The organism is Synechococcus sp. UW106 (assembly GCF_900474015.1).
Classification (GTDB): domain Bacteria; phylum Cyanobacteriota; class Cyanobacteriia; order PCC-6307; family Cyanobiaceae; genus Parasynechococcus.
Genome location: NZ_UCNV01000009.1, coordinates 452233 through 508060, shown reverse-complemented (window position 1 = coordinate 508060; position 55828 = coordinate 452233). Strand labels below are relative to the sequence as shown.

Genomic DNA, 55828 nt, shown 5'->3' with positions numbered 1-55828 from the left:
CCGGAATATCTATTGACAAGGTTTATCGCAGACCTTGATTCGTCTTGCCGATGAGAATATCCACTATAGAAGTTGAGTGAGGGAGGAGTGCCATTGGTGGAAATACAACTAGTTCCATCAGGCAGATCAACTTGAAATCGAGTTCCTAAAGCGGGTGCAGCCCCAATAGCGGAAAGATCCCTCAGAGGAAGATTTTCAAGCGTGGTTACTGATGTTGGAACAATTGGAGTTGCGACCTGTGCACCTGCAGGCGTTAACGAGAATAAGCTCAAAACAAGAAATTGGAAACCAAGCTTGCTCCTGGAACAACTGATTAATCTCCTGACTTCAATTTTGGGAATAAATAGGTTCATAACAAGTAGAATTTATTCTGGCAACAAACGTTGAAGAATGGAATTGCGAGGCTGAAAAACTCGTTGATAACAAGTACGAACCAACAAATTAAACCGCGGACCAGTGTCTGGAAGGGCTGATTTTTTATCTGGTTTAGGTTTTTCAGTAAGACAAACCCATAGTGGGCCTGGCTTCAAAGAATCACTGGGAATGCTGAGTACGACATTACGAGGCCTGCCTTCCCTCAGAAATAATTTGGAAGGGCTTACTCTTACATTATCTATTTTTCTCCCTGGCGAAAGACCACCACCCTCCTTATTTTTAAATGCACCCACCTCATATTCACCGGGCTCAGAATTCCCCAAAAGTGCCTGTGTGCGAATAACAACCCGGGACCCTAAACCAGGTGAAACATTTTTAGTGTTGGGATTGAGGCTCAAAGAGGCAGCAAGAAGACTTGGGAAAATTAACCAGTTCATTCAGATCTTTGCAAGCAAGTTAAGGTTACCTCGAATTCATAGGTTTCTCCAACAAGATTCAATACGTCCGCCCTGAAGTATATGGTAATAGGACGTGAAGAGGACGTCAAAACCGGGAAACCACCCTCAATTTGAAGAAAGTTACTACCGTTTTGCATCCCTACAATTGCTGCATTGAAACCGCTATCAAGAGGTGCAGCTGCGGTCATAAAAGTATAAAATGCATCTGAACCTTGTATTTGCGTATAGTCAAAAATTACGTCTGCAAGTCCATTACCGCTTATTTCCAATGAATCAGAAGTAGCAGTCAACTTAACAGCGTCTGCTCGCAAAGTGGATTCTTCAAAATTCATTAGAACTGAGCCAGTATTGTTATTTTGAATAACACATTCAAATGGTACATTTGCAGAAAATACCGTCGAAGTCTCACTAGCAGAACCCGAACGATTAACTAAAAATGTTGCAAAAAGAAGTAGCCCACATACGAAGCTTTTGAGACGAATGCACCTCAACAACAAACAGGAAAACATGACCAGTCAAGAGCCGCCACGAGACAAAAAAAGGGAGATTGAAAATCAAATCTCCCTTATATTTGATCTTTTTAAAAACCCAAAAAGATCAAATATTAAAATTCAGCTAGCGACCAGTGTCATTACGACTGTATATTCGTAATCTCCAGGAGCAAGCTGTGTCGAACTACTTTGAGCAGCTGACAGACCCAATGTGAAGTCTTTAGCGACACCGCTACTATTACCTAGTTCGTAATGACCGTCCGAATTTGCAGAGAGTGCACTACCTCCGCTTGTAACAGTCAAAGCATTGGTTGTTTCTTCTGGGTTATTAGTGTTGACGGTCATTGCGAGATCAACTTCGACTCCGTAATTGCACTGAACTGTGAGGGTATCAGTCGTTCCGGAGAGGGTATCCCCATCACTATTGAGTGTGAGCGGTACCGCTGTATCCGTGGCAGTGAAATTGCAGTTTTGGTCAACAGTTGCCGAAAAAACTGTAGTTGAAGTGGTTGCAAGTGATGCGGAAGGCATCAATGCGAATGCAAGCGCGGGAAGTGCGGTTGCAGCGATGCGTTTGAAGTTCATCAAAGGTGGTCTGGCACTACCTAATTCTGAACACCTGAGAAGAAGCTGAGAATATTTGTGGCCCATCTTGGCTTTGACAGATCATCACCTAAGACAAATTGAGCAACTCAACGAATGATTGCGGCGAATTGTCGTGAACAAATGAGCTCATTTAGCTTTTAGGCTCAACAGCATGAACAAATGGGCTCATCAAAGAGAGTCGCCCTGCTGCACTTGGCCTTGATGATCGGCGCAGTGTTCACTGGCCAAGCCGCATCAGCGAGGATCGACTCAACCAGCATCCATTTTTCTGGACGTGTGCCGGCTACTTGCCAACAGCAACACCGGCATCAAGCCTCTGCTCACACCACTAATCCGCCCCGCTCACTGAGCTACAGCACTTGGAACAACACGGGTAAACACAGACAGCTGACCTGCGTCATTTACTGACAGGAAAATATTTCCCCAGAAGGCTGCCCCCAACGAATGCTTCGACGTGATCGTCAACGGCGGCAGCAGAACGAACCTGCGAGCACGGATCAGCTGCTTTTCGATACTCCGTTCACCCGCTTCCTCAAGACGGCGTCATTTCAATCTGCTTCCTCGCGAGACCCTGAAGCGGAGCCACACCATCACGAACATCAATCGAGGCACCACGCTTCAAAACAACTCATACGAAGCTCACCTTGAACTGGTGAACTGAGCGTCAGCGGCTGCCGATAATGAAGCGATGAGCTTCTCCGCCGCCCCCACTGAATCCTTCGACGTGATCGTGGTTGGCGGCGGCCATGCCGGTTGTGAAGCGGCCATCACGGCCGCTCGACTTGGCCTGAACACCGCCCTGTTCAGCCTCAATCTCGATCGAATCGCCTGGCAGCCTTGTAACCCAGCCGTCGGTGGCCCGGCCAAAAGCCAGCTCGTCCATGAAGTGGATGCTCTCGGTGGCGTGATCGGGCGCCTGGCCGATGCCACCGCCATCCAGAAGCGCATCCTCAACGCCAGCCGCGGCCCAGCGGTGTGGGCCCTGCGCGCCCAGACCGACAAACGCCTGTATTCACGCCAGATGCTGCAACTGCTGCAGCACACCCCCAACCTCGCCCTGCGCGAAGCGATGGTGACCGGCCTCGAAACCAGCGGTGAAGACGACCAGCAACGCATCAGCGGCATCCGCACCTACTTCGGCAGCGTCTATGGCGCTGAGGCGGTGATCCTCACCGCCGGCACCTTCCTGGGGGGCCGCATCTGGGTGGGGCATCAATCGATGGCCGCCGGCCGCGCTGGTGAACAGGCCGCCGAAGGCCTCACCGAGGCTCTCCAGCAACTTGGATTCCACACCGACCGGCTGAAAACGGGCACCCCCGCCCGGGTGGACCGGCGCAGCATCGCCCTCGACCAGCTGGAAGAACAGCCCAGCGATGCAGCCGACCGCTTCTTCTCCTTTGACCCGGCCGCCTGGGTGAGCGGTGAGCAGATGAGCTGCCACATCACCCGCACCACCGCCGAAACCCATCAGCTGATTCGCGACAACCTTCACCTCACCGCCATCTACGGCGGTGTGATCGACAGCAAAGGTCCGCGCTACTGCCCCTCGATCGAAGACAAGATCGTGCGCTTCGCGGACAAAGACAGCCACCAGATCTTCCTCGAGCCGGAGGGTCGCGACACCCCGGAGATCTATGTGCAGGGCTTCTCCACCGGCCTGCCGGAGCCGATCCAGCTGCAACTGCTGCGCAGCCTGCCGGGATTGGAGCAAGCCGTGATGCTGCGGCCGGCCTATTCGGTTGATTACGACTACCTGCCTGCCACCCAGCTCAAGCCATCCCTGGAAACCAAGCGAGTGCGTGGCCTGTTCAGCGCCGGACAGCTCAATGGCACCACGGGCTATGAGGAAGCCGCCGCCCAGGGCCTGGTGGCCGGCGTCAACGCTGCCCGGCTGATCGGCAACCAGGAGCCGGTGCACTTCCCCCGCGAGGGCAGCTACATCGGCACGATGATCGACGATCTGGTGAGCAAAGACCTACGCGAGCCCTATCGGGTGCTCACCAGCCGCAGCGAATACCGCCTGATCCTGCGGGGTGACAATGCCGACCGCCGCCTCACACCGTTGGGCCGTGAGCTGGGCCTGATCGACGACCGCCGCTGGCAGCTGTTCGAGGACAAGCTCCAGGCGATGGAGGGCGAAAAGCAGCGGCTGGAAACTGTGCGCCTCAAGGTGAGTGATCCAGTGGCCCCGGCGGTGGAGCAGGAAACGGGCGCAGCCATCAAAGGCTCGATCACCCTGGCGGACCTGCTGCGCCGACCCGGCATGCACGCCGCGGATCTGGTGCGCCATGGCCTGGCCGATGCCGACCTGCCCCTGCCGGTGCGGGAAGGAGCTGAGATCGACATCAAATACAGCGGCTACCTGCAACGCCAACAACAACAGATCGATCAGGTGAAACGCCAGAGCCAGCGGAAGCTGCCTACCGATCTGAACTACGCCGGCATCGGCACCCTCTCCAACGAAGCCCGCGAGAAGCTCGCTGCGATTCAACCCAGCACCCTTGGCCAGGCCAGCCGCATCCCCGGCGTCAGCAAGGCCGACATCACAGCCCTGCTGATGTGGCTGGAACTGCAGAAAAGGGAACACCAACCCCTCGCCCCCACCGCAGAAGCTCGATAGCGTTGGCGTCCTGAAACGTCTGCGGTGTCAGCACGGGTTCCCACCTCACGCGCCTACTGGAACCTGCGAGCCGAGCAGGTGATGGACCAGGTGTTTGACCGTGAGACGGTCACCGCCCCGAGCCAGCCACACCTGGTACCGGTGGATGTGGATGTGCATGAACCAACAGCCAAGCCAACCGAGCGCAACTCCCCCATTGCCTGGCTGCTGCCCGTGATCAGTGGCGTCGCCGTTGCCGGGGTGATCTGCAGCGCCTGGCTGGTCAGCAGCCTGCAGCGCTCCCGCCTGGACCTGGAACGGCAGCAAAGCGTCGCCCTGATCGAGCGGCTGCGCGACCAACTCGCTGCGCAGGAGACCCGCCCAGAAACAACGGTCACGCCCGAGGAGGCTCCAGCAGCGGTCTTGACCCTGGAACCGCTGACCCTGCCAATCAAACAGCCGTTAACGGCCGTTCCCCAAAGCAGCGATCAAGCCCCGGCTCCAATCGAGCCCACCCCCCAACTCACAGGCGTGGTGCAAGGCCCCGGTGGAACCAGTTCCGCCATTTTTCAGCTGGGACAGGGATCGGTGTCCGCCGGCATTGGTGATGCCATCGGCAGCAGCGGCTGGGTTCTCAACAACGTCACCGATAGCGGTGCTGTGATCAGCCGCAACGGCCAGAGCCAAACCCTTTCGGTGGGAGGACTCTTCTGAACCCCACCCAGCGTCTTCACCCATCACCGCACCAGCTCTGGCAAGCCCCCACCGACGCCGTGATCTCGGCGGAGGGACCGCGACAACTCCCAGGGCCCTGGCGGCTGATGCTGCTGGGTGATGGCAGCCCGACCCGCCACCTGCGACTCCTAACCGGTTCACCGGTCGCCGTGGATTTGATCGCCATGGAGGCCGACCAGAGCGACCACCCCGGGGCACCGGAGGAAGTGAAGGAACTGATGGCACCCTTGCTGCGCCGCCAGGTCTGGCTGACCTGCGGCGGCACACCCCTGGCCTGGGCGGAAAGCTGGTGGAACCAAGCTGAAGCGGATTGGCACCTGCGGGACCGCAACCAACCGATCTGGAAAAGCCTGACCGAAGGACGCTCTGAGCTGTTCCGCGAGGTGGATGGCTTGGCCCTAGTGGAAGGAGATTGGCTCGACCAGACCTTTGGCTATCGCGGCCCGTACTGGAGCCGCCACTACCGCTTCTTCCGCCAAGGCAAGGCCCTCACCGTGATTCGCGAAGTGTTCAGCCCACAGCTCGAAACCTGGCTCGGGCCCACGCTGCGACAGGAGTTTCAACAAAGTTCATGAACAAACCATCGAGTTTGTTGGGATTTGCTCTTGACAACTTGCCAAGAGTTGTGCACTCAGGAAGATGTAGGCACTTCGGTTCACCGTGTCATGGCTGCCACCACCTCTTGGCTAAGCCTTACCGACCTCGGTCGGATCTACGGCATTTCAGCCATTCACTGCGGCAAGACCCTCGAGCATCAAGGCTGGCGTGACCGTCGTGGTCGGCCCACCCAGAACGCACTCGACGCCAATGCAGCCATGCAGACAGGGCCCCATGGCCAAGGGCGAAGCGTGCTCTGGAACCGCGAAGTCTGCAGCCAGCTGCTGGAACACAAGGGCTATGAGCCCATGAGCCGCAGCCTCCAAATCGAACAGTGGACCCAACTGCTGGAAGCCCTCCAGGTCGGATCGCCGTCGATCACCGCCACAGCCGACCAAATGGCGGAAGAAATGCCCGGGGAACTGCTCGACGATGTAAACCACAAACTTGCCGAACGGGGCTGCCGCTATCGGGTCAACCCGCGCTCACTTCACGCCAGCCGTTAATCGGCCCGGCGACGGCTGGAGCGCGGCAGTGCCCTTCTTGCGGAAGTCGGATTGGGAGCCGCTTCGGGCTCCGGACGGGGGATCGCCTGCGCCGACCGTGACCAACGCTGAACTCGAAAGCTGTCATCCTCCGGCCAATCCTGCTGATCTGATTTGAACTCCTGAGCCACAGGCGGCGTTGACGTTGGCACTGGTGCCGGCCCAGAACGGCGGCCCCGGCGTGAGATTGCATCGAGGGGTCGCCTGGTGGAACGCGAAGGACGGGCTGACTCCGGGCGGACGCGCCCCGACTCCTGCCAGGGCTCCTGCCAATCGTCGTCCTCTTCCAACAGCCATTCGACTTTTTCCCCAACCCAGCGGCCCACTGAATCGAGGTCCAAACCGGAACGCCGCTGCCCGGGTCGTTGTCCAGGCCGCCGGCCGGAGACGCCATCGACGAGCTGACGTCCGGTTTCCAAAAATTGGTCAAGACGGCGGTCCCGCTGATCACGGAACCGGTCCAACCGATCGAATCGCTCCTCCATCCCCTGACGTTACCGACGGCGGCGGCGCAACCACTGTTCCCGCCGCAATCCCAACAACACAATCACCACACCACCGCATTCAAGGGACAGCCAGAACACCTCCATCTAGCCCTCCGCCTCCACATAACTGAGCACACAGCTGGCATCCCAGCGGCCGAGAAAGTGCTCGACGCAACAGGCGCGGCAGGCGGCATTGCGCGTGCGTCTCCGGCAAGGAGTGCGACGCCCGCAGCGGGGACAGACCGCCAGCCAGCGGGGCGGCCGGGGCGGCACCGGATAGCTGTGGCGGATGCTCACCTGAAAGCGACTCTGGGCCGCATTGATCGCTGCCATCCGAGACCGGAACAGCGGTCCATGGCTTTCCCGGCGGCGCTGCACCAGATCGACCCATGCGTGGATCATCTCGTGACAAAGCGTGCTTTCCGTGGCGGTCTGCGGCAGCGGTTCCAAGACGGGTCGCGACAGAACGATCTCGCTGCCGCGCCCCTCGCCCACCCCTGGGCCACGCCGATAAAACCCCGCGGTGCGGCTCATCCGCCCATCACTCCAACGCACAGCCGTCAGCGGCTGCCCTCCATCCACCAGAACACCTCCGAAATGCTCCCGGTTGAGGCGGTGAAACAACGGCAGCAGGGGCTGCAAAGGCACAGAGCAGGGGGGAGGAGATCCGAATCAGCGCCATCTTGCCGTGGTCAGTCAGACTCGGCCCTGCTTTGACAGCTGGTGATGGAACTAGGACTGGTGCGCGACATCGGCAGCAAAGCTTTGCTGGCGGGAGGAGTCACCCTGCTGGGGTACTGGATCTACAACGCCGTCAAGTTGGTGCTTGACGCCCGCGGGATCAACCCCCTGATCAAGCAGTTCTTCACGCAGGTTGCTGCCGGCCGCATCGATGCCGCTTACCTGCTCACCACCAAGGCCTATCGGCAGCACGTGAGCCGACAGCAGTTCATCCGCTTCCTGGCCGACCTCAAGCTGAACAAGTTCCGCAATCTCAAGTCCGGACGCCCCCGCGTGCAGGAAGGCAACTTGCTCCTCACCGTGAAATTGAAGTCCGAAGGTGACGAGGAGCTGCCCCTCGACTTCACCTTCACCAAGGTGGAGGACAACTGGCGCATTGCCCGCATCAACCGGGTCAATGCCTGATCCGCACGAGCAGGCCGCGGAACTGCGGCAACTGCTCAACCGTGCCGGCCACGCCTATTACGTTCTCGATGCTCCGGTGATGGAGGACGCGGTCTACGACCGCCTCTATCGCGAGCTGCTCGAGCTGGAACAGAGCCATCCTGATCTGCAACGTCCCGACAGCCCCACCCAGCGGGTGGGTGGGGCTCCAGCGGAAGGGTTCAGCAGCGTTGAGCACCGTGTGGGCCTGCTCAGCCTCGACAACGCCTTCAACCGCGACGACCTACAGGCCTGGCATGAGCGGCTGCTCAAGGTGCTGGACCGACCCAACGACACCCAGCTGCCCCTGGTGGGGGAACTGAAAATTGATGGCAACGCCCTCGCCCTGAGCTACCGCAACGGCGTGCTGGAGCGGGCCGCCACCCGTGGCGACGGCAGCCGCGGTGAAGAGATCACCGCCAACGTGCGCACGATCAGCTCGATTCCCCTTCGCCTGCAGATCGACAATCCACCGGAATGGGTTGAGGTGAGAGGGGAGGCCTTCATCCCCGATGCCACCTTCGCGGCGATCAATGCCGAACGCGAACAACGGGGCGAAGCCCTGTTCGCCAATCCCCGCAACGCCTGCGCCGGAACCCTGCGCCAACTGGACCCAAAAGTGGTGGCCACACGCCGGCTCGACTTCTTCGCCTACACCCTGCATCTGCCGGGTGACGCCCAACCCCCCAGCCAATGGGCTGCTCTGGAGTGGCTCAACCAGGCCGGTTTCCGCGTGAACCCGAACCGGGAGCTCTGTGCAGACCTGGCCGGCATCAACCGCTTCTGCGACCACTGGGAGCAGGGTCGCCATGACCTCCCCTATGCCACCGACGGCGTGGTGGTGAAACTGAACGACCTACTGCTGCAGGACGAAGCCGGTTTCACCCAGAAGGCACCGCGCTGGGCAATCGCCCTCAAATACCCCGCCGAAGAAGCCCCCACCCGTCTGCTGCGCGTTGGCGCGCAGGTGGGCCGCACCGGTGCCATCACCCCCGTCGCCGAATTCGAACCGGTGGCCCTAGCCGGCACCAGCGTCAGCCGCGCCACCCTCCACAACGCCGATCGGATTGCTGAGCTGGATCTGCATCTGGGCGACACCATCGTGGTGCGCAAAGCCGGAGAGATCATTCCCGAAGTGGTGCGGGTGCTGCCGGACCTCAGGCCCAGCGACGCCACTCCGGTACAACTGCCGCAGCACTGCCCCGAATGTGGCTCCAGCCTGGTGCGGGAGGGCGATGAAGCCGCCACCCGCTGCGTGAACAGCAGCTGCCCGGCGATCCTGCGGGGTGGCCTGCGGCACTGGGTGAGCAAAGGCGCCCTGGATGTGGATGGCCTCGGCAGCAAGTTGATCGAACAGCTGGTGGACCGCGGTCTGGTGGGCTCGCTGGCCGATCTCTACCGGCTGGATGCCGCCCTGCTCGCCAGCCTGGATCGGATGGGGGACAAATCGGCCACCAACCTGGTGGCCGCCCTGGAGGCCTCCAAACAGCAGCCCTGGCACCGCCAGCTCTACGGCCTGGGAATACGCCACATCGGCGAGGTCAACGCCAAGGCTCTCGCCGCCGATTTTTTCAGCATCGACAGCCTCGCGGCAGCCGCTCTGGATGCCCCGGAGCGGATCGCCGAACTGCACGGCATCGGCTCGGAAATCAGCGCCAGCCTTGGCCAATGGCTGCGCACGCCCGCTAACCAACAGCTGCTCCATGACTTGCGCAGCATCGGGATTTCCCTTGAAGCAAGTGCCTCTGAGCAGGAAGCCGCGAGCCAAGCCGGAGCTGACACCGACGGTGTGCTGCAGGGCAAGACCCTGGTTCTCACAGGAACACTCCCCAGCCTGAGCCGCAGCGACGCCAAAGCGCTGATCGAAGCGGCCGGCGGCAAGGTGAGCGGCAGCGTCAGCAAAAAGACCAGCTATCTGGTGGCGGGAGAAGCCGCCGGCAGCAAACTGACCAAAGCCGAGAGCCTCGGGGTGACAGTGCTCAGCGAAGTCGACCTCACCGCCATGCTTGAGCCATGAGCCAACCCACCCCTGCGCTGCATCGCTGGATCAAGACCGACTGCGGACGAGCCAAGCTGGCTCAGCTGCAGCAGCTCACCGGCCCGACCGCCCGCGCGCGCCTGGCCTGGTTCATCCTGATCGCGGCTCTGCGGGACTGGCCGTTGCCGACGCCAGACGAGGACACGACAATGCCATGAACCGCCGCCAACTGCTCGGCCGCAGTGCCGCCGCCCTGGTGACAGCACTCGGCCTCCCCTTGCTGAAGCAACCCGGGGCACGGGCCGGTGGCGTTGCCAACCGCCTGGAGAAGGCAGGCCGTGCACTGCGTCAACAACTGGGCGAGCGCCTGATCACACCGCAGCTGCCCTGGGCGAACCTGAGGCCGGATCAGCCCGTAGCGGCCCGGCTGAAGAACCCCTGGTATCTGGTGAGCCAGCCCGGCGGCACCCAGTCCACTGGCATGGCCGGCGCCTGGAGTGCCCAGGCCAGCGGCCTGGCGGTGCGGGCCGCCAGCGCCAACGACGTGGCAGCCGCGGTGAACGTGGCCCGCGAGCAGCGCCTGCGACTGGTGGTGAGGGGCGCCGGCGGCGACTACTTCGGCCGCTCCAGCGGTCAGGCCGATTCGCTGCTGATCTGGACCCACGACCTCAACCAGATCCGCGTGCAGCGGGCCTTCCGGCCCGAGGGGGCCCCGGCAGATCTGCCGGCCGTGACGGCCCTGGAGGTGAGTGCCGGCAACACCTGGCTGCAGGCCTATCAGGCCGCCACCGCCGCCAAGCTCTACGTGCAGGGGGGGGGCTGCACCACCGTGGGTGCCTGCGGTGGCTTCACCCAGGGCGGCGGTTTCGGCAACTTTTCGAAGCGCTTCGGCAGCGGCGCCGGCAACGTGCTGCAGCTGGAGCTGATCACGGCCGATGGGCAGCTGCGCACGGTGAACGCCTACCGCCATCCCGACCTCTACTGGGCTCTCAAAGGTGGCGGGGGCGGCACCTTCGGCGTGGTGGTGCGCCAGACGCTACTGGCCCATCCGATGCCCCGCCTCGACGGTTGGCTCTCAGGCTCGATTGAAGCTGCGGATGATGCGCTTTTTGAGGAGGTGCTGCAGCGCTACCTCGAACTGGTGCGCGATGCGCTGGTGAATCCCTCCTGGGGCGAGGGCGTTGTGATCGAACCGGGCCAGCGCCGCCTGCAGCTGGGCACCGCCTTTCTGGATCTGGACGCCGAGGCGGCCGAAGCGATCTGGCAACCCCTGCTCGAACCCCTGCGCCGCCGCCCCAACGACTTCCGCGTGACAGCGCGCTTCCGCACTCAGCCATTCGAACGCAAATGGCAGCCCTCAGGAGAAAGCGTGTTCTGGGACCAGCGTCCAGATGCGCCAGCAGGACAGTTCTGGTGGAAGGGCAATCAGAACGAGGTGGGCGCGTTCTGGGGCGGCTATCAGGGGCGCGGCATCCCGCTCGATGCCCTGGAGGCCGGGCGCGTGGCAGAGCTGGCCCGTGCCTTTGCGGCCGCCAGCCGCCAGAGCTTCCTGCTGTTCCAAACCAACAAAGGCCTGGCGGGCATGGACCCCAGCGGCCTGGAACGGGAGCGGGCAACCGCAATGAACCCGGCTGTGCTGAACAACGCCGGCTTCGTAACCCTGGCCCGCTGGGTTCAGTACCGCTACCCGGGTATCCCTGGCCATGAGCCGGATGCGGCGGAGGGTGCACAGCAGCGCCATGCCGTGGAGGCCTCCATGGCACCGATCCGGGCCGCCACCCCCGGCGCCGGCTCCTATGTGAACGAAGGGGATTTCTTCGAGCCCAACTGGCGCGAGGAGTTCTGGGGGCCGCATTACCCGCGGCTGCTGGCGATCAAACGCCGGGTGGATCCCACCAACCTGTTCCGCGTGCACCACGGCGTTGGCAGTGAAAACAGTGGCAGCGATCAGGCCGGAGGCTCAACATCCTGAAGCGCCCGCCGGGCCGCCCGGCTCACCAACCAGACCACGGCCAGCGTGGCGAGCACCCCGACCACCCGCAGCACCCAGGTGCCTGCATCCGCCTCACCCCCCAGCACCTCACCGAAACGGGCCACATCACCGGCCAATGCCCCCAACCCGCAAAACAGCACCGTGCCGGGGAGGATGCCGATCAAACCGATGCTGTAATCCCGCAGGCTCACTTCACTGAGGCCATAGGCCAGGTTGAGCAGGGAAAAGGGAAAGGCGGGTGAGAGGCGCGTCAGCAACACAAGCTTCAGCCCCTCCTTGCTGACGGCCCGCTCCACCGCCTGCAGCTTGGGGAACTGCTCCAAACGGCGCTGGGCCCAGTCGCGCAGGACCGAACGCCCCAGCAGGAAGACCACCACCGCCCCGAGGCAGGCCCCCACAAACACCAGACCACTGCCAAGCCAGGTGCCATAGAGCACCCCGGCCAGCATCGACGCCCACACCCCCGGCAGCAGCAGCGTCACCCAGAGGGCATAGAGCGGCATGAACAGCAGCGCCCCAGCGGGGGAGCGCAGCAGCTCCAACACATCCGGCAGCCAATGCTGAACCAAGGAGATCAAGCGAACTCACCCACGCATGGCGTGGAGCATTGCACTAACTGGAAGCTGAGGTGTAGAAGCGCAGGGCGAAAAGCCAAAAGGCCCGCGCCGCCGCAAAGAACAGCACCGCCAAAGCCAAGCCCGCCAGCAACATCGGTGCAGCAGCGTCTCCAAGCAGCACCTGAGCGGGAACCGTGGTGAGGAAGGCCACCGGCAACACCAGGGTGAACACCAGGCGCAGGGCCGGTGGGTAGGCATTCAGGGGATAACGGCCGGAGGCCAGCAACGCCCGCAACACCTCGGTGGCATTCCAGGTTTTGACAAACCAGATGCTGGTGGCGGCAATCAGGAACCAGAGCGAATAGAGGATCAAGCCACCGGCCAGCAGCATCACCAGCACGGTGAACAGGGAAGACAGACTGAGCACCACGCCGGCCTGATGGCTGCCCCAGGCCAGAAGCCCCAGGCCCAGGCCAATTTCCGGCAGCCCCGCCGGCGAGAGCGTGCGCAAGGACAACCAGAACTGACTGTCGATCGGCTTGAGCAGCACGAAATCCAGAGTGCCCTCGCGCACATGGGTGACGATCGCCCCAAGATTCGGGCGCAAACAGGTGCTGGCCATGCCGTCGAACACGGTGTAGAGCCCCTGCACCATCAGGGCCTGGGCCCAGCTCCAGCCCCCCAGGGTCTGATCGGGGCCATAGAACAGCGAGAGCAGAAACAGGCTGCCGCTGAGGCTCATCGCCACCGCCAGCAGCTCGATCAACACATTGGCCTGATACTCCAGCTGTACCGCCACGGCGGTGCTCCAGAAACGACGCAAGGTTCGCCAGTACCGCCCCATCAGGCCCCCATGGCGCTGTAGCGCCGCACGCCGGCCCACCAGAGCAGCAGCACCAGCGGCAACAACAGGGCGATCCAAGCGAGTTGCGCCCCGAAGCCCGCGATCAGATCCACCGGCTGGCCCGCCAGCACCCGAGCCGGAAAATCGATCAGATAAGGGAAGGGGGTCCACTGGGCCACCGCCCGCACCGCGGGGGGGAACGCCGTGAGCGGCGCCAGCAGGCCGGAGAAAAACACAAAGGGAATGAACTGGAGCCGCTCCAGGGCACTGGCCTTCTCACTCCAGAAGCAGAGGGCGGCGATCAAGCTCTGGAACAGGAAAGCAATGGCAAAGGCCATCCAAGTGGCCAGCCAGGCCATAAAAAAGCCCCCCAAGGACGGCAACCAGAAGGCCTGGGGCTGCACCACAAAAAACACCGCAGCGATGAGGGCCGCAAAGGGCAGGCGGGTGAGCTGCTCACCGAGGTGGGCCGCCACATAACGCCAGAGCGGGTGCAGCGGCTGCAGCAGATAGGGCGATAGCCGGCCCAGCAGGGCGTCCTCCTCGAAGGCATACACCACCCACACCACCGAGAACTGGCGCACCAGAAAGGCGCTGAGGAAGTAGCGATCCAGGGCCACACCATCGAGGCCAAGGCCCGACCGCGCGTCGCTGCCGCTCCAAACGCTGAGCATGATGAACGGCAGCACACCGGAGAGCGCCCAGAGGGCGATCTCGGCGCGGTACTCGAGCATGTGGGCGTACTGGGAACCCAGCAGCACCCGAATGATTCGCCGGTTCAGCCCGAAGATCCGCATCAGACGCGCCCTTGGCGAAACAGCCCCCCGATCAATTCCTCGATCGGTGGATCGGTCACATCCAGATCGCGCACGGGGAAGCGGTCCAGCAGCTGCGCCACCACCGCGGTGAGCTGGTCGCGGGGCACCAGCAGCCGCACGTCACAACCCTCCAGCTGCTCCACACGTCCCAACCCCGCCAAGGCATCCGCTGCAATGGGCGTCTCCAACTCCAACCGCACCTCCCGCTCCGGCGCCAATTGATCGGCCAGGGCCTCGAGGGGGCCGTCGTGGAACAAGCGCCCCTGGTGAATCAGCAGCACCCGGGGGCATAGGGCGGTGATGTCGGCCATGTAGTGGCTGGTGAGCAGCACCGTTGCCCCCGTGCGGCGGTTGTACTCCGCCAGGAACTGGCGCACCCTGGCCTGAGCATTCACATCCAGCCCAAGAGTCGGTTCATCGAGGAACAGCACCTCCGGCTCGTGCAGCAGGGCCGCCAGCAGTTCGGCCTTCATCCGCTGGCCAAGGGAGAGCTTGCGCACCGGCCTCGTGAGCTCCTCCCCCAGCTCCAGCAGATCGGCCAGCTCGCTGATCCGCCGCCGGGCCACAGCCTCGGGAATGCCGTACACAGCTGCATTCACCCGCAGGGAATCCATCGGCGGAAGGTCCCAGAGCAGCTGCTGCTTCTGCCCCATCACCAGGGTGATCCGGCGCAGGAACTCCGCTTGGCGTCGCTGCGGCCGGTGCCCCGCCACCTGCACCTCCCCGGCGCTGGGGTGGATCAAACCGCAGAGCATCTTCAAGGTGGTGGTTTTGCCGGCGCCGTTGGCGCCGAGAAAGCCCACCATCTCGCCGGGTTCAATCCGGAAGGAGACGTTCTGAACCGCCGTGACGTCCCGCGTGCGGCGGCGGATGAAATGGCGCAGGGTGCCAGCGAAACCAGGCTGCTTCTCGGCAACCCGGTAGATCTTGCTCAGCCCCTCAACCTGAATCACCGAATCAGCTCAGATCCGCCAGGCGCTTGCGCGCCAGATCGGCCTGGGCCTGCTTCTCATCCAGGTTGGCCTGGCATTCCGCCACAACCTCCGGCGGTGCCTTGTCGGCGAAGTTGGGATTCCCCAGCCGGCCCGCCAGGCCCTTGATCTCCTTCTCGGCCTTGGCGATGTCTTTCTCCAGGCGGCCCTTGAGCGCATCCAGATCGACGAGGCCTTCGATCGGCAGCAACACCTGCAGCTCACCGCTCACCCCCGCCAGGGCCTTGGCCACTGGAGCCGCATCGGCCGCCGCCGGCGCCATCACCGCCACCGACTCCGCCCGGGTCAGCGCCGTGATGTCGGCCGTGCCCTTGGTCAGCACATCCGCCAGCTCGCCGCGGCCGGTGACGAAACGCACCGGCACCGATTGGGAGGGCTTGAGGCCCGCCACCGCGCGCAGGTTGCGCACCACACGGATGGCACCGATCAGCTCAGCGAAGGAGGCTTCCAACGCATCATCCAGGGCGCTCCCATCCAGCGCCGGCCAGGGCTGCAGGGCCAGGAAGGTGGTCTCCGGCTCGCCCGTGACGCTGTGCCAGAGCTCCTCGGTGAGGTGGGGCATCAACGGATGCAGCATCAGGTGCATCTGGCTGATCACCTTGGCCAGCACCTGCTTGGCCAGCCGCTGATCGGCAAGGGCCTCGGCTGAGGGGTTCTCACCAGGATTGAGCCGGCGCTTGCTCAGCTCCAGATACCAGTCGCAGACGTCGTTCCAGGCGAACTCGTAGAGGCCCTTGGCCGCTTCACCCAGGCCGTAATTGCTGTAGCGCTCGGCGGTTTCTCGGTTCACCCGGGCCAGGCGCGACAGGATCCAGCGGTCCGCCAGCTGCAGGGCCGCGGGATCGGGATCCCCAAGCTGGGCCGGCGTTTCACCGCCCAGGTTCATCAGGGCGAAGCGGGTGGCGTTCCACAGCTTGTTGGCGAAGTTGCGTGACGCCTCCACCGTGGCGGAGGTGTCCTTCTTGCGGTCGTAATCCAGGCGGATGTCCTGACCCGCCCCAGCCACTTCCCGCACCAGGGCGAAGCGCAGGGCATCGGTGCCGTAACGGTCGATCAGCAGCAGCGGATCGATGCCGTTGCCGGCGCTCTTGCTCATCTTGCGGTTCTGCTCGTCGCGCACCAGGCCGTGGATGTAGACGTCCTGGAAGGGCATCTCACCGGTGAAGGCGCCAGCCATCATCGTCATCCGGGCCACCCAGAAAAAGATGATGTCGAAGCCCGTCACCAGGGTGCTGGTGGGGTACCAACGCTGCAGATCAGCGCTATCGGCAGCGGGCCAACCCAGGGTGGAGAAGGGCCAGAGGCCACTGGAGAACCAGGTATCGAGAACGTCTTCGTCCTGCTCGATCTCCGCCGCCGCGCCGTACTCCGCCTTGGCCTTCTCCAGGGCTTCGGCTTCGTTGCGGGCCACCACGTAGGGCGTGGTGTCGGTGTACTGACCGCCGGTCTCGCTGATGACGAACCAGGCGGGGATGCGATGGCCCCACCAGAGCTGACGACTGATGCACCAGTCGCGGATGTCGGTGAGCCAATCGCGGTAGACCTTCTCCCAACGCTCGGGGATGAAGCGGGGATCCTGCTTCTCCAGAGCTTCGCGGCAACGGGCGGCCAAAGGCTCGGTTTTGACAAACCACTGGGTGGAAAGCAGCGGCTCCACGGGCACCTTGCCGCGGTCGGAATAGGGAACGCTGTGGCGGTAGTCGTCCACCTTCACCAGCAGCCCCAGCTCCTCCAAGCCGGCCACCACGGCCTTGCGGGCCTCAAAGCGATCCAGCCCCTCGAACTGGCCGGCCTCCTTGTTCATGGTGCCGTTCTTGCGCATCACCGTGATCTGGGGCAGACCGTGGCGCTGGCCGATGGCGAAATCGTTGGGGTCGTGGGCCGGCGTCACCTTGACGCAACCGGTGCCGAAGTCCTTCTCCACGTGGTCGTCGGCCACGATCGGAATCTCGCGCCCCACAAACGGCAGGGTGAGGGTCTGGCCCACCAGATGGGCATAGCGCTCATCGGTGGGGTTCACCGCCACCGCCGTATCGCCCAGCATTGTTTCGGGCCGGGTGGTGGCCACCTCCAGATGACCTTCGCCGCTGCTGAGCGGATAACGGAAGTGCCAAAGGTGGCCGTCCACCTCCTTCATCTCCACCTCCAGATCGCTCACCGCCGAACCGGAGGCAGGGCACCAGTTCACCAGGTATTCACCGCGATAGATCAGCCCCTGCTCGTGCAGCCGCACGAAGGCCTCCTTCACCGCCTCACTCAAGCCCTCATCCAGAGTGAAGCGCTGACGTTTCCAATCCACCGAATAGCCCAGCCGCCGCAGCTGACCCACGATGCGGCCACCGCTTTCGGCCTTCCATTCCCAAGCCCGCTTCAAGAACGCGTCGCGGCCGAGGTCGTGGCGGGTCTTGCCCTCTTCCTTGAGCTGCTTCTCGAGGATCGTCTGCACCGCGATCGAGGCGTGGTCGGTGCCGGGCAGGCAGAGCACGTTCTTCCCAGCCAAGCGCTGATAGCGAACGATCGTGTCGATCAGGGCCGTGTTGAAGGCATGGCCCATATGGAGGCTGCCCGTCACATTCGGCGGCGGGATCACCACCGAGAACGGTTCACCGGGGGCCTTCGGGTCGGGATGGAAGGCTCCTTGGTCGTCCCAGGCCTGTTGCCATCGGGCCTCCGTGCCAACCGGGTCGTAGGTCTTGGCCAGTTCGGGCACGGAATGCTCAGCGTTTCAGCAGAACATGCTCGCAAAGCCCTGCCCACTCCGGCCAACATCCCTAACATCGGCCCACCGAAGTGTTGGCATGGGGCTAATCCGGATCCAGCATCTGGCCCTGGGCATCGCGCTGACGGCCCTTACAGCAGGTTGCAGCAGTTGGCGCCCACCGGTCGTGATCAAGGTGGTTCGCACGATCAATAACTCAGAAACGATCTCCAGCAAGGACTACGAACAGCTGCGGGAGGTCACTGAAGACGCCATTGATCACATCAGAAGTGTGGATCCCACCATCCGCCCTCAACTAACCCTGTCCTCCCAGAAAAATTTTGTTGATGAGATTGAAGATCAAACCCGAAGCGGCTTTGGCCCGGATCTGCTGATCACCGATAGCGACACAGCCCTCGAGTTGTACAAGCGCAACTTGGTCGATCCGATTGCCATCTCTCGTGAAGATCGTGCTGATACTCCGAGCTATCTGTTCGACCTCGTCACAGCCAAGGACGGGCAACTGGTGGGCCGTCCGGTGAATCAGTTTGTGCAGTTGGCCTGCTTCAACAAGGAGCGATTGCCCTCTCCTCCCCAGACCCTTGAGCAGATGGAACAAGCCAGCGAAGAAAACAACTTCGGCATGGCACTTCAGTTGAAGGATCTGTTCTGGAGTGCTGAGTCTTTTGATGCTGGCGAAGCCATGGAAGCCGCGCTCGCGAAGCTCCCTCCGGATGCTGATCGCCAGGCCAACGTGACGGCTTGGTTGCACTGGCTGGAAAACGCGAGCTATCAGCAAAACATTCGCTTTCTGAACGATCAGCGCACCCTCCGCGACGCCTTGGTGGCTGGAGAGCTGGATTGGATCACTTGCTGGAGCAGCAGCCTGCGGGAATTGAGAGAGCAAATGAAAGACAAACTTGCGCTCGCTCCTCTCCCCAAAGGGCCTTCAACAAAGCTCAAAGCCGCCACCAAACTGCAGGTATGGGCGCTTGGACGCAACTCCAGCCCAACGCAGCGAGAGAAAGCCTTAGTGATGATCGATTTCATCACTAAACCCTGGGCGCAAAAAACTTATGCACTGGCAGGGCGCAATTCATTGCCCGTGAACCGCAAAGCCGCGAAGATCGTTGCTGCCAAAATCCCCGGCGGCACAGAAGCCTTGGTGATGTATGCACAGGAGTCGCTGAAGGCAAATGCCGCCAAAGGGCAATCCAAAGCGCGCGTGTTTCGCGATCCAGAGCGTTATGAAACCATCTCAGATGCTCTGCTCGACACCATCTACGACGTCAGCTCCCCAGAGGAATCCAGTCAAAAAATCCTGAAAAGTTTGCGGGAGAGCGATTCATGATCACCGAAATCACCTCTGAAACCACGACCTGGCTGGGCTATCTGCAGCGGGGTTCCGTGCTTCTCCAGGTGGGATTGTTCGTCGCCGCCATCACCAGCGAATCACGGGTGAAGCGAAAACTCAGGAGTCCCCTGATCGCCAGCCTGATCCATCTCCTAGTGCCGGCGGCACTGTTTCTCATCGCCACCACGTTGACCCTCGTTGGAGTCACAGCGGGCTACTTGCAGTATCTGGCGCTGCTCTGGCTGATCTGGCGCTGCGTGGAACCCACCAAGCAACTCATTCTCAGCCGCTTTCCAAAAGTACCGGTCGAAGAAATCGATAAATCGTTCTTCCGGCCAATTCTGTTGGTCATTTCAATCCTCACCTTCTTCCAGATGCTTGGAAGCCGGGAATCGCTGTCGCTGATTTCCCTGGGAGATGTGTTCGGGGTGACGCTCACCATCGGCAAATTGTGCACAGCCCTGGTGATCGTTTATCTGGTTATCACCCTGGCCAGCCGTCCGGCAGCCTTCGCCGCCTGGCTTGGGGGTGGATTCTTCGGCATTAAGCCCCAGGGCCGCAAAGCGCTCGAAGTGATTCTTCGCTACTCGGTGATCGGCATTGGCGTCATGGGGGTGGCGTATTACATCGGAATCAATGGCACCGCCTTAGTAGCTGTAGCCGGAGGCCTTTCCGTGGGCATCGGCTTTGGCATCAAAGAGATCATTTCCAATTTCATCAGCAGCCTCTGGCTGCTGTTTGAAGGCTCCGTGCGCCCCGGAGAAATCCTGATGATCAACGGCGACCCCTGCACCGTGAGAAAGCTGGGGCTGCGCGCCACCCAATTGCGCCGCGGCCGCGATGGCGCCGAACTGCTGATTCCAAATCAAAATTTCTTCACCCAAGAGGCTGAGTCGTACACCGCCGAAGAAACCTCCCGCCGCGACGTGGTGGTGGTGGGAGCGGCCTATCACCACGAACCCAGTCAGGTGATCGCTGTTCTCGAGGAGGTCGCCCGCCAACACGAGAAGGTGCTGCAGTACCCACCCCCGGCAGCCTTCACCGTCGATTTCGCGGATTCATCGATCAACTACAAGCTGCTGTTCTGGGTGCGCAACCCGCTGGAAGCTTTTGGTGTGGGGAGTGATTTACGCCAGGCCATTTGGACGGCTTTTGAAAAGAACGGCATCGGCATCCCCTTCCCGCAGCGTCAGGTGTATCCCATGGAATGGCCACCATCAAAAGACCAAACCCTGCGCATGGGTGCTGCCGCCAATCAATTGCAAGTGGAAGACGCCAACCCAGAGGACCTGCCCAGCTCAACGGGCGAGACGACTTAAGTAGTCCTCCTGGCGTCCGGCATTGATCCAACCGGTGGCGATCAGCTTGCTTGCGCTCTCACTCACCCGTCCCCGGTGAATGTGGGACGGACCCGCCGGGAAGATCACCAGCTTGCCTCGCTCCGCCGGTTCGTGGTGGTCCTGCCAATGAAACTCGGTGCCCGCCTCATCCACGTCGTTGCAGTAAAGAATCCAGGCCAGCACTCGGTGCACCGGTTCGGTGGCCTCATCGCTAATAGTCCAATCACAGTGCCAACGCTTGAACCCTTCCCCCGGGGCGTAGTGCTGAAGATTAAAAATCGGATTGACGAACAGGCTCTGCTGAGGGCAGCACTGACGGAACAGCGGTCGCTCCTGCAAATAGCGATCCAACCCTGCCGTCACCCCACGAAAGATCAGTTGTGAAAGGGCGAAGGATTCGGGTTCTGAGCGATCAATCGCCACCAGGCTGATGTCGGTGCTCTGTTTCGCCGGTTCGCCTGTACCCTCCGGCCCAAAGGCCACGCCAGGACGCTGCAAGTCCAAGCGGCGCGGGAAGAACTCACTCACGGCATCAGCCACCGACTCGAATCCGGCATTGCGGTAACGGCCGATCAAGTTCATGCCGTTGCCACCATTCTGGGAATCGCCACCACAGCATCCAGGGCCTGCCAGCGACCACGATCCGCCACCACCTGATCCTGAAGCTTCACCTGGTCAATCACCGCCGCGGCCCGTTCGAGATCCAGAGGAACACCAGGGCCCATCGGCAGCACCAGCACCTGCTGCTCAGCCGGATCCGCCATCACCTGAAGATCGAGATCCTCCAGTTCCCGTTCAAAGAACACCCGCCGCATCCGGGTGGTGAGGCTTGGACCAAGCGCCTCGACGAAACGGGCCATGCCGGCTTCATCCCCGGAGCTGCCGCAATTCAGCGACAACCAGATCAACAACTTCACCCAACTTTCTGCCGTCCAGAGGGGTTGGAAGCTCTCCCGGTGTTGCCGCACCAACTCAGCAATCGAGAAATCAAACAGCGTGGCCTGGAGGCCAGTGGCATCAGCGGAATCCATGCTGTTCATCCTCTCCTGTGAAAGGTCAGACTGGGGCGACTGGCTATTCGCACCATGGCCCTGGACCTGAACGATCCCGAACTCGAGTTCTCCGATCTGGTCTACGCCTACCAGAGCTGGGTGATGGCGGTGATCAACGACGAAAAGCTGGACAGCGAGGACAAGCTGCTCACCGATGACATCGCTGAGGACGCTCTGAACTCGATGCGCTTCCTGCCCGGCGAGGTGACCAGCGCCATCGAAACCAGCCTGGCCCGCGTCTACGACGTCGACGCCGACGAACTGGCCGAATTGCTGTTCCCGGAAGACTGAAGCTGGGTTCGGACGCCGCACCACCAAGGGACCCCTACCTATTGGGAACCCACACCGAGGAGCTGGAACGCCTGCGTTTCCAGCACTCTCTGTGGCGACCGACGGCCCAAGCCGCCTGGCAGCGCGCCGGCCTCCATTTGGGGCAGAGCGTGCTCGACCTGGGTGCGGGGCCAGGGTTCGCTGCAGCAGATCTGGCGAACGCTGTGGGTACCCAAGGTCGCGTCCTGGGGTTGGAACGCAGTGAGGTTTACGTCGCATCGGGTCGCCGCATGGCGGAACAAGCTGGCTTGCATCAACTGGAACTCCGCCAACAGGATCTGTTCAAAGATCCCTGGCCAAGGGAATTCTTCGATCTGGTGTGGTGCCGCTGGGTGGCCATGTTTTTGCCCCAGCTGGAGCCCCTCTTGGCTGGGGTCGATCAGTGCATCCAACCGGGCGGACGCTTGCTGATCCATGAATACGTTCACTGGGACACCTTCGGGCTGCATCCCCACGGACGAGCGATACAGCGCTTTGGCCGGGCCTGTCAGAGCAGTTTTCGTGAAGACGGCGGCGATCCCGACGTCAACCGGAAACTCCCCGGTTTGCTCCACCAGCGCGGATGGCAGATCGAGCACCTAAAGCCAATCCCCGTATTGGGCGATGCCGGATCCATGGCCGGGCAATGGATGGAGCGGTTTGTCCTGGTGTTCGGCAGGCGACTTCAACAATTGGGGCACTGGAGTGCCGACGACGCACTGGAGGCTCAGGACGAAATCGCTCGCGCCCACGCTGAACCGGGTTGCTACTGGGTCGGACCAACCGTGTTGGAGGTCTTGGCGCGACGACCCTGAAAGCGAACTCGGCACAATGCACTCACTCTTCCTCGAGACATGGGTTGGTCCGCTGCTGACATCCCGAACCAGCAGGGGCGCGTTGCCCTGATCACCGGAGCCAATAGCGGTCTGGGCCTCGAAACTGCGCGCGCCTTGAAGCGTCGTGGGGCAACCGTGGTGCTGGCCTGCCGCAGCCCCCGCAAAGCGGAGACGGCCAAACAAGATTTGCTGCAGGAGCGGGATGGAGGTGCGGTGGATCTGGTGGATTTGGATCTGGCGGACCTGGCCAGCGTCCAACGGGCGGCGAACAGCATCGGCGAGCGCTACGGCTGCCTCGATCTACTGATCAACAACGCTGGAGTGATGGCGCCGCCACGCCGGAGCACCGCCCAGGGGCATGAACTGCAGTTCGGTGTGAATCACCTAGGGCACATGGCCCTGACCCAGGCGCTGCTGCCGCTGATGCAGAACCGGCCCGACCCCCGGGTAGTGACGGTGACCTCCGGCGCCCAGTACTTCGGCAAGATCCGCTGGGATGACCCCAGTTGGAGCAAGGGCTACGACCGCTATGGGGCCTATGGCCAAAGCAAACTCGCCAATGTGATGTTTGCCCTCGAACTGGATGCACGCCTGCGCGAGCAGGGCAGCCCCATCGGCTCACTGGCCGCCCATCCGGGCATCGCACGCACCGAACTGCAACCCACGGCGATCGCCAGCGTTGGCAATCGCTTGGAAGCCCTGACCTACCGGCTGATGGATCCCTTGTTTCAAAGCGCCAGCATGGGTGCCCTGCCGCAACTGCATGCCGCCACCGCAGCGACAGCCCAGGGTGGCGAGCACTACGGCCCTGAGCAGTTCGGTGGATTGCGGTTTGCACCCGCGCTCTGCCGTGTTGCCCCAGCAGCGAATCAACCTGCCGAACGGCAGCGGCTCTGGAGCTTGAGCGAGCAGTTGATCGGTGGCTGAATCCAGCGCTGGGTTGCAGCGGTTGGCCCCCTTCGTTCTGGGCCGGGCCCGACGTGGCGTCGTGGGATCCAGTCGCTATGCCCAACGGCTGCGCAGTGCTGTGCTCGAGGCCGCCAGAGACCCGCAACGCCAGCCAGTACTGATCAGCGGTGAGCCCGGCCTGGAAAAAGACAATCTCGCCGCCCTGGTGCACTACGGATCAGCGGAACGACGCCGGCTGCTGGTGCGACTGGATGCCAGTGATCTGCAGGGCAGCACGCTCAACCTGCTGAATGAGCTCGGATCCAGCACCCTGTTGGTGAGCGGCATGGACCGCATCGATAACGAGCTCCAGCAACGCTTGATCGCGATGGCCCGTGGCGAAGTGCCCGGGTTCCAAGGTCGTGTGCTGTTCACCAGCGAAGCCGCCATCCCGGCCCTCGATGGCCTGGTGCGAACCATCCGCGTACCTCCCTTACGCGTGCGCCGAACCGACCTGGGGGACTGGCTGCGTTACCGGCTGAGACTGCAGAGCCCTGGACTCGGTTGGAACCAACCACCAGCCCTGCCCGACAGCGTGGTGCGACGGCTTCAGAACCACGATTTCGCCAACAACCTGCGCGAACTCGAAGCGATGGTCGATCGCGCCCTGCGTCAGGCGCGTCAGCAAAGCCAAGGCGAGCTTCCACCATTGCTTCCCGAAGAGGTCTTCTGGACCGAAGACAAATCACGACGCACCCGTTTTGACGTCTGGCGCTGGAAACCACAGTTGCGGGAGTGGATGCGCGCACCGGCGCTCTGGAACACGCTGCTGTTCGGCCTGGTGAGCTGGCTGTTCGTGGCTGTGAACCTGGCGCTCTGGCTTGGCCCCCAGGAGCGCGCAGCCAATCCAATGCTGACCCTGTTCTGGGCTTGGTGGTGGCCTTTGATCCTGCTGAGCTACCCACTGGTGGGTCGACTCTGGTGCTCGATCTGTCCATTCATGGTGTGGGGACAGATCGCCCAACGGATCACTCCATGGCAAAAAAGGAGTTGGCCCCATGGAGACCTGGACCGCTGGGGAGCTCCTGCTCTAGCCGCCGGATTTGCCGCGATTCTCCTCTGGGAAGAGGTCTGGAACCTTGAAGACACCGCCTGGCTGAGCAGCTGCCTGCTGTTACTGATCACGGCAGGGGCCGTGATCAGCTCAATGGTTTTCGAAAAACGCTTCTGGTGCCGATACCTCTGTCCCGTCGGAGGCATGAACGGACTATTCGCCAAACTCTCGATCCTTGAATTGCGGGCTGAAGTCGGCACCTGCAGCGGCAGCTGCAGCAGCTACGCCTGTTTCAAGGGAGGACCCGCCGACGGCGAGGGCCTGGCAACCGAAGGCTGTCCCCTGGGCACCCACCCCGCCCACTTGAGCGACAACCGCAACTGCGTGCTCTGCATGACCTGCACCCAGGCCTGTCCCAACCGCTCTGTGCAGTTGCGACTGCGCCCGCCTGCCGCCGATCTGCAACGCAACATGCAGGCCCCCGATGGAGAGCGCGGACTGATCCTGGTGCTGGCTGGCGGACTCTGCCTGCACAACTGGCAGCGCCTGCTCAGCTGGCTGCCGCTTGCACCGTCTTCCTTGCATGAAGGCCCCCTGCTGGCTCGGCTCAGCTTTGCGGCGCTGGCCCTCGCTCTTCCAGCAGCAGCGGGTTTGTGGCTCAAACGCCGTTGGCTGTATGCCGGATTGCCATTGCTCTGGGCCCTACTCCTGGCACGCCATCTGCCCATCGGAATGTCCGAAGCGGGCACGGTTCTGCCGGTTGGTTGGCCGCAATGGTCCGCCGACCTCCATGTGATCGGCTTCTGCCAGACCGTAGTGGTGTTGTTCGGGTGGATTGGTGCTGTGATTTTGAGCCGCCGCTTGCTGGATCTCAACCGTCGGGCCTGGGTCACAGGCAGCATGGTGCTGCTCCTGGTCAGCCTCAGCGGCCGCTGGTTGGTCGCTCTCTAAAACCATGGCCACTCGTCGCCCCTCAACGGAAATCAATGCCCGCCAGAAGGTGTTGCTGGCGAGCCTCCAGGCCTGTGGCGATGAGATGAGCGGTCAGCAACTGCACCGCAACCTCGCTCCCGAGCAAACCATGGGACTGGCCACGGTGTATCGGAATCTGCGTCAGCTGCAGCAACGGGGCCTGGTGCGCTGCCGTCACCTGCCCAACGGCGAAGCGCTCTACGCACCACTGGAGCGGGATCGCCACCACCTCACCTGCGTCGATTGCGGCAAGACACAAGCGCTCGACCACTGTCCAATTCACGACCTGGAGGTACCCGAAGACGGCCGTAAGGGCTTCGATCTCCTGTTTCACACGCTTGAATTCTTTGGTCTTTGCAGCGACTGCCGCGAGCGGCAGCAAAATCCGTCATGACCCTGGCCGCCACCTACTTCGGAGCCAATGGTTGGTTGCTCGAATTCGATGATCTTCGGGTTCTGGTGGATCCCTGGCTGCGCGGCAGCCTGAGTTTTCCCCCTGGGGAGTGGCTGCTGAAAGGGGAGCTGCCCTGCGAACGCGACATCCCGGAGAACCTGAATCTGCTGTTACTCACCCAGGGGCTGGCGGATCATGCCCACCCTGAAACCCTGGCGTTGCTGCCGAAAACCCTGCCGGTGATTGGATCCATAGCCGCAACGCGCGTGGTTGAACGCCTGGGCTTCACCAACGTGAAAGCACTCTCCCCCGGAGAAAGCACCACCCACCAGGGCCTGCAGGTACGCGCCAGTGCCGGTGCACCGGTGCCCACAGTGGAAAACGGCTATCTGCTCGACCATCCAGCCGGCGCGCTGTACTTGGAACCCCACGGTTTTCTGGATCCAGCCCTGGAACCACAACCACTGGATGCCGTCATCACGCCGATGGTGGATCTTGGGCTTCCCGCTCTGGGCGCATTTGTCAAAGGATGCTCCGTGGTGCCGCAACTGGTGGAACGCTTCCAACCCACGACGGTGCTCGCCAGCACATCCGGGGGCGATGTGCGCTTCGACGGCGCCCTGAGCCGTGCCCTGCAAATGAAAGGATCCGTGGCCGGAACTGGAGCCCAGCTGCCAACAAGCAGCCGCTGGACCGATCCCACGCCGGGGGAAAGGCTGCTGCTGAAAAACTGATTTTGTGGATTAAGCTTTGTAACAACAGCTTGAGCCTGATGAAACCCACGCAAGCAAACGAGTCTTGGTTCCAAGGCGTCGCCGCGCGCGAAATCCATATGGAGCAACTCAAAAAAGCGGAACGCTTCAACGGGAGGGCCGCCATGCTCGGCATCGTGATCGGAATCATTACCGAAGGCCTCACCGGTGCCGGCATCATTCATCAAATCGGTCTGGGCCCCCTTGTGGATGGCTACGCCGCCTGCCGCACCCAATTCCTGCCCTTCTGCTTCTGATCCAATTGGGGGCTGTTACAGCCCCTGCATCGCCAGCATCTCGGCAGGCGACTGACCCTCGATGACGAGAATGGTGCGATTCACGTTCGACTCGAATGGCTGCTGACAAGGAACTGCTGCAGGAAGTGGCTCTAGAGCTGTGGAACACCACCAAGAAGCTGCGACCTGGCCTGCCCAAAGCGCCACGCGCCCAACTGGTCTTGAAAGCACTGCTGACCATTGGCGACATGAGCGATCAACTGGAAGCCGCCATGGTGCTTGGAGTCATCGAGGCGCAGGAACCTGACGACGAACCTGTCCAGGACGACACGGCTGGAGAAGACAAGACCGTCTCTGATGCCAAGACCGAACGGGAAACCCCCAGGGTTGTTCGCAAGCGGACCAGCAGCCGCTGATCAAAACCGCCGGCTGACGCGGACGAGACGAAAAGGACGTCGCTGGCTGACAGAGAGCCAACCCAGCGCCAGCCTGAAGGAGTGGTGATGACCCGCTCCTTCATTGAAACTCTCCTCCCTTGCTGTTCTCGCTACTGGCGTTCTTGCTCTTGGCCTTGGCGCGTGTGCTGAGAAAGAAGCAGCAAAGGTCACCGACCTGAACAATCTCCAAGGTGACGTGATCGGAAAGGTGAATTGCAGCTCTCAGACGTTTGTTCTGGATGCCGACCAAGCCAAAGGCTTCGCCGAGTTCGCGGGGCAGTGGATGACAGCCGAAGGCTTCGCAGAGAAGTGGGTGGAGGAAACCGGTGACACCTACGGCAGTCAACTGGCAATGCAAGTTGCGGCAGCCGCGATAAGCGAAGCCTGCGCCCCCGAATAACCGAAACGGCATCTCTAAGGGGGTCCACCACAGATCGCATCAGTAACGACGTGGCCGACGCTGAGGGCTGCAACAACGCAGAAAAGGTGCCACATCATCAGCTCAACGCTGCATGGCCACCACCACCGCAGCGGCCGCAAGGGCCACAATTCCAGCCATCCAAATGGTGTTCTGGCGTGCCAGCAGCCATGCAGCATTCCGAGACAAGGCCAGCCGGCCCGTCGCCAGCAGCGCCGTTAGCCCCACGAGCAAAACGACGGGAACCACCAACGCCAGGAAGAGTTGCATCACCGAATGCCGAGGGGACCTGCATTCCCAGGATGGTGCAGTCGAACGCTGAGTAGCTTGTAAAACTCCGACTCACAGCTTGAACCTTGTCTCTGCTGATCGTCGCGGCTGGCTTCATTGGACTGCTCTGGTTGACGCAAAGCCTGATTCGACGCGGCATGGATGACGGCAGCAACGGCTGACGCCAAACGCACATCTCATCACTTCCGCTGGAGGGTTGACCCACTCGGGGACTGTTTGGGCTGCAAGCTGTCCTGATGATGGCCAAGCTGTTGTCGACGCCCCAACCCACGCGCCAAAACGCCAATGGCAACGTTCGATCAGAGCACACCCTTCATGCTCTTGGCTCGCATTCACGTCAAACAAGGATGCGTGGACGCCTATTTAGAACTGGCACGTGCCACCGACACAGCCGTTCAGGCCTCTGAACCGGGAATGATCCACCACACCTTTGATCAGGATCCCGATGATCCACAGGCATTTGTTTGGTCAGAGGTTTACGCGAACGACGCAGCCTTCAGCGCCCATATCTCCAATCCTCCAGTCCAGGAGTACCTGAAAAAGCATGCTGAACTTGGCGATGGCTTCAGCATTGAGGTGTACGGCACAGTCGGCAATGCGTGCCGCACCCTGATGGAGTCCTTCGGATTACCACTCAAAATCTTCGAAACCAGGCTGGGGTACAGCAGGGTCTAGGCGTTGAAATCGTTGGGTGTTCCAAGACACCGTGTGCAGGGCGATTCACTCAAATTTTGAGCTCTCTGTGTGGCTGATCACAGACAGGGCAATAGCGGAAGAATGTCTTGAACAGCCCAGTCTTTTTAAACTTCAGGAGAAGTCGTCAGTGAGGAATTGGCTCCCTTGGAACGTGATCTGCCTCGGCTTTAAGAAAACGGCGATGCTGGGCAGATGCATAGCCACTGAGGTCAATTCGGGTGGCATTGCTGCCAGCCTTTCGCCACTCCCTGGGGGGAGTGCTGGATCTTCGGTTCATGGAATCGAGTTATCGGTTCTCGCGCTGTGAGCCCTTACAAGGCTCTTTGGCGTCACACCACCATTGCACACCTCTGTGAACCTCACACCAAAGCTTCACTGAAGTCATCCTGAACTTCGAGCTAAGGCCGCTGAGACCAGCGGCGCAGAGGGCCCAAGAAACCGCTAACGAACTGGATTGTTCAAATAAGCGATACGGGATCGCAGCAGCGACAATCTTCGGCTGGGCATTCATCCATGGGCACGGCCTTGGCTCGAGGATGGGCCTGGACGACGCCTCACCAGCCATGAGAGTCTGATCCCCATCGCAGCTCTGGCGCTCTCCCCTACTCTCCATGCATTAGCCCAGAGCCCGTTGCCGAAGATTGGCGGCTGCCCCTGCTCCTACCGGGCATCGGGTGACTAGTGCATGCCCAGCAAGAACTCAAAGGACGCCTTCATCCGAATTGGGAACTCCTGCTCCAATGGGTATCGGAAGTCAGGCAAGTACTGCATCTCCAATCGGTAAGCAGCGTTTGCCACGAGTGCAATGCAGCTCCATCCTTTTTGCATCAGCCTCTGTTGAATCAGCCAAGCAATTTCATTTCATTGCCACCTATGTCCGCACCTTGGTTGATCGCTTTTGGAATCCTGTTCATTTGCGCTCCGGTGGCTCGTTCTGATGAGTGGGTGAGTTGCAGGCGTGACCCATCAACAGGCCAACTCCTTTGGATGCGCGGCAAGTCAAATGAGCCTCTAAAAAACACTGCATTTCGACCTGGCGCCACCAATCCTGATCGAGGCAAATGCTTGGTCAGCAATGACCAGCTGCGTCATGCGCACGGCCTGAAGTTCTGACTATCCAGCCACACAACCCCGCCGATGGCGTTCCGATCTGGACGTGTGATCCCCTCGGCAATCCTGTGCACGACTGGATTTTTGAGATGGGCGATACTGGGATCGAACCAGTGACAATCTCCTTGTAAGGGAGGTGCTCTACCGCTGAGCTAATCGCCCCACCGGGCAGATTCTGCCTTAACGCGTCACTTTGGGGGCGCACGAGAGCTCCGAACGCTTGGCAACGGGTCGCCGCCACGACCAAAGCATCTGGATCCTGAGCCTGCCGCTCGGCATCGTCGTTGGACTGGTGCTCGGAATCGTTGCCGGTCTGATCGCTGCAGCAAGCTGTCTGGCTGGTGGGCTCTGGCTCTCCCCCGACCTGGATACCCGCTCGAACGCGCTGCGGAGGTGGGGAGTCCTGGGCTTCCTCTGGTGGCCCTACCGACGCCTGATTCCCCATCGCTCGCTCTGGTCCCATGGTCCAGTGCTTGGAACCAGCGTGCGACTGGGCGTGCTTCTGACGTGGTGCCTTGTCGTCACCATTGCTATTCCGACACTCTCGCCATCGATGCTCCTGGCGGACCTTCAGGAGCTGATACGCCAACACCCGCATGAGTTCACCGGACTGGTGGTGGGGTTAGAGGGCAGCGCATGGCTCCATCTGATCCTCGACGGCGACCCCTGGCCCCAGGAATGGTCCAAAAAACGACACCAGTGAGAAGGTGGGCGTCACCCAAGTTGTTGACCCTGCATGGCCAACGCTCCATCTGATGCGCTGCAGCGACTGATCGAGGTCGTGGCACAACTCAGAGATCCAACAACGGGCTGTCCTTGGGACCTGGAACAAACCCATGCGTCCTTGGTGCCCTACCTCTTGGAGGAAGCGCACGAGGTGGCTGATGCCGTCCGTAATGGTGATGACAACCACCTCAGGGAGGAACTTGGCGACCTGCTGCTGCAAGTAGTGCTGCATGCACAGATCGCTAGGGAGGAGCAACGGTTCGATCTCGATGCGATTGCCGATGGCATCAGCGAGAAGCTGATCCGCCGACACCCCCATGTGTTCGGCGATGCCGAGGCCTCCAGCAGTGACGACGTTCGACGCAGCTGGGACGCCATCAAGAGGCAAGAACAAGCCGAAGCCCTGGCTGGCTCAACCAGCCCCCTCAGCGACCAGCTCAGAGGCAAGGTGCGTGGGCTGCCGGCCCTCGCTGGAGCGATGACCATCTCCAAGAAAGCTGCCAAGGCCGGCTTCGAATGGGATGACATGGACGGCGTCTGGGACAAGGTCCATGAAGAGCTTGATGAACTCAAGGACGCGGTTGCCAGTGGCGATAAGAACCACGCCCAGGAGGAACTGGGCGATGTGCTGTTCACGCTCGTGAACGTGGCCCGTTGGTGCGCGATCGAACCCGAAGAGGGCCTCGCTGGCACGAATCAGCGCTTCCTGGCTCGCTTTTCCCGCGTTGAGACCGCTCTGGGTGGGGATCTGCAGGGACGCAGCATCCACGAACTCGAGGCCCTGTGGAAACAGGCCAAAGCAGCCATCAGGGCTGAACAGTCTTCGACGTCCTGATCCGATTAATCGTCCATGGATGGCCGGCTTCGCCGTTGACGCTTGAGGTCACCACGCTTTTTCTTCGTATCCAAACGCCGCTTCACCGCACCGCGGCCAGGCCGAGTTGATTTGCGCGCGCGAGGCGGTGGCTGCAAGCCTTCCCGCAGAAGCTCCGCCATGCGATGCAATGCCTTCTGACGGTTCTGCCATTGGGAGCGTTCTTCAGCGACCACAACTCGCAGACAGCCCTCCACCAACTTTGTCTGAAGATGTTCCACCAGTCGGGCTCGGCGAAACGGACCAAGGCAAGTGCAGTTCTCGACATCCAGGACCAACTCCACACGGGAATCGGTGGTGTTGACCCCCTGCCCTCCCGGACCGGATGAGCGGCTAAACCGCCAGCGCAGATCCCTGGACGGAATGGTCAACCGCTCATTCACCACCAGGTCTTGCATAACGCATCTCCTGGTTAAGGAACGACGGAATACTTTTTACAGCTTGAACTTTCCAGTGCTCTGAAGTCCTGCAACAGGTTGCTAGAGACAACGCGGCAGCTTTCATCTGATGGAAATGGCTCTGGAGCTGCCCTCTTCCACAGCAGCTCCCCAATCAAACATATTTGATCAACATATCTTGTGTTCGTCAACAACCAAGACCACTAGATGTGGTGCATGAAAGCCATTCAACGGCGTCCTTAGCTGGAGAGATGCCCACCGCAGCCCATGAGCAGCTGGATTGATGAAGAACACCGCGGCGTCCGCTACGGATTAAAGGGAGAGGTTCTGGTCGAGGAGAGCAGTCCGTTCCAGCGGATCAGCGTGATTCGCAGTGAGCGCTACGGGCGGGGGCTGCTGCTGGATGGCTGCTGGATGACAGCGGAGCAGCAGGAGCGCCACTACCACGAGGCCTTGGTGCACCCAGCGCTGTGCAGTGCCAGCTCGATTGAGCGAATCCTGGTGATCGGCGGGGGAGACGGCGGCACCGCCCGGGAGTGCCTGCGCCATCCAGGGGTCCAGCGGCTGGACATGGTGGAAATCGACGGGCGGGTGGTGGACCTCAGCCGAGAACACCTCCCCGAGATCGGTGGATCCGCCTGGGCCGATCCTCGGTTCCAGCTCACGGTGGGGGATGGAATCGCCTGGGCCGCTGAGGCTGACGACCAGAGCTACGACGTTGTCTTGGTGGATGGCTCTGACCCCGCCGGACCCGCCGAAGGCCTGTTCAATCGCGCTTTCTTCGACAACTGCCGACGCCTGCTCAAACCCTGCGGGGTCTTCGGCACGCAGAGCGAGTCTCCAGAAGCCTTCCGTGATGTCCACATCGCCATGATCCGGCTGTTGCGCGAGGTGTTTGACCACGCCGACCCGCTCTATGGCTGGGTGCCGATGTACCCCAGCGGCTGGTGGAGCTGGACCTTCGCCTCAATGGGAACCCCCCGCTACCGCACTCCCGATCCCGAGCGCATCAAGGCCATCGCCGCAGGCTGTGAAATCTGGTCACCGCGCTGGCAACGGGGGGCCATGGATGCCATGCCCGCCTTCATCGAACGGGAGTTGCAGTCATGACTTCAATGCCGCCGAGCGGGCTGTTTGACGGTTTGTTTGACAGCGACGGAACCATTTTCATGGGCTCCCGACGCGACCCTGCCGACTGCCGCGTCGGGCTGTTTGGTGTCCCGTACGACGGCACCACCTCCTTTCGCCCGGGCACCCGCTTCGGACCCGCCGCCATCCGGGAGGTCAGCACTGGCCTGGAGACCTATTGCCCGCAACTCAACCTGGATCTCGATGATCTCGACTTTGCGGATCTTGGTGCCGTTGACATTCCCTTCGGCAACCCTGAGCCCGTTCTGACCAAGGTGAAGCAGGCGACCGAAGCCGTGCTCGCCCTGGGCCTCAGGCCCCTGATGCTGGGAGGGGAGCATTCGATCAGCTCGGGAGCAGTGGAGGCCGTTGCCCAATGCCACCCCGACCTGGTGCTGGTGCAGCTGGATGCCCATGCCGATCTCAGGGACATCTGGCTGGGGGCACGCCACAGCCATGCCTGCGCCATGCGCCGTTGTTTGGACATCCTTCCAAGCCAAACGCTATTTCAACTCTCGATCCGCAGTGGAACGCGGGCGGAATTCAACGAACTGAACCAGAGCGGTCGACTGACACCAAACATTGATGCCCTTCAACAGGCGCTCTCTCCCTTAAGGGGAAGGCCCCTATATCTCACCGTCGATCTGGACTGGTTCGATCCCTCCGTTCTTCCTGGAACCGGCACACCCGAACCCGGTGGATACCACTGGTCTGATTTCGCCAGCCTGGTTGATGTCCTCCGAGAGCATCATCTGGTAGCAGCAGATGTGGTGGAACTGGCCCCACAACTCGACACCAGTGGCATCAGCTCCGTGCTGGCCGCCAAGGTGACCCGCAGCCTTCTACTGCTGCTCGGAACCGATCAATAGAAGTGGCGCGCATCAACCCGCTGCTGCCGCAAACGGCTGTGTTGCTTGCTGAGCAGTTGCAGCACGAGTGTTGGGTGCCGGTGGATGAGCGTCAGAAAGTTGGAACGACTGAGGCGGAACAGCGAAACAGGTGTCACAGCCGTGGCATCACGGCTGTGACACTCGGTGAGGTCCACCAGATCCTCATAGAAAAACAATTCACCGCGACCAAACCGAATGCGGTTCAACGGACCACTGCTCAGTTCCATCCATCCGCGTTCAATCACATGAATGAACTGCACAGGCTCCCCTGCCCGAAAGATGGTTGTGCCGGTCGGCAACATCAGGCGATCCACCTCAGGCTGTTCCTGGATGAGTTCCAAAGGAGTCAGCGGAGCTGAGGCAGACAACGTCAAAAACCTTGAGTGAATGGAGTATCCAATGACCTTTTGATGCTGACAGTCAAAGAGGGCACAGCCAATTCTTTGATCCGAGCTCAACTCAAGCTTCGATCCAGTTCCAGCTGACACTCACCAACGCCGATGCTCTGCAGAACCGGAAGGTTGGGGGTACGGGGGGTCCAGTGATGACAGACAACGAGATCCGCAAGTTCGGCATGCACCTCCAGCCGACGCAAACGGCACCAGCCTTTCGACCCTGCAGCAAGGCTGCAGTGCTGACAACTACGACAGCAGGGGCTGTTGGCCAAGGAGGAAATCTGGGTCCGCCAACAGTAGTGACGGTTTGGGAAACGGACCGCAGCAAAGGGCGGATTTCCGGGTTCCCTTCCGGATGGTGAAGCCCTCCATAAGAATGCGCTTCGCAACGGCCGCCTCCATGTCTCTGCAGCGCACTCCCCTATTCGAGCTCTGCCGCAGTGTTGGTGGCCGCATGGTGCCGTTTGCCGGCTGGGAGATGCCGGTTCAGTTCAGCGGCCTCATCCAAGAACACAAGGCCGTTCGCGAACGGGTCGGCATGTTCGATATCTCCCACATGGGGGTGCTGCGCCTCGAAGGTGCCAATCCCAAGGATGCGCTGCAACGGCTCATCCCCAGCGATCTGCACCGCATCGGTCCCGGCGAAGCCTGCTACTCCGTTCTGCTGAACGAGCAAGGCGGCATTCGTGACGACCTCATCGTTTACGACTGCGGCGCCATCGATGCTGAACGGGGTGCGTTGGTGCTAGTGATCAATGCCGCCTGCGCCGACAGCGATACCGCCTGGATCCGTGACCAGATGGAACCCGCTGGCCTGACGGTGACTGACATCAAAAACGGAGGGGTGCTGCTCGCGCTTCAGGGACCTGAGGCCATGCAATTGCTGCAGGAACTGAGCGGCGAAGACCTCAACGGCCTGCCCCGCTTTGGCCACCGGATGCTCAACCTCAACGGCCTAAGCCAACCGGTGTTCAGTGCTCGCACGGGTTACACCGGCGAAGACGGTGCAGAGCTGCTGCTCAACGCCGAGGACGGACAAAAGTTCTGGCAGCTTTTGTTGGATCGCGGCGTTACCCCCTGCGGCCTGGGGGCACGGGACACCTTGCGCCTGGAGGCCGCCATGCACCTTTACGGCCAGGACATGACCGACGAAACCAACCCCTTCGAGGCAGGGTTGGGTTGGCTCGTGCACCTCGAAATGCCCATGGATTTTGTGGGCCGACAGGCTCTGGAGCAAGCGGCGGAATCCGGCCCCGCCAAACGCCTGGTGGGCCTCAAGCTTCAGGGTCGTGCGATCGCCCGCCACGACTACCCCGTCATGCACAACGGGGAGACGGTCGGGATCGTCACGAGTGGAACCTGGTCACCCACCCTGGAAGAACCGATCGCCCTGGCCTACTTACCCCAATCCCTCGCCAAGGTCGGTACTGAAGTGAGTGTTGAGATCCGCGGCAAGGCCCAACCGGCAACGGTTGTTCGCAAGCCCTTCTACAAACGACCCTAAACCTCACCGCTGCTGTGGGAAACTCGCTCTTCTCCAGTTGAGACATCCCATGCGCAGCAACGGTTGCGGTGACCTGCGCGAACAGAACATCGATCAGCAGGTGCAACTATGCGGCTGGGTGGATCGACGCCGTGATCACGGCGGGGTGATCTTTATCGACCTGCGGGACCGCAGCGGCACGGTGCAGATCACGGTGGACCCGGATCTGGGAGCCGACGCCTTCGCCGTCGCCGAGCATCTACGCAGCGAAACCGTGCTGCAGGTGCAAGGGAAAGTTCGAGCCCGCCCCGCCGAATCCCTGAACGAGAAACTGGCCACAGGGGCTGTGGAAGTGCTGGCCAGCGGCATCACCGTGCTCAACAGCGTCAAGGGCAACCTGCCGTTCCCTGTGTCCGTGCACGACGAGGAGAACACCCGCGAGGAAGTACGGCTGCGGCACCGCTATCTGGATCTGCGCCGCAAGCGCATGAACGACAACCTGAGGCTGCGAGCCCAGACGATCCAGGCCGCCCGTCGCTTTCTAGAGAACGAAGGCTTCATCGAGGTGGAAACACCGGTGCTCACCCGCTCCACCCCGGAAGGTGCCCGCGACTACGTGCTGCCCAGCCGTGTCTGCGGCGGTGAATGGTTCGCACTGCCCCAGTCACCGCAGCTGTTCAAACAGTTGTTGATGGTGGGCGGCATTGAGCGGTATTACCAGGTGGCCCGCTGTTTCCGCGACGAGGATCTACGGGCCGACCGCCAGCCGGAATTCACCCAGCTGGATATCGAGATGAGCTTCATGGATCAGGAGCAGATCCTGGAGCTGAACGAAGCTTTGATCTGCGCCATCTGGAAGACCGTGAAGGGCATCGAGCTGCCGCGGCCCTTCCCCCGCATGACCTGGCATGACGCCATGGATCGCTACGGCACAGACCGGCCCGACACCCGTTACAGCATGGAGCTCACCAACGTGAGCGACATTGTCAAGAACATGGGCTTCAAGGTATTCAGCGGTGCCGTCAAGTCCGGCGGATCGGTGAAATGCATCGCCGTCCCCGGCGGCAATGACGCCCTCTCCAACGTGCGGATCAAGCCCGGCGGCGACGTGTTCAGCGAAGCCCAGAAAGCCGGGGCCGGTGGCTTGGCCTTCATCCGGGTGCGCGATGGCGGCGAGATCGACACGATCGGTGCGATCAAGGACAATCTCAGCGACGAACAGAAGCAGGAGCTGCTCAGCCGCACCGGCGCAGAACCCGGCACGCTGCTTCTGTTCGGCGCCGGCGACACCGCCACGGTGAACAAGGCGCTCGACCGTGTGCGCCAGTACCTGGCCAAGGAACTGGGCATGGTCAAGGCCGAGCGCGACAACGACCAGTGGAATTTTCTCTGGGTGGTCGACTTCCCGATGTTCGAGTTCAACAGCGACGAGAACCGCTACGAGGCACTGCATCACCCCTTCTGCGCTCCCAACGCCGAAGACCTCGGCAGGGATGCGTCGCAATGGGCTGACACCCTGCCGGGTGCTCGGGCCCAGGCCTACGACCTCGTTCTCAATGGTTTGGAGCTCGGCGGTGGATCCCTTCGCATCCACGACTCCGCCCTGCAGCGCCAGGTGTTGCAGACCGTTGGTCTGCCGCTGGAGGAGGCCCAGGAGCAATTCGGCTTCTTGATGGATGCTCTTGATGTGGGCGCACCTCCCCATGGCGGCCTGGCCTTCGGTGTGGACCGAATGGTGATGCTGCTGGCCGGCGAAGAATCGATCCGCGACACGATCGCCTTCCCCAAGACCCAACAAGCCCGCTGCCTGATGACCAATGCCCCTGGTGGCGTGGCCGACAAGCAGCTGGAGGAACTGCATGTAGCCAGCACCTGGGTGGAGCCCGAACAGGAGGAATGACCTCTGCCGCTGGACTGAGCAGATCCCGAAGGGAATCAGCGCATTTGTCGCACCGCAGTCAACGGCGAGGAACCCTGAAGTTGGACTTCACCCAGGCCAGCTTTTGCCCAGTAAGCCCCGACGGACAGGGGGAACCCGTGAGCGCCGCAGCAGCGGTACGACGGATCTGCTGCGGCTTTATCTCCAGGACATTGGCCGCGTCGACCTTCTCACCAACGAAGAGGAGGTGATGCTGGCGCGTCTGGTGCAACGCCGCGAAGCCCTACTGCACCAGCAAAGGGATCTGGCCGAAAGCCATGCGGCCATCGGGGAACTGCATCGTCTCGAAGAACTGCAACGCCGCGAAGCGAACCAGCACAGCCACTGGCCGACCAAGCAGGAATGGGCCCGGGCGGCCGGACTGCCCTTGCCTGAGTTGCAGCAGCGAATCGACGTGGGGTATCAAGTCTGGGCTGAGCAGGCACAACTGGAGGCCAAAGACTTAAGGCTTGCCCTCCGCAACGGTCGGCGGGCCAAGGACCACATGATTCAGGCCAACCTGCGGCTTGTGGTGGCTGTGGCCAAGAAATATCAGCAGCGGGGCATGGAACTTCTGGACCTTGTGCAGGAAGGGACACTCGGACTGGAACGGGCGGTGGAAAAGTTCGATCCCACCCGTGGCTTTCGCTTCAGCACCTACGCCTACTGGTGGATTCGTCAGGGCATCACGAGGGCCATCGCCACCCAGAGCCGCACCATTCGTTTGCCGGTCCACGTCACCGAGAAACTGAACCGGATCAAGCGGGTCCAGCAAGAGATTGCGAGCAACGAAGGACGCATCGCCTCAATCGCGGATCTCTCGAGAGAGCTGGGCATCAGTGAGGACACCGTGCGCCAGACCCTGGCCAGGGTGCCCCGCTCCGTCTCTCTGGACACTCGCGTCGGCCGCGAACAGGACACCCAGCTCGGGGATCTGATCGAAGACGGTCATGCCACCCCTGAGCAGACCCTCACCCACGACGAACTCCACAACGATCTGGAACATCTCTTGGATGAACTCACCAGTCGGGAGGCTGCTGTCCTTCGACGCCGCTTTGGGCTGGAGGACGACACGCCCCAAACGCTGGCCCAGATCGGAGAAGAACTGAAACTGTCCCGGGAGCGCGTTCGTCAGATCGAAACCCGCGCCTTGCTCAAACTGCGACAACCCCAACGACGCAGCAAAGTCCGCGATTACATCCAGGGCCTGGATTCCTAAACCCAAAGCCCACCTGTCCCCACCACTCCATGGACATGGACATCGACATCGGCCTCTCGCAAGAGCAGCGCAGCACCATCGCCGATGGACTCGGCCGGCTTTTGGCGGATACCTATGTGCTGTACGGAAAAACCCATGGCTTCCACTGGAATGTCACTGGACCGATGTTCAACACGCTGCACCTGATGTTCATGGAGCAATACACCGAGCTTTGGACAGCACTGGATGAGATTGCCGAACGGATCCGAGCCCTTGGCCTGATGGCCCCCCATGGCGGCAGCACCCTTGCGGCCTTGTCGTCCATCACTGAAGCCGAGCAAAATCCAGCTGCCTTGGACATGGTGCGAGAGCTGGTGGCGGGCCATGAAGCGGTGGCACGAACAGCACGCAGTGTTTTCGCTTTAGCTGACGCGGCAGACGACCAACCCAGTGCAGACCTTTTGACCCAACGCCTCCAGGTGCATGAAAAAACCGCCTGGATGCTGCGGAGTTTGCTCGACAGTTAGAGCATTCACCGCCTGGCCTCTGGAGCACACGACCAACGCCAGGTAATTTGAAGAATCGCCTGGCAGATCATGGCCAAATTCGTCTTCATCACTGGTGGTGTGGTCTCCAGCATTGGCAAAGGGATCGTGGCGGCGAGCCTCGGCCGGCTGCTGAAGTCACGGGGCTACGACGTTTCGATCCTCAAGCTAGATCCCTACCTCAATGTGGATCCGGGAACGATGAGTCCTTTCCAGCATGGGGAGGTATTCGTCACCGAAGACGGCGCAGAAACAGATCTCGATCTCGGCCATTACGAGCGCTTCACCGACACGGCGATGTCACGGCTGAACAGCGTAACCACAGGCTCGATCTACCAATCGGTGATCAACAAAGAACGCCGGGGCAACTACAACGGCGGCACCGTTCAGGTCATTCCCCATATCACCGGCGAAATCCGCGAGCGCATCCACCGGGTTGCGTCCAACAGCAACGCCGATGTGGTGATCACTGAGATCGGCGGCACCGTCGGTGACATCGAATCGTTGCCCTTTCTCGAAGCCATTCGCGAGTTCCGAGGAGACGTGGGTCGCAACGATCTGGCCTACATCCACGTCACCTTGCTGCCCTTCATCGGTACCTCCGGCGAACTCAAAACCAAGCCGACCCAGCACTCGGTCAAAGAACTGCGCTCCATCGGCATCCAACCGGATGTGCTCGTTTGCCGCAGTGATCGCGACATCAGTGACGATCTCAAGCGGAAGATCGGCGGTTTCTGCGGCGTACCAAACCGCGCCGTCATTCCCTCCCTGGATGCCGACAGTATCTATGCCGTTCCGCTGACCCTCGAACAGGAGGGACTATGCCGGGAAGTGCTGGACGTGCTGAACCTCGCAGACCATGACAGCGATATGGCGGCATGGGAACAGCTGGTGCACAACCTTCGCAATCCCGGCCCATCGGTGAAGGTCGCCTTGGTGGGCAAGTACGTCCAGCTGAACGACGCCTATCTCTCCGTTGTCGAAGCACTGCAGCATGCCTGCATTGCCCAGGATGCCTCCCTCGACCTGCACTGGGTCTGCGCGGAACAGATTGAATCCGACGGTGCTGATGCACTCCTGCGCGGAATGGATGCCGTGGTGGTGCCCGGTGGCTTCGGGAACCGTGGCGTTGACGGAAAAATTGCCGCCATCCGCTGGGCCCGGGAACAACGCGTGCCCTTCCTGGGGCTATGCCTCGGCATGCAAACCGCAGTGATCGAATGGGCACGCAACCAGGCCGGTCTCACGGAAGCCACCAGTGCCGAATTGGATGCTGGCACCCCGCATCCCGTGATTCATCTCCTGCCGGAACAGCAGGACGTGGTTGACCTCGGCGGCACGATGCGGCTTGGGGTATATCCCTGCCGAATTGCTCCGGGCACCCTGGCCCAGAGGCTTTACGGAGAGGAGGTGGTCTACGAACGTCACCGCCACCGCTACGAATTCAACAATTCCTATCGCAATCTGTTTCTGGAATCCGGATACGTGGTGAGCGGCACCTCACCGGATGGACGCTTGGTCGAACTAATCGAACTAAAAGGGCATCCCTTCTTCACCGCCTGTCAGTACCACCCGGAATTCCTCTCCCGCCCAGGAAAACCACATCCGTTGTTCCGGGGGTTGATCGAAGCGGCACAACAACGGCTACCCGACTCGCCCGCCCAGGCCCTGCGTCAGCAAGGAGACATTGCCATCCCATGAGCCCGATCCATGGCTGATGCCTCGCCCCTCCCTGTGGTGGAGACGTTTCATTCCCTTCAAGGGGAGGGCCACCATGTCGGACGCAGCGCTTTCTTCATTCGATTAGCCGGGTGCAGCGTGGGCTGTCCCTGGTGCGATACCAAGCACTCGTGGCCCACCCAGGGGCACCCTGAGCATCCAATCGATGACTTGGCTGAGGCAGCCAAAATGGCCGCCGACGAGGGGGCCAGCTTCGTTGTGATCACTGGTGGGGAACCGTTGCATCACGATCTCCATCCACTCACCCAGGCGCTCGATGCGCGATGTGGCCTCCCCCTGCACTTGGAAACCAGTGGGGTAGATCCGCTGAGCGGACGCTTCGACTGGATCACGCTCTCCCCCAAGCGACACCAGCCCCCCCTGCAGGGAGTGCTGGACAGCATGCAAGAACTCAAGGTGGTGATCCATTCGCCTGCAGATCTGCACTTCGCTGATGGAATGGCGCAAGCAGGCCAAGGGGAGGCGCTTCACTACCTTCAACCTGGCTGGGAAAGCCCCGAGGGTCAGCAACTCGCAATTGAGCACGTTCGTCAGAACCCAACCTGGCGCCTGAGCCTGCAAACCCACAAATGGCTGGGGGTACGCTGAGGAATGGATTAGACATGAAGATATGTTCCTGAAGAATCGCTGAGCAATGACATTTGCAAGCAGCCATTTGTCGCAAGAAGAGCGACAATGACAAAGTAAGAAGCCATGCACTCTAAGACAACGTTTCTAAACCCTCACTAAATGCCATGTACTTCAATCAATCCCTGAGAGGAACCAACGAACCACAAGAGCCATTTCTCGATGCTGATGGCGACGGTTTTGTTGATGGAAGTGCTAATTACAAATTAGTAAAAGATGGCGTCGCCATCAATCTAACCAATCGGCGGGGACGCACCTTCTCAGATCAAACCAACGGAACCTGGGATGCCATTAAGGCCGTTGATTTTAACTCCGGCTTCAAGGTTCTCCTGGCCGGCTCTAACCGGAAAAGCGGACAATTTCGCGTCTGGGACGTAAACTCTACTGGTGTCATCTCCTCTCTCTCCAGCTGGATATCAACAACTCAAGCTCTTGAAGAAGGATGGGAATCTCTCTTTGGCGATATCATCCAACCCGATGGAGTGATCGGCAGCCCAGACTCCGGAACACCTGCACCTGAGCCAACCCCTACTCCAGAACCTGAGCCAACCCCTACTCCAGAACCTGAGCCAACCCCTACTCCAGAACCCTCTCTCGATGCTGATGGAGACGGTTTTGTCGATGGAAGTGCTAATTACAAACTAGTAAAAGATAGCATCGCCATCAATCTGACCAATCGGCGGGGACGCACATTCTCAGATGAAACCAACGCAACCTGGGATGCCATCAAGGCCGTTGATTTTAACTCCGGCTTCAAGATTCTCCTGGCCGGCTCCAACAATAAAAGCGGACGATTTCGCGTCTGGGACGTCAGATCTACTGGTGTCATCTCCTCTGCCTCCAGTTGGCTATCAACAACTCAAGCTCTTGAAGAAGGATGGGAATCTCTCTTTGGCGATATCATCCAACCCGATGGAGTGATCGGCAAACCATCTAATGATGGCTCTGCAATCTTTCATATTACTGGCACCCCAGAGGTTGATCAAACTCTTCGAGCAGATCTCATAGCCAATGACCCAGACGGAAATGGAACATTCAGCTATACCTGGCAATCATCGAACGACCTTGAAAGCTGGGCAAGTATTGGCTCAGGAGAGACCCTTGATGTAACATATTCATTACAAGGAAGACACATTCGAAGTGTAATTTCGTACACAGATGGTGAAGGATTTGAAGAAGAATTCATAAGCGATGTCGTCACAATCAGCTCTGACGACGATTACAGTTCGGACACCAATACATCTGGATCAATAGATATTGGATCAAGTAGTTCAGGAATCCTTGAAATAACAGGAGATCAAGACTGGTTCGCTGTCCAACTGGAATCGGGCGAACGGTACCAATTTGATCTTATCGGCAGCAGTCTGGAAGATCCTTATCTCTATTTACATGATGCTGAAGGTAACCTCCTCAGGGATGACGATGACGGTGGAAGCGGACTCAATTCACGAATCACATTTGAAGCCAACGACGATGGACGTTATTTCCTGGGCGCAGGTGCTTATTCCGACGCTTACGCCGGCACTTACACCCTTTCAGCAACACAACTTGCCCCACCTGATCTTGGCTTCAACCCCACGGACGGTTTCGGCCATGTAAATGCCAAGCGTGCTTTCGAAAACCTTCTTGACATCTCCCTTTCGAACCAACCTGAGCTGGGTGGAAATCTATGGGGTCTTGACAACATCAATGCCCCAGAGGTTTGGGCCGGAGGAGATGGCTTCGGCGGCGTGACCGGCGAGAACATCACCATCGCGGTGATTGATACAGGCGTTGACAGCAACCACAGCGAATTCAGTGGTCGTATCGTGGCGGGTTACGACTTCGTTGATGACGACACCACAGCCGAAGATGGCAACGGCCATGGAACTCACGTAGCAGGCACCATCGCTGCAGCAAACGATGGAAAAGGGATCACCGGAGTGGCTTACGACGCTTACATCATGCCAATCCGAGTGCTTGACGATCGTGGTTATGGCTCATTTGCCGACGTCATCGCAGGCATCCACTGGGCTACAGACAACGGTGCCGACGTCATCAACCTCTCCTTAGGTGGTGGCTACTACAGCCAGTCCATGTTCGATGCAGTGCAACACGCTTCCGAAAATGGATCTGTCGTGGTTATGGCTGCAGGAAACGAGTATGCCTCAGCCCCGGGATATCCCGCTGCCCATGCTGTCTCTTACGGGTTGGCCATCGGAGCGGTAGACCAAAACAAAGGAATGGCCGATTTTTCGAACCGAGCAGGCAGCATCGAGATGGATTACGTCACAGCACCGGGAGTAGACATATATTCGACCTCTCTTGGGGGCGGGTACTCCCTTTTGAGTGGCACATCCATGGCCGCCCCTCACGTCGCAGGCGTCGCCGGACTTCTTAAAAGTCACGACAGCAACTTAACGGCCTCTGCAATCGAAACACTGCTTAGCCAAAGCGCCAGCAATGCAACATCCAATTCCAATTTAGGCTTAGAAAACACTACATCGGCGATAAAATCTAGCAATTTTACTGCTGACCTTAGTCAGGTAATCACGCTGGAAACGCTGGACAACTTCAGCTCAATTGAACTGAAAGACCCCCTGATCGGAAACCTCAGTGGCAACCGCGAGGAACGGAAGATCACATTCGACTCTATTAATCGAAAAGTTGATCGTGACCACGAAAACTATGCCGACCTGAACAGCTTTGAAACACTCAATCCAAGCGAAAATTTATTCAGCAGCCTCGACTTCCACAACTCGATCAACATCGACCCGAAAGACACACTTCGCGAGTTACTCATGAGCAAGCAATTCGACTACTTCGAATTCGATCAAACAATCATGGCTATCTAAACAATCCACTACCTCTCATGTCCCGTGTCGCTTTGATTGGAACCGGATTGCTAGGGACAGCTATCGGTCAACGACTGATGCAGGAGGGAATCGAAGTGGCTGTTTGGAACCGCACCGCAGAACGATCTCAATCCCTGTTGGATGCCGGCGCCAAAGCAATCACCAAGCTCGAGTTTGCCGCCGAAAGCTGTGGAGCCATCATCACGGTGCTCCGAGACGGCCCTGTTACTAAAAAGGTGGTTGCCGAGCTGGGTGACCTGGCCGGAAGATGCGTGATTCCTATGGGAACCATGGGGGTTGCTGAGATCAGTGATCTAGGCAATCAGATTCAGCAACAGAATGGTCGATGCCTTGAAGCACCGGTCCTTGGGAGCAAGCCTCAGGCCCTCAGTGGCACCCTTCTGGTGATGGCAGGAGGAGAGGCAACCGACTTCGCACAACAGCAAAGCCTCTTGACGTGTCTCTCTGAACAACCGATACATATTGGCCCCGTTGGCAGCGGCGCTGCCACCAAGCTGGCCCTCAATCAATTGATCGCCAGCCTTACCCATAGCTTTTCCCTTTCCCTTCAACTGATCCAACGGGCCGGTGTCCCTGTGGAGACGTTCATGAATATCTTGCGAACGTCAGCGCTGTACGCCCCCACCTTCGACAAAAAGCTGCAACGGATGCTTGATCACAATTACGCCGATCCCAACTTCAGCACCGCCTTGCTGCGCAAAGACCTACGCCTGTTCCTGGAGGAAGCCACAACCGCTGGCCTCCAAGAGCATGGGCTCACCGGTTTGCTCAGCCTGCTTGAGCAAGCCAAAGGCACCGACCTGGACGACCAGGACTACTGCGCACTGCACGAGCTCACCGTCTTGCCATGAGTCAACGCACCGCGATTGCTCTGCTCTCAGGAGGCCTGGATTCTGCCACAGCTGCAGCTCTTGCAATTGAAGCCGGCGATTGTGTCATCGGCCTTTCCTTCGACTATGGCCAGAGGCATCGCCGCGAATTGAACGCCGCCACTGCCGTCGCAAAGCACCTTGGATTGGCGGAACACCACTGCATCGCTGTGAATCTGGCCAGCTGGGGGGGCTCGGCGCTCACCGATGCAACGATCAGCATTCCGACCGAAGGTGTGGGAGAAGGAATCATCCCCACTACCTATGTGCCCGGCCGCAATACGGTTTTCATTGCAGTCGGACTCAGCCTGGCGGAAGCCCGAGGCGCCGAACGGCTGGTACTTGGCGTGAATGCTGTCGATTACTCCGGCTATCCCGACTGTCGCCCCGACTATCTCGACACGTTCCAAGAGCTTGCGGCTCTGTCAAGCAAATCAGGGCGAGAAGGTCGTGGCACCCAGCTGTGGGCTCCCTTGGTGCACTGGAGCAAAACGCGCATTGTGCAAGAGGCACTACGCCTGGGCGTGCCGATCGAAACCACATGGAGCTGCTACCGCGGAGGCAGCTCTCCCTGCGGCGTGTGCGACAGCTGCCGCATCCGTGATGCGGCACTGCGAGAGGCAGGACGGACGGACCTCTGCAGCCAAGCGATTGAATGATCAGCCCACAGCGGTGTGAACTGCCCTGGCAGGAGCCCCAAGCCATGGCCCGAATCCTCAGGGCCAGGCATGGAGAACAAGGCCTGGTGTGGCTGGATGGCGACGGAAGTGAGCTGGGCAGATGGGCAACCCTGGCCGTCGCCCCCCAGGAGATCATCTGCTGCCGGGGCCTCCCCGGAGAACCAGGAGCGACCAATCCCTTCAACGCTCTGCGTGGACTAGCCCCAGGACATTGGTGCGGCTGGCTGAGCTACGAAGCCGCCGCTTGGGTGGAACCAGGAAACCCCTGGGCCAGCGATGGCATGGCCACGCTTTGGATCGCCCGCCACGATCCGGTGCTGCGATTTGATCTCCAACAGCGCAAGGTGTGGATCGAAGCCACCAGCACAGCTGCTCTGGAGAGCCTGGCCCAAAAATTGGTCACTAGCGCTCAGCAACCCAGGGCCGAGACCGTATCGATTCCGCTCGCAGCATGGCGTCACCACACGACAACAGAGCAGTACGCCGCAGGCGTGCAACGCATCCGTGATCTGATCGCAGCCGGCGATCTCTTCCAGGCCAATCTCACGGCGTGTTGCAGCACAGCCTGGCCCCAGGAAAGCAGTGCCATTGAGCTGTTTCTCACCCTGCGTGACGCCTGTCCTGCCCCTTTTGCAGGACTGATTATCAGCGATCAAAACGAAGCGTTGTTGTCCTCTTCACCGGAGCGATTTCTGCAGGTGAGTGCCCAGGGAGCCGTGCAAACCCGGCCGATCAAAGGCACCAGGCCGCGCCATTCCGAACCCGAACAGGATGCGAACCTCGCCGCAGAACTTGTCTGCAGCGACAAAGACCGCGCGGAGAACGTGATGATCGTCGACTTGTTGCGGAATGACCTCGGTCGTACCTGCCAGCCGGGTTCGATCCAAGTTCCCCAACTAGTGGGCCTCGAAAGTTATGCCTCAGTGCATCACCTCACTTCGGTTGTGGAGGGACAACTGAAAGCCGGGTTGAGTTGGGTCGATCTCTTGGAAACCTGTTGGCCTGGGGGGTCGATTAGTGGGGCACCCAAACTGCGGGCATGCCAACGTCTGCATGAGCTCGAGCCCACCAGTCGCGGTCCTTACTGCGGATCACTCCTCCGAATCGACTGGGATGGCAGCTTCGACAGCAACATCCTGATCCGATCTCTCCTGCGACAGGGCGACACCCTCCGAGCCCATGCTGGCTGCGGGATTGTGGCCGACTCGGATCCCCTCTGCGAAGCGGAGGAGTTGATGTGGAAACTGCAGCCGCTGCTGGAGGCATTGACATGACCTCATCCATTGCCTGGATCGATGGCCAATGGGGAACTGCAGCAAGCCTGAAGCTTCCCCTCGACGACAGGGCCCTGCTCCTGGCCGATGGCCTCTTCGAAACAGTGCTGATCCGCAACGGCCAGCCACAACTTTTGCAGGAGCACCTGCAGCGATGGAGCGACAGTGCTGCGCGACTGAGCATGGATGCACCTCCCGAGCGCGACACGCTGGAGCCTCTGATTGAAGACGCGGTTCAACGCAGCCAGCTAAACGAAGCCGATGGAGCCCTGCGGCTCAACTGGAGCCGTGGCAGCACACCCCAGCGCGGAATCGTGCTTCCAGCCTCAGGACACCACCGCTTTTGGCTCACGCTCCAGCCCTGCACGCCGACGTTTTCACCCATCAACACCATCACCAGTCGCCATGAGCGCCGCAATGCCTCCAGCCGGCTGAGCCATTGCAAAACATTCGCCTACGGACAAGCCATTCAGGCCCGTAGGGAAGCGCAGGAGGAAGGGGCTGACGATGCTCTGCTTTTGAACACTGCTGGGGCCATGTGCTGTGGAACGGCAGCCAACCTGTTGATCCGGCGTCGCGGACAGTGGCTCACACCAGCACTCTGCAGCGGCTGTCTTCCGGGCGTGATGAGGGGCCGCGCTCTGAGCCAGGGCGTTGCAGTGGAAACCAATCTGGAGGCCGAGTTCGAGGCAGATGATCAGGCCGTTCTAATCAACAGCCTCAGCTGTCGACCGATCGCATCCCACAACGGCAAACCCTTGGCTGCAATGACTGGTGCATTGGAGGTTTGGCAATCCCTGCTGCACTGATCAGGATGAGGCAAACGGCTTGGCCATGGCACTGCAACGTGACCTCAGCCTCACCAACCTGATCTTGGCGGTGGTGACCGGCACCATCGGTTCCGGTTGGCTGTTCGCGCCTTACTTCACCGCCAAACTCGCGGGGGGAGGAAGCCTTCTGGCGTGGAGTGTGGGCGGATTGATGGCCTTCCTGCTGGCACTCGTTTTTGCAGAGCTGGGATCGGTTGTCCCCAGTTCCGGGGCACTGGCGCAGATTCCGTTGCTGAGCCACGGGCGCCTGTCTGGATTCATCGGAGGCTGGGCCGTCTGGCTGTCGTACGTCGCACTTCCAGCGGTTGAACTGCTGGCTCTGCTCGAATACCTCTCATCGAGCCTTCCTTGGCTAACCGTCCAGCACAACGATGGCGAAGAACTCAGCCTTGCTGGTCATGCCGTGGCAGTGCTGCTGCTGATCCTGCTCTGCTGGATCAATCTCAACGGCGTCCGTAGCCTTGCGCGGTGGATCGACAACCTCACCTGGTGGAAGCTGATTGTTCCAGTGGGCGTCGCGATCACTCTGATGCTGATTAGCGGTCACTGGGGCAACCTGCGACTTCCTGTAGGTGGAACACAGGGCGCCGATGTTGTTAAGGCCGTTGGCAGTGGTGGAGTGTTGTTCAGCCTGCTGGGCTTTCGCACCGCCATGGATCTGGCCGGGGAAGCGCGCAGGCCCAGTCGCGATGTGCCCCTCGCCATGGGGCTCGGCTTGGGAATTTGTCTAGCGATTTATCTGTTGCTGCAGCTCAGCTTTCTGGTCAGCGTTCCTCCTGATCAGCTAACCAACGGCTGGCACAGCCTCAGCCTGAGCGCCCATGGAGGCCCCATCGTTGCTCTCGCCATGGGGCTCGGTCTGAGTTGGATGGTCACCCTGCTGCTGATTGATGCTGTCGTGTCTCCAGGAGCGACAGCCCTCACATATGTCGGTGTCTCAGCCCGAATCAGCTGGATGATGGGGGAATGCGGGCTCGTCCCTAAAGCTCTAGGGCAGCTGAATCGCCAAGGGGTTCCCCACGTTGCACTGATCCTGAGCACCCTGGTTAGCGCCCTAATGCTGGCGGTAGGCCCTGGGTGGCAGAGCATCGTGAGCTTTCTCACCTCCACGTTGATCATCGCTCTAGCCACTGGCCCGATCAGCTTGATGGCGTTGCGGCGACAGCTCCCGAATGCCCCCCGCGGCTACCAACTCCCCATGGCGTCATGGTTGTGCCCCCCGAGCTTTGTGATGGTCACCTGGGCCATCAGCTGGTGTGGACGAAGCGCCCTTGAAGGAGCTGTGCTCTGCATCGGCATTCCAACGCTGCTGTTCGTCGCCCATCGCCGCTGGAAGGGCATCGACATGGACGTTCGTTCGGCCCTCTGGTGGCCGCTGTACTTAGGACTTCTGGTGCTGAACACCGAGCTCTTTGGCGACGGAGGTTTGCTGCCACTACCGCAGGCGGGGCAACTGCTGGTACTGGCGGGCATAGCACTTGGCGTTATGCCCTTAGCGGTCTTCTCCGCCCTGGCCGAAGCATCTCCCCACGCCCAGCTGGAAAGCACCTCCACGACCTAGATCCTGAGAATCCAGCGCACAGCCTCATCCCAACCGGTGGCATGGGGGGCGCCGGCCAACTGAAATCGTCCTGCAGCGATGCCGGAACACAACTCCGGGTGGGGGCCATCGGGCCCTGGAACAACAACAGCGACATCGGCCACCTCGAGCAGCGGCAGATCGTTGGGGGAATCTCCCAAAGCCAAGACCTTCACCTGCTGAGCACCCAAATGTCGCTTCAGGGTTGCCAAGGCCTTGCCTTTGCTGATGTCAGGGCCCAACAGATGCCCCATGCGATTGCCCTGCACCACCGTGAGATCCATCCGCTGCGCTAAGGCTTCAAGTCGGCGCCGCCCCTCCGCCGAGGGCGGAACGAACGGCACACTGCAGCAACGCCGCTGGGCCTGGCGCAAGGACTCGCCGCCGAGCCCCAACAACTGCTGACCTTCTTCCTCGCTGAGTTCATCCAACGGACGTAGCGGCTCACCCAACTCACGCTGGAGATGCTGCAACTGGGGTTTCAGCTCCGTCCAACCAGGGCCCAGCGGCAACTCCCAGGCATCCCCCTCAGGGGTTTCACCGTGCACGGCTCCGCCGTTTTCAACGATGTATGGATCATGAAGCCCCGCTTCTGCGCGAAAGGCACGCACCTCCTCCGCCGTTTTACTGGTGCACGGAATCACAGGAATCCTGCGCTCTTGCAGCTGGCGGATCAGATCCTTTGCGGGAGACCAATCGTAGGTGTGATCCAGCAACGTGCCGTCGAGATCGGTCACCACCCACCACGTCAACTCGACCTTCGCGGTCATGGCTGAACCAACCAATGCACCGCATAAGGCTCTAGCGAATGCAACTGATGTGGTGCGAACACATGACCGCTCAGGCAATCGGCCCATGGCTTGTTCACATCACCCCCCAAGCGGCCGAGGCGCAAGCTCAGCCGCGATGCCGTCATGTTGTGAACAGCCACCAACGTTTCCCCCCCATAGGAACGCTGCAGGATGACGCGATCAAGGCGATCACCGCTCAGCACCTGCATGGGGGCATCAGGATGCAAGGCCAGATGAACAGCCCTTTCGGCAAGCGCCCGCTTCAGCACCGGAAGCAGCGCCGATGCATCGGCATCAGGATCCGCCAGGCGTCGCTCCAAGGCCTGGGCTGTGAATTGAGGCCGGTTGAGATCCCGTCGATGACCCGTTCGACGAAAACGAGTTAGATCATTGGGAGCCGCCAAAAGCGCCGGCAGATAGAACGCGGGAACCCCTGGCAAGGCCAGGATCATGAGTTGGGTAAGCAGAAACCGCTCCCGTTGGAGATAGGTGGGATCAATCCCCCCATCCGCCATGGCACTCCACCAACTGATGTTGATCTCGTAGGGAACTTCTTCACCAGAACTGAGCATCCTGTGGCTGACCAATCCACCCCGTTGCTCACAGCCGATCAACAGTTGAAGCAAACGTTTCTGGGACATCAGTCCCTCCAGCGGCCTTAAGCCGATGCCGTCATGACAGGCGGTGAAGTTGAGCAACCCCGTCTGCTGCGGAAGGTCGGGCCATCGACTTAACCAGGCATTCAGGAGATCGGCGCGGCCACTGACGCTGGCCTCCAGCAGCAAGGGTGGCAGTGGAAAGTTGTAAGCCAGATGCGCTTCATCACCACTTCTCAGGTACGAAAGGTTTTCCTGCTCCGGCACGTTGGTCTCGGTGACCACAACGCCATCCGGTCCCACCTGATCGAGGAGCAGGCGAAGCACCTGGACTAGTTGATGCGCCTCAGGCAGATGAATGCATGAGGTATATGGCTGCTTCCAGACAAAACCCACTGCATCCAGACGGATCCAACGCACCCCATGCCGGGCCATGCGCTGCATCAGACGGGCAAAGCCCAGCAGCACCTCCGCACTGCGCCAGTTGAGATCCACCTGATCCGGGCCAAAGGTGGTCCAAACCTGACGCGCACCTTTTGGCCCCCTCAACTGCGTGAACAGATTGGAGCTGCGGGGACGAACGACATCCGACCAACAGGGATCGGGCGCAGCCTCCAGCACACAACAGCGACCGGGATCTTCATCCCGCATGAACTGCTGCACCCAAGGATGAGACGCCGACACATGATTGAGAACGAGATCGGCCATGAGCCGTCTCCCCTGGGCCAGGGCGGCCAGGTCGCTCCAATCGCCGAAACGCTTCTCAAGGGACGTGTAAGTGGCCACCGCAAAACCTCCATCACTGGTGGATTGCAAGAACGGCAACACATGAATCACTGCTGCAAAGGGGTGCAGATGGCGATTCACAAAGGACTTCAAGGCTTGCAGACCAGGCACACCGTCATCACCAATCGTGTCGGCATAGGTGATCAAGACCACAGCGCGGCCATCCCAACGCTCAACACGTCGCGCCGGATCTGTCTCGGTATCGCCATCTGCAGACGATTCGCTCAAGATCTGCAGCAATTGCGACGACAACTCCTTGCCATCCCCGGAAGAATCATTCGGGTACAAATTGCCAAGCAGGTTCCGCAGCGTCTCTTCGCGCGGGGGCTGCATTGCCTTCCTCCTCAACACCGTTCAGGTATGGGGCAGGACTCTGACCTCTGTTGTTGCATCGAACACCACATGGATTTTCAGCAGGGCCTGATCAGCACCGTTCACGACTACAGCTTGGGCAATCTTGATGCAGTTGCCTTTAACCATGAACTGAGTCAGCGACCAACCACTCTGCTGATCCCCTGCCTGATGGAGGAATTCAGCCGCCCGGCCCTCGGCCTGATCCGAGAAACGCTCTCTGGATTAAAGGGCCTCAACGAGCTAGTGGTGGCGCTGGCGGCCAGTAGCCCCGAAGACGTCAACACAGCAGAAAAGTTTTTTGAAGGGATGCCGTTCCCCGTACGGGTGCACTGGACCAACGGCCCCGCGGTTCGCGAGCTGCTCGAATCCGTCGGCGAGCTGGGGCTCGATGTAACCGGGCCACCAGGCAAAGGATGGGCCGTCTGGCAGGGGCTGGGGGTGGCTTGCCAAAACGCTGAGGTCGTTGGCCTGTTCGATGCTGACATCAGAACCTTTGGATCGGCGTATCCGGAGCGCATGCTTCGCCCTCTGCTGGATCGATCCCACGGCATTGCCTACGTCAAAGCCTTTTACAGCCGCCTGTCCCTTGAAACCCAAGCGCTTCAAGGCCGCGCCACACGCCTGTTTGTCGGCCCGTTGCTCGCGAGCCTGGAACAGATTTTCGGGCCTCTCCCTTACCTGGCCTATCTGCAGTCGTTCCGTTATCCCCTCGCTGGTGAATTCGCCTTTACGAGCGATTTGGCCATGAATCTGCGCATCCCATCGGACTGGGGGCTGGAGGTTGGCCTGCTTTCGGAGGTGTACCGCCATGTGGCCTCCAGCCGAATTGCCCAGGTTGATCTCGGGCTGTTCGACCACAAGCACAAGGAGTTGGGCCATCAACCGACTGAAGGCCTGCAACGCATGGCTGGCGAAATCTTCGGCACCGTATTGCGTGGACTGATGGAACACGAAGGCTGCGTGATGTCGATGGACCAACTTCCAACGTTGGAGGTGCTCTATCGGCGGGTTGGAGAAGATCGGGTCCGTCAGTTCGGCCTCGACTCAGCTATCAACCGACTGCCCTACGACCGTCATGGCGAAGAACTCGCTGTTCAGAACTTCGCAAGCCTCTTGCGGCCTGGCCTTGCAAAACTGATGCAGGCACCCATTGCGCATCAACTGCCCAGCTGGTCACGACTTCGCAGTTGCAATTCAGCTCTACAGGCTGATCTGGCTGAAGCTGGACAAGCTGATCGAAGATCTCTGAAACGACCTAACCACAACCCACAACGCTTGGCCTCTGAGCTGGCTGCCTAAAGCCAGGCGATACAACTTCAGCCCAACTGCTCACGCTGCCGCGTCACCCAAGCCGTTGCAGCCCGTTGCGAGTGCCAGGCCTGAAGCAATTGCTTAGCCAGTACCTGCAGTTGCTGTGCATCAAGCGTTGACTCAATGGCTCGATTCATCCGCTCAACATCGAACTGCTGAGTAACACTCAAGCTGACTTGCTCCTCCATTTTTCAATCCCTCAAATCGACGGAACAATCATGCGCAGGAGCAAGCAAAAGAATTGTTTCATTTGAAACGGAAGGCCATCTTTGTGTCGATCCAAACGTTGAACAAAATTCTGCAATTAAAAAGCCTTGGGCAGAATGGTGATGGTGGTTACAAAAATGACTCGATCTGTATCAACGCATCTGTACCAAATCTAAAGCCGTGCTGATTCGGTGATCAATCAAACACTTTACTTGCGCTAAGAACACGAGATTGGCATGATTCAATATGCTCACAATGATTGAGTGCGTTTATCAAAACGACACCAGCCGAATGGTGATCGTGAAATGCATTGGCAAAGACCACTTCTATCGAGAGAAGGTGGTGATGCCAACGGAGGTCTTCTGGTTCGAAGCACCTCAGGATGCGCGCTTGGAAATTTGGAAAATGTCGATGACGGGGCAGATGCTGCATGTGCGAGCCGATGTCAGTGACTACGCCACAGATGAAGAGCCTGCCAGGGAATCACTTTGGGCCAGCTGAACTGACCCGGATGGATTCGAAGAAGAAGTGATCTAAACGCTTAGGAACTGGTCGACGACCGCTTGGCTGAGTTCAGTCGTTGAACCACTGGCGACAATTCCGCCGCGTTGCATGGCGTAGTAGCGATCGGCCTGACGCACGAAATGGAGATGTTGCTCCACCAACAACACACCAATCCCGGTATCAGCAATAATCCGCCGAACAGCAGCTTCAATATCTTGAACAATATTGGGCTGAATGCCTTCAGTGGGCTCATCCAATAGCAGAAGTTTTGGCTTTCCTAGCAACGCTCGGGCAATGGCCAATTGTTGTTGCTGACCACCACTCAGATCCCCTCCCTTGCGCGGCAGAAACTCCTGGAGAATCGGAAACAGCTCATAGACAAATGGATCAATGTGGCGATGGCGCACCAAGCCACCCGGCAAAGCCTCCATCCCCAGAAGCAAGTTCTCTTCGACCGTGAGTTGCGGAATGATCTCGCGACCTTGAGGCACATAGCCAATCCCCGCCCGTGCTCGCTGATGGGGAGCCTGACGATCCAGTTCAGCGCCGTCGAAGGCCATCGTTCCGGAGCGAGGGCGCAACAAGCCGATCAGCGATTTCAGCAACGTGGTTTTTCCCACGCCATTGCGGCCGATCAAACACACCATCTCCCCCGACTTCACGCTGAGATCAACATCCCGAAGAATGTGACTTTCACCGTAAAAGGTGTTGAGGCCTTGGATCTCCAACAAATTCGTCATGGGTTCTCCTCCTCAGTGGTGCCGAGATAAACCTCAATCACCCGGGGATCTGCTTGCACCTGATCCATAGTGCCCTCACAGAGAACATGACCCTGGTGCAGCACCGTCACCGGACTTTCAAGCCGTCGAATGAATTCCATGTCGTGCTCAATCACCAACACGGTGTGATCCCCTGCCAACGACTTAAGTAGATCCGCCGTTAGGTCGGTCTCCTCATCCGTGAGCCCAGCCACCGGCTCATCCACCAGCAAGAGGTCGGGATCCTGCCCCACCAACATGGCGATCTCAAGCCACTGCTTCTGGCCATGGGACAACGACCCAGCAGCCCAATCGGCACGGTTTTGCAGGTTGACGATGCTCATCAACTGATGAACACGGTCTCGCTGATCCCCATTAAGGCCGCCCACCAGCAATGACCAGGGCTGCTTCGGCTGGCTCACTGCCAGGGCCAAGTTC

At 60.2% G+C, this 55828-nt stretch carries 60 protein-coding genes and 1 tRNA gene (2 of these 61 running past the window's edge); 38 read left to right on the top strand and 23 right to left on the bottom strand.

The annotated features are described in order from the left end of the window. The 4 genes from DXY30_RS13675 to DXY30_RS13660 form a co-directional block, all read right to left on the bottom strand. Positions 1-353, bottom strand: partial view of a hypothetical protein gene (locus tag DXY30_RS13675; protein ID WP_137006841.1) — the 5' portion only. The gene continues 208 nt to the left of window position 1, outside the view; the window shows 353 of its 561 coding nt (coding positions 1-353); the start codon lies at positions 351-353; its stop codon lies beyond the left edge, outside the window. A 12-nt stretch (positions 354-365) separates the two neighbouring features. After that, positions 366-812 (bottom strand): hypothetical protein, encoded by a 447-nt coding sequence (locus DXY30_RS13670; RefSeq protein WP_137006840.1) that lies wholly within the window; start codon positions 810-812, stop codon positions 366-368. Beyond that, positions 809-1342, bottom strand: a complete 534-nt coding sequence (locus DXY30_RS13665) for a hypothetical protein (protein ID WP_137006839.1) — start codon at positions 1340-1342, stop codon at positions 809-811. The genes DXY30_RS13670 and DXY30_RS13665 overlap by 4 nt, the downstream gene beginning before the upstream one ends. Positions 1343-1444: 102 nt before the next feature. Beyond that, positions 1445-1909, bottom strand: coding sequence for a hypothetical protein (locus DXY30_RS13660; RefSeq protein WP_137006838.1), 465 nt, complete (start codon positions 1907-1909; stop codon positions 1445-1447). A 709-nt stretch (positions 1910-2618) separates the two neighbouring features. Here DXY30_RS13660 and mnmG point away from each other — a divergent pair. From mnmG to DXY30_RS10200, 4 genes are all read left to right on the top strand, one after another. After that, on the top strand, positions 2619-4550 hold the full coding sequence (gene mnmG, locus DXY30_RS10215; RefSeq protein WP_115094816.1) for a tRNA uridine-5-carboxymethylaminomethyl(34) synthesis enzyme MnmG: 1932 nt from the start codon (positions 2619-2621) through the stop codon (positions 4548-4550). A 24-nt stretch (positions 4551-4574) separates the two neighbouring features. Beyond that, positions 4575-5243 carry a pilus assembly protein PilZ gene (locus DXY30_RS10210; RefSeq protein WP_244281359.1) on the top strand — a complete coding sequence of 223 codons (669 nt, stop codon included), beginning with the start codon at positions 4575-4577 and terminating at the stop codon, positions 5241-5243. Beyond that, positions 5240-5839, top strand: a complete 600-nt coding sequence (locus DXY30_RS10205) for a chorismate lyase (RefSeq protein ID WP_170951235.1) — start codon at positions 5240-5242, stop codon at positions 5837-5839. The genes DXY30_RS10210 and DXY30_RS10205 overlap by 4 nt, the downstream gene beginning before the upstream one ends. A gap of 90 nt (positions 5840-5929) precedes the next feature. Continuing rightward, positions 5930-6367, top strand: coding sequence for a hypothetical protein (locus tag DXY30_RS10200; protein WP_115094814.1), 438 nt, complete (start codon positions 5930-5932; stop codon positions 6365-6367). Here the strand turns inward: DXY30_RS10200 and DXY30_RS10195 are convergent. Both DXY30_RS10195 and DXY30_RS10190 read right to left on the bottom strand, forming a co-directional pair. Then, complete coding sequence (locus DXY30_RS10195) at positions 6364-6891, bottom strand: hypothetical protein (protein ID WP_115094813.1); 528 nt, start codon at positions 6889-6891, stop codon at positions 6364-6366. The two genes, DXY30_RS10200 and DXY30_RS10195, sit on opposite strands and share 4 nt — an antisense overlap. A gap of 105 nt (positions 6892-6996) precedes the next feature. Continuing rightward, a complete protein-coding gene (locus DXY30_RS10190; protein ID WP_115094812.1) occupies positions 6997-7539 on the bottom strand; it encodes a SprT family zinc-dependent metalloprotease in 543 nt (180 codons plus the stop codon). A 78-nt stretch (positions 7540-7617) separates the two neighbouring features. On the opposite strand from DXY30_RS10190, the gene DXY30_RS10185 reads away from it, so the two are divergent. Genes DXY30_RS10185 through DXY30_RS10170 form a run of 4 tightly spaced genes read left to right on the top strand, consistent with a single transcriptional unit; the run spans position 7618 to position 12005 of the window. Beyond that, on the top strand, positions 7618-8037 hold the full coding sequence (locus DXY30_RS10185; protein WP_115094811.1) for a hypothetical protein: 420 nt from the start codon (positions 7618-7620) through the stop codon (positions 8035-8037). Beyond that, complete coding sequence (gene ligA, locus DXY30_RS10180) at positions 8030-10072, top strand: NAD-dependent DNA ligase LigA (RefSeq protein WP_115094810.1); 2043 nt, start codon at positions 8030-8032, stop codon at positions 10070-10072. The genes DXY30_RS10185 and ligA overlap by 8 nt, the downstream gene beginning before the upstream one ends. After that, positions 10069-10251, top strand: coding sequence for a hypothetical protein (locus DXY30_RS10175; RefSeq protein ID WP_115094809.1), 183 nt, complete (start codon positions 10069-10071; stop codon positions 10249-10251). The genes ligA and DXY30_RS10175 overlap by 4 nt, the downstream gene beginning before the upstream one ends. After that, a complete protein-coding gene (locus tag DXY30_RS10170; RefSeq protein WP_115094808.1) occupies positions 10248-12005 on the top strand; it encodes an FAD-binding protein in 1758 nt (585 codons plus the stop codon). The genes DXY30_RS10175 and DXY30_RS10170 overlap by 4 nt, the downstream gene beginning before the upstream one ends. On the opposite strand, the gene DXY30_RS10165 is transcribed toward DXY30_RS10170, so the two are convergent. Genes DXY30_RS10165 through DXY30_RS10145 form a run of 5 tightly spaced genes read right to left on the bottom strand, consistent with a single transcriptional unit; the run spans position 11981 to position 17947 of the window. Then, the gene (locus DXY30_RS10165; protein ID WP_115094807.1) at positions 11981-12604 is read right to left on the bottom strand and encodes a TVP38/TMEM64 family protein; all 624 of its coding nucleotides are present in this window, start codon (positions 12602-12604) and stop codon (positions 11981-11983) included. The genes DXY30_RS10170 and DXY30_RS10165 overlap by 25 nt on opposite strands. A 34-nt stretch (positions 12605-12638) precedes the next feature. Then, complete coding sequence (locus DXY30_RS10160) at positions 12639-13427, bottom strand: ABC transporter permease (RefSeq protein ID WP_115094806.1); 789 nt, start codon at positions 13425-13427, stop codon at positions 12639-12641. Next, complete coding sequence (locus DXY30_RS10155; protein WP_115094805.1) at positions 13427-14224, bottom strand: ABC-2 family transporter protein; 798 nt, start codon at positions 14222-14224, stop codon at positions 13427-13429. The genes DXY30_RS10160 and DXY30_RS10155 overlap by 1 nt, the downstream gene beginning before the upstream one ends. Then, positions 14224-15198 (bottom strand): ATP-binding cassette domain-containing protein, encoded by a 975-nt coding sequence (locus DXY30_RS10150; protein ID WP_115094804.1) that lies wholly within the window; start codon positions 15196-15198, stop codon positions 14224-14226. The genes DXY30_RS10155 and DXY30_RS10150 overlap by 1 nt, the downstream gene beginning before the upstream one ends. A gap of 4 nt (positions 15199-15202) precedes the next feature. Next, on the bottom strand, positions 15203-17947 hold the full coding sequence (locus tag DXY30_RS10145; RefSeq protein ID WP_115094803.1) for a valine--tRNA ligase: 2745 nt from the start codon (positions 17945-17947) through the stop codon (positions 15203-15205). A gap of 88 nt (positions 17948-18035) precedes the next feature. Here DXY30_RS10145 and DXY30_RS10140 point away from each other — a divergent pair, with 88 nt between their 5' ends. Together DXY30_RS10140 and DXY30_RS10135 are read left to right on the top strand one after the other, a co-directional pair. Beyond that, positions 18036-19286, top strand: coding sequence for an extracellular solute-binding protein (locus DXY30_RS10140; protein ID WP_115094802.1), 1251 nt, complete (start codon positions 18036-18038; stop codon positions 19284-19286). Further along, entirely contained in the window at positions 19283-20608 is a 1326-nt protein-coding gene (locus tag DXY30_RS10135; RefSeq protein WP_115094801.1) for a mechanosensitive ion channel family protein, read from the top strand. Before DXY30_RS10140 ends, DXY30_RS10135 begins: the two co-directional genes overlap by 4 nt. On the opposite strand, the gene DXY30_RS10130 is transcribed toward DXY30_RS10135, so the two are convergent. Continuing rightward, positions 20588-21211, bottom strand: a complete 624-nt coding sequence (locus tag DXY30_RS10130; protein ID WP_115094800.1) for a 2OG-Fe(II) oxygenase — start codon at positions 21209-21211, stop codon at positions 20588-20590. The two genes, DXY30_RS10135 and DXY30_RS10130, sit on opposite strands and share 21 nt — an antisense overlap. Beyond that, positions 21208-21660 carry a protein phosphatase gene (locus tag DXY30_RS10125; RefSeq protein ID WP_115094799.1) on the bottom strand — a complete coding sequence of 151 codons (453 nt, stop codon included), beginning with the start codon at positions 21658-21660 and terminating at the stop codon, positions 21208-21210. Before DXY30_RS10125 ends, DXY30_RS10130 begins: the two co-directional genes overlap by 4 nt. A 54-nt stretch (positions 21661-21714) precedes the next feature. Between DXY30_RS10125 and DXY30_RS10120 the strand changes: the two genes are divergently transcribed. The 9 genes from DXY30_RS10120 to DXY30_RS10080 all read left to right on the top strand — a co-directional run bounded on the left by DXY30_RS10120 (position 21715) and on the right by DXY30_RS10080 (position 27959). Continuing rightward, positions 21715-21972, top strand: coding sequence for a hypothetical protein (locus DXY30_RS10120; RefSeq protein ID WP_115094798.1), 258 nt, complete (start codon positions 21715-21717; stop codon positions 21970-21972). Positions 21973-22013: 41 nt separating this feature from the next. Beyond that, positions 22014-22805: a methyltransferase domain-containing protein gene (locus DXY30_RS10115; protein ID WP_244281357.1), complete on the top strand. Its 792-nt coding sequence runs from the start codon at positions 22014-22016 to the stop codon at positions 22803-22805. 39 nt (positions 22806-22844) lie between these two features. Continuing rightward, a complete protein-coding gene (locus DXY30_RS10110) occupies positions 22845-23753 on the top strand; it encodes an oxidoreductase (RefSeq protein ID WP_115094796.1) in 909 nt (302 codons plus the stop codon). Then, positions 23746-25719: a 4Fe-4S binding protein gene (locus tag DXY30_RS10105; RefSeq protein ID WP_115094795.1), complete on the top strand. Its 1974-nt coding sequence runs from the start codon at positions 23746-23748 to the stop codon at positions 25717-25719. The genes DXY30_RS10110 and DXY30_RS10105 overlap by 8 nt, the downstream gene beginning before the upstream one ends. A 4-nt stretch (positions 25720-25723) precedes the next feature. Further along, positions 25724-26134, top strand: coding sequence for a transcriptional repressor (locus DXY30_RS10100; protein WP_115094794.1), 411 nt, complete (start codon positions 25724-25726; stop codon positions 26132-26134). Continuing rightward, positions 26131-26868, top strand: a complete 738-nt coding sequence (locus tag DXY30_RS10095; RefSeq protein WP_115094793.1) for an MBL fold metallo-hydrolase — start codon at positions 26131-26133, stop codon at positions 26866-26868. Before DXY30_RS10100 ends, DXY30_RS10095 begins: the two co-directional genes overlap by 4 nt. Before the next feature lie 38 nt (positions 26869-26906). Next, the gene (locus tag DXY30_RS10090; RefSeq protein ID WP_115024609.1) at positions 26907-27143 is read left to right on the top strand and encodes a chlorophyll a/b-binding protein; all 237 of its coding nucleotides are present in this window, start codon (positions 26907-26909) and stop codon (positions 27141-27143) included. A gap of 95 nt (positions 27144-27238) precedes the next feature. Beyond that, positions 27239-27538, top strand: coding sequence for a TIGR03894 family protein (locus DXY30_RS10085; protein ID WP_115024610.1), 300 nt, complete (start codon positions 27239-27241; stop codon positions 27536-27538). Positions 27539-27641: 103 nt separating this feature from the next. Then, on the top strand, positions 27642-27959 hold the full coding sequence (locus tag DXY30_RS10080) for a hypothetical protein (RefSeq protein WP_115094792.1): 318 nt from the start codon (positions 27642-27644) through the stop codon (positions 27957-27959). A gap of 102 nt (positions 27960-28061) precedes the next feature. On the opposite strand, the gene DXY30_RS10075 is transcribed toward DXY30_RS10080, so the two are convergent. Next, entirely contained in the window at positions 28062-28247 is a 186-nt protein-coding gene (locus DXY30_RS10075; protein WP_115024612.1) for a hypothetical protein, read from the bottom strand. Between the two features lie 306 nt (positions 28248-28553). Between DXY30_RS10075 and DXY30_RS10070 the strand changes: the two genes are divergently transcribed. Next, the gene (locus DXY30_RS10070; protein WP_115094791.1) at positions 28554-28943 is read left to right on the top strand and encodes a putative quinol monooxygenase; all 390 of its coding nucleotides are present in this window, start codon (positions 28554-28556) and stop codon (positions 28941-28943) included. Positions 28944-30164: 1221 nt separating this feature from the next. On the opposite strand, the gene DXY30_RS10055 is transcribed toward DXY30_RS10070, so the two are convergent. Beyond that, positions 30165-30236 (bottom strand) — tRNA-Val (locus DXY30_RS10055). A gap of 58 nt (positions 30237-30294) precedes the next feature. Here DXY30_RS10055 and DXY30_RS10050 point away from each other — a divergent pair. Together DXY30_RS10050 and mazG are read left to right on the top strand one after the other, a co-directional pair. Further along, complete coding sequence (locus DXY30_RS10050) at positions 30295-30777, top strand: metal-binding protein (RefSeq protein WP_115094990.1); 483 nt, start codon at positions 30295-30297, stop codon at positions 30775-30777. Between the two features lie 33 nt (positions 30778-30810). Then, positions 30811-31635, top strand: a complete 825-nt coding sequence (mazG, locus tag DXY30_RS10045) for a nucleoside triphosphate pyrophosphohydrolase (RefSeq protein ID WP_115094788.1) — start codon at positions 30811-30813, stop codon at positions 31633-31635. A gap of 5 nt (positions 31636-31640) precedes the next feature. Here mazG and arfB read toward each other — a convergent pair whose 3' ends face one another. Continuing rightward, positions 31641-32072, bottom strand: coding sequence for an alternative ribosome rescue aminoacyl-tRNA hydrolase ArfB (arfB, locus tag DXY30_RS10040; RefSeq protein WP_115094787.1), 432 nt, complete (start codon positions 32070-32072; stop codon positions 31641-31643). Positions 32073-32339: 267 nt separating this feature from the next. Between arfB and speE the strand changes: the two genes are divergently transcribed. After that, positions 32340-33182: a polyamine aminopropyltransferase gene (gene speE / locus DXY30_RS10035; RefSeq protein ID WP_115094786.1), complete on the top strand. Its 843-nt coding sequence runs from the start codon at positions 32340-32342 to the stop codon at positions 33180-33182. Continuing rightward, a complete protein-coding gene (speB, locus tag DXY30_RS10030) occupies positions 33179-34069 on the top strand; it encodes an agmatinase (RefSeq protein ID WP_115094785.1) in 891 nt (296 codons plus the stop codon). Before speE ends, speB begins: the two co-directional genes overlap by 4 nt. Here the strand turns inward: speB and DXY30_RS10025 are convergent. Together DXY30_RS10025 and DXY30_RS10020 are read right to left on the bottom strand one after the other, a co-directional pair. Beyond that, positions 34063-34458 (bottom strand): cyclic nucleotide-binding domain-containing protein, encoded by a 396-nt coding sequence (locus tag DXY30_RS10025; RefSeq protein WP_115094989.1) that lies wholly within the window; start codon positions 34456-34458, stop codon positions 34063-34065. The genes speB and DXY30_RS10025 overlap by 7 nt on opposite strands. Positions 34459-34544: 86 nt before the next feature. Next, on the bottom strand, positions 34545-34757 hold the full coding sequence (locus tag DXY30_RS10020; protein WP_115024620.1) for a hypothetical protein: 213 nt from the start codon (positions 34755-34757) through the stop codon (positions 34545-34547). Positions 34758-34885: 128 nt separating this feature from the next. Between DXY30_RS10020 and gcvT the strand changes: the two genes are divergently transcribed. From gcvT to DXY30_RS09960, 12 genes are all read left to right on the top strand, one after another. Continuing rightward, positions 34886-35989, top strand: a complete 1104-nt coding sequence (gene gcvT, locus DXY30_RS10015; protein WP_115094988.1) for a glycine cleavage system aminomethyltransferase GcvT — start codon at positions 34886-34888, stop codon at positions 35987-35989. Between the two features lie 49 nt (positions 35990-36038). Next, positions 36039-37868 carry an aspartate--tRNA ligase gene (gene aspS, locus DXY30_RS10010; protein ID WP_115094784.1) on the top strand — a complete coding sequence of 610 codons (1830 nt, stop codon included), beginning with the start codon at positions 36039-36041 and terminating at the stop codon, positions 37866-37868. Positions 37869-37971: 103 nt separating this feature from the next. Further along, entirely contained in the window at positions 37972-39105 is a 1134-nt protein-coding gene (locus DXY30_RS10005) for an RpoD/SigA family RNA polymerase sigma factor (RefSeq protein WP_115094783.1), read from the top strand. Between the two features lie 29 nt (positions 39106-39134). Further along, complete coding sequence (locus tag DXY30_RS10000) at positions 39135-39611, top strand: Dps family protein (RefSeq protein WP_115094782.1); 477 nt, start codon at positions 39135-39137, stop codon at positions 39609-39611. Positions 39612-39680: 69 nt separating this feature from the next. Next, positions 39681-41330, top strand: a complete 1650-nt coding sequence (locus DXY30_RS09995; RefSeq protein WP_115094781.1) for a CTP synthase — start codon at positions 39681-39683, stop codon at positions 41328-41330. 9 nt (positions 41331-41339) lie between these two features. Further along, entirely contained in the window at positions 41340-41957 is a 618-nt protein-coding gene (locus DXY30_RS09990) for a 7-carboxy-7-deazaguanine synthase QueE (RefSeq protein WP_115094780.1), read from the top strand. 146 nt (positions 41958-42103) lie between these two features. Beyond that, the gene (locus DXY30_RS09985) at positions 42104-44830 is read left to right on the top strand and encodes a S8 family serine peptidase (protein WP_115094779.1); all 2727 of its coding nucleotides are present in this window, start codon (positions 42104-42106) and stop codon (positions 44828-44830) included. A gap of 17 nt (positions 44831-44847) precedes the next feature. Beyond that, a complete protein-coding gene (locus DXY30_RS09980) occupies positions 44848-45702 on the top strand; it encodes an NAD(P)-dependent oxidoreductase (protein ID WP_115094778.1) in 855 nt (284 codons plus the stop codon). After that, positions 45699-46379, top strand: coding sequence for a 7-cyano-7-deazaguanine synthase QueC (gene queC, locus DXY30_RS09975; protein WP_115094777.1), 681 nt, complete (start codon positions 45699-45701; stop codon positions 46377-46379). Before DXY30_RS09980 ends, queC begins: the two co-directional genes overlap by 4 nt. Further along, positions 46376-47674, top strand: coding sequence for an anthranilate synthase component I family protein (locus DXY30_RS09970; RefSeq protein WP_115094776.1), 1299 nt, complete (start codon positions 46376-46378; stop codon positions 47672-47674). The genes queC and DXY30_RS09970 overlap by 4 nt, the downstream gene beginning before the upstream one ends. Beyond that, positions 47671-48483: an aminotransferase class IV gene (locus DXY30_RS09965; RefSeq protein ID WP_115094775.1), complete on the top strand. Its 813-nt coding sequence runs from the start codon at positions 47671-47673 to the stop codon at positions 48481-48483. The genes DXY30_RS09970 and DXY30_RS09965 overlap by 4 nt, the downstream gene beginning before the upstream one ends. A gap of 25 nt (positions 48484-48508) precedes the next feature. Next, positions 48509-50065: an APC family permease gene (locus tag DXY30_RS09960; RefSeq protein WP_115094987.1), complete on the top strand. Its 1557-nt coding sequence runs from the start codon at positions 48509-48511 to the stop codon at positions 50063-50065. Here DXY30_RS09960 and DXY30_RS09955 read toward each other — a convergent pair. Together DXY30_RS09955 and DXY30_RS09950 are read right to left on the bottom strand one after the other, a co-directional pair. After that, a complete protein-coding gene (locus tag DXY30_RS09955) occupies positions 50062-50853 on the bottom strand; it encodes an HAD-IIB family hydrolase (protein ID WP_115094774.1) in 792 nt (263 codons plus the stop codon). The two genes, DXY30_RS09960 and DXY30_RS09955, sit on opposite strands and share 4 nt — an antisense overlap. After that, positions 50850-52589, bottom strand: coding sequence for an alpha-amylase family glycosyl hydrolase (locus DXY30_RS09950; protein WP_115094773.1), 1740 nt, complete (start codon positions 52587-52589; stop codon positions 50850-50852). Before DXY30_RS09950 ends, DXY30_RS09955 begins: the two co-directional genes overlap by 4 nt. A 69-nt stretch (positions 52590-52658) precedes the next feature. On the opposite strand from DXY30_RS09950, the gene DXY30_RS09945 reads away from it, so the two are divergent. After that, entirely contained in the window at positions 52659-53909 is a 1251-nt protein-coding gene (locus tag DXY30_RS09945; protein WP_115094986.1) for a glycosyl transferase, read from the top strand. 17 nt (positions 53910-53926) lie between these two features. On the opposite strand, the gene DXY30_RS14595 is transcribed toward DXY30_RS09945, so the two are convergent. Further along, the gene (locus DXY30_RS14595) at positions 53927-54058 is read right to left on the bottom strand and encodes a hypothetical protein (protein ID WP_256359553.1); all 132 of its coding nucleotides are present in this window, start codon (positions 54056-54058) and stop codon (positions 53927-53929) included. 325 nt (positions 54059-54383) lie between these two features. Here DXY30_RS14595 and DXY30_RS09935 point away from each other — a divergent pair, with 325 nt between their 5' ends. Next, positions 54384-54629 (top strand): DUF1830 domain-containing protein, encoded by a 246-nt coding sequence (locus DXY30_RS09935; RefSeq protein ID WP_170951223.1) that lies wholly within the window; start codon positions 54384-54386, stop codon positions 54627-54629. Between the two features lie 32 nt (positions 54630-54661). Here DXY30_RS09935 and urtE read toward each other — a convergent pair whose 3' ends face one another. Further along, the gene (gene urtE, locus DXY30_RS09930; RefSeq protein WP_115024636.1) at positions 54662-55372 is read right to left on the bottom strand and encodes an urea ABC transporter ATP-binding subunit UrtE; all 711 of its coding nucleotides are present in this window, start codon (positions 55370-55372) and stop codon (positions 54662-54664) included. Then, positions 55369-55828, bottom strand: partial view of an urea ABC transporter ATP-binding protein UrtD gene (urtD, locus tag DXY30_RS09925; RefSeq protein WP_115094771.1) — the 3' portion only. The gene runs 296 nt beyond the window's last position; only the last 460 of its 756 coding nucleotides appear in the window; its start codon lies off the right edge, out of view; its stop codon occupies positions 55369-55371. The genes urtE and urtD overlap by 4 nt, the downstream gene beginning before the upstream one ends.

Bases quoted from the DNA above. Each gene is read 5' to 3' on its own strand.
- DXY30_RS10085 (WP_115024610.1), top strand. From the start codon at position 27,239: ATGGCTGCTGACAAGGAACTGCTGCAGGAAGTGGCTCTAGAGCTGTGG.
- DXY30_RS10155 (WP_115094805.1), bottom strand. From the start codon at position 14,224: ATGCGGATCTTCGGGCTGAACCGGCGAATCATTCGGGTGCTGCTGGGT.
- DXY30_RS10110 (WP_115094796.1), top strand. From the start codon at position 22,845: ATGGGTTGGTCCGCTGCTGACATCCCGAACCAGCAGGGGCGCGTTGCC.
- DXY30_RS10120 (WP_115094798.1), top strand. From the start codon at position 21,715: ATGGCCCTGGACCTGAACGATCCCGAACTCGAGTTCTCCGATCTGGTC.
- DXY30_RS10185 (WP_115094811.1), top strand. From the start codon at position 7,618: ATGGAACTAGGACTGGTGCGCGACATCGGCAGCAAAGCTTTGCTGGCG.
- DXY30_RS10095 (WP_115094793.1), top strand. From the start codon at position 26,131: ATGACCCTGGCCGCCACCTACTTCGGAGCCAATGGTTGGTTGCTCGAA.
- DXY30_RS10000 (WP_115094782.1), top strand. From the start codon at position 39,135: ATGGACATGGACATCGACATCGGCCTCTCGCAAGAGCAGCGCAGCACC.
- DXY30_RS09960 (WP_115094987.1), top strand. From the start codon at position 48,509: ATGGCACTGCAACGTGACCTCAGCCTCACCAACCTGATCTTGGCGGTG.
- DXY30_RS13670 (WP_137006840.1), bottom strand. From the start codon at position 812: ATGAACTGGTTAATTTTCCCAAGTCTTCTTGCTGCCTCTTTGAGCCTC.
- queC (WP_115094777.1), top strand. From the start codon at position 45,699: ATGAGTCAACGCACCGCGATTGCTCTGCTCTCAGGAGGCCTGGATTCT.
- speE (WP_115094786.1), top strand. From the start codon at position 32,340: ATGAGCAGCTGGATTGATGAAGAACACCGCGGCGTCCGCTACGGATTA.
- DXY30_RS10160 (WP_115094806.1), bottom strand. From the start codon at position 13,427: ATGGGGCGGTACTGGCGAACCTTGCGTCGTTTCTGGAGCACCGCCGTG.
- DXY30_RS09985 (WP_115094779.1), top strand. From the start codon at position 42,104: ATGTACTTCAATCAATCCCTGAGAGGAACCAACGAACCACAAGAGCCA.
- ligA (WP_115094810.1), top strand. From the start codon at position 8,030: ATGCCTGATCCGCACGAGCAGGCCGCGGAACTGCGGCAACTGCTCAAC.
- DXY30_RS10175 (WP_115094809.1), top strand. From the start codon at position 10,069: ATGAGCCAACCCACCCCTGCGCTGCATCGCTGGATCAAGACCGACTGC.
- DXY30_RS09955 (WP_115094774.1), bottom strand. From the start codon at position 50,853: ATGACCGCGAAGGTCGAGTTGACGTGGTGGGTGGTGACCGATCTCGAC.
- mazG (WP_115094788.1), top strand. From the start codon at position 30,811: ATGGCCAACGCTCCATCTGATGCGCTGCAGCGACTGATCGAGGTCGTG.
- mnmG (WP_115094816.1), top strand. From the start codon at position 2,619: ATGAGCTTCTCCGCCGCCCCCACTGAATCCTTCGACGTGATCGTGGTT.
- DXY30_RS10195 (WP_115094813.1), bottom strand. From the start codon at position 6,891: ATGGAGGAGCGATTCGATCGGTTGGACCGGTTCCGTGATCAGCGGGAC.
- urtE (WP_115024636.1), bottom strand. From the start codon at position 55,372: ATGACGAATTTGTTGGAGATCCAAGGCCTCAACACCTTTTACGGTGAA.
- DXY30_RS09945 (WP_115094986.1), top strand. From the start codon at position 52,659: ATGGATTTTCAGCAGGGCCTGATCAGCACCGTTCACGACTACAGCTTG.
- DXY30_RS10130 (WP_115094800.1), bottom strand. From the start codon at position 21,211: ATGAACTTGATCGGCCGTTACCGCAATGCCGGATTCGAGTCGGTGGCT.
- DXY30_RS09950 (WP_115094773.1), bottom strand. From the start codon at position 52,589: ATGCAGCCCCCGCGCGAAGAGACGCTGCGGAACCTGCTTGGCAATTTG.
- DXY30_RS09990 (WP_115094780.1), top strand. From the start codon at position 41,340: ATGGCTGATGCCTCGCCCCTCCCTGTGGTGGAGACGTTTCATTCCCTT.
- speB (WP_115094785.1), top strand. From the start codon at position 33,179: ATGACTTCAATGCCGCCGAGCGGGCTGTTTGACGGTTTGTTTGACAGC.
- DXY30_RS09935 (WP_170951223.1), top strand. From the start codon at position 54,384: ATGATTGAGTGCGTTTATCAAAACGACACCAGCCGAATGGTGATCGTG.
- DXY30_RS10125 (WP_115094799.1), bottom strand. From the start codon at position 21,660: ATGGATTCCGCTGATGCCACTGGCCTCCAGGCCACGCTGTTTGATTTC.
- arfB (WP_115094787.1), bottom strand. From the start codon at position 32,072: ATGCAAGACCTGGTGGTGAATGAGCGGTTGACCATTCCGTCCAGGGAT.
- gcvT (WP_115094988.1), top strand. From the start codon at position 34,886: ATGTCTCTGCAGCGCACTCCCCTATTCGAGCTCTGCCGCAGTGTTGGT.
- aspS (WP_115094784.1), top strand. From the start codon at position 36,039: ATGCGCAGCAACGGTTGCGGTGACCTGCGCGAACAGAACATCGATCAG.
- DXY30_RS10070 (WP_115094791.1), top strand. From the start codon at position 28,554: ATGGCAACGTTCGATCAGAGCACACCCTTCATGCTCTTGGCTCGCATT.
- DXY30_RS13660 (WP_137006838.1), bottom strand. From the start codon at position 1,909: ATGAACTTCAAACGCATCGCTGCAACCGCACTTCCCGCGCTTGCATTC.
- DXY30_RS10075 (WP_115024612.1), bottom strand. From the start codon at position 28,247: ATGCAACTCTTCCTGGCGTTGGTGGTTCCCGTCGTTTTGCTCGTGGGG.
- DXY30_RS09980 (WP_115094778.1), top strand. From the start codon at position 44,848: ATGTCCCGTGTCGCTTTGATTGGAACCGGATTGCTAGGGACAGCTATC.
- DXY30_RS14595 (WP_256359553.1), bottom strand. From the start codon at position 54,058: ATGAATCGAGCCATTGAGTCAACGCTTGATGCACAGCAACTGCAGGTA.
- DXY30_RS10135 (WP_115094801.1), top strand. From the start codon at position 19,283: ATGATCACCGAAATCACCTCTGAAACCACGACCTGGCTGGGCTATCTG.
- DXY30_RS13665 (WP_137006839.1), bottom strand. From the start codon at position 1,342: ATGTTTTCCTGTTTGTTGTTGAGGTGCATTCGTCTCAAAAGCTTCGTA.
- DXY30_RS10170 (WP_115094808.1), top strand. From the start codon at position 10,248: ATGAACCGCCGCCAACTGCTCGGCCGCAGTGCCGCCGCCCTGGTGACA.
- DXY30_RS10100 (WP_115094794.1), top strand. From the start codon at position 25,724: ATGGCCACTCGTCGCCCCTCAACGGAAATCAATGCCCGCCAGAAGGTG.
- DXY30_RS10090 (WP_115024609.1), top strand. From the start codon at position 26,907: ATGAAACCCACGCAAGCAAACGAGTCTTGGTTCCAAGGCGTCGCCGCG.
- DXY30_RS09965 (WP_115094775.1), top strand. From the start codon at position 47,671: ATGACCTCATCCATTGCCTGGATCGATGGCCAATGGGGAACTGCAGCA.
- DXY30_RS09995 (WP_115094781.1), top strand. From the start codon at position 39,681: ATGGCCAAATTCGTCTTCATCACTGGTGGTGTGGTCTCCAGCATTGGC.
- DXY30_RS09970 (WP_115094776.1), top strand. From the start codon at position 46,376: ATGATCAGCCCACAGCGGTGTGAACTGCCCTGGCAGGAGCCCCAAGCC.
- DXY30_RS10200 (WP_115094814.1), top strand. From the start codon at position 5,930: ATGGCTGCCACCACCTCTTGGCTAAGCCTTACCGACCTCGGTCGGATC.
- DXY30_RS10140 (WP_115094802.1), top strand. From the start codon at position 18,036: ATGGGGCTAATCCGGATCCAGCATCTGGCCCTGGGCATCGCGCTGACG.